Source organism: Yunchengibacter salinarum, assembly GCF_037658235.1.
Lineage (GTDB): Bacteria > Pseudomonadota > Alphaproteobacteria > Sphingomonadales > Kordiimonadaceae > Yunchengibacter > Yunchengibacter salinarum.
Genome location: NZ_JBBJLN010000007.1, coordinates 56,124 through 113,544 on the forward strand (window position 1 = coordinate 56,124; position 57,421 = coordinate 113,544).

Genomic DNA, 57,421 nt, shown 5'->3' on the forward strand with positions numbered 1-57,421 from the left:
CATGCGGGATCACCGCCTGCCGGTCAGCCTGAAGGAATATCTGACCCTTCTGGACGCGCTGAAACACGGCGTGGGCCGCTTTTCCGTGGATGAATTCTATTATCTGGCCCGCGCCACCTTCGTGCATGACGAAAGCCAGCTTGATAAATTCGACCGTATCTTTTCACACGTATTTTCCGGCATCGAATTCACCGGCGAAGAAGACGTGGAGATCCCCGAAGACTGGTTGCGCCAGATGGCGGAACTGTATCTGAGCGAGGAGGAACGGGAAAAGATCGAGGCCATGGGCGACTGGGAAGAGCTCATGGAAACCCTGAAAAAACGGCTGGAAGAACAGACCGAGCGCCACGAAGGCGGCAGCAAGTGGATCGGCACGGCGGGCACCTCCCCCTTCGGCGCCCATGGCTACAACCCGGAAGGCATCCGCATCGGGCAAAAGGAAAGCCGCCACCGCCGCGCGGTGAAAGTGTGGGACAAGCGCCAGTTCCGCAATCTGGACGACAGCGTGGAACTGGGCACCCGCAATATCAAGGTGGCGCTCAGAAAGTTGCGCCAGTTCGCCCGCACCGGCCAGCCGGAGGTGCTGGACCTGGATGACACCATCAAATCCACCGCCAAGCAGGGTTTTCTGGACATCAAGATGGTGCCGGAACGCCACAATGCGGTGAAGGTGCTGCTGTTTCTGGACGTGGGCGGCTCCATGGACCCGCACGTAAAGGTATGCGAGGAGCTTTTCTCCGCCGCGCGGGCCGAATTCAAGCATATGGAATTCTTCTATTTCCACAACTGCCCCTATGAGCGCGTGTGGAAGGACAATGCCCGCCGCTACAGCGAAACCATCCCCACCATGGATGTGCTGCACACCTATGGCGGCGACTATAAGCTGATCTTTGTGGGCGATGCATCCATGAGCCCCTATGAGATCGCCTATCCCGGCGGCTCGGTGGAACACTGGAACGAAGAGTCCGGCGAAGTCTGGCTCCGCCGCATGTTGGACATCTACAGCCGCGCCGCCTGGCTCAACCCCGTGCCGGAAGCGCACTGGCCATACGGCCAGTCCATCCAGATGATCCGCCAACTGATGGGGGAGCGCATGTTCCCCCTCACACTCGACGGCATCGACCGCGCGGTAAAAGCCCTGCGTGGTAGCTAAGGGCGCCGCGCCAGCCCTGTCTTGGGTATAAATGCCACAACGCCGGGTCAGTCCTCGATGAAGGCTTCCCGGTGAAACTCCGCCGCTTCCACCACCTCCTTCAGACCGCATTCGACCAGCTCCGGCACATCGCCCCCGGCCAGCACGTCCAGCACCGCATGAACGCCATTGGACAGGGAGGTCAGATTATATCCCCCTTCCAGCACCAGCGCCAATCGGCCATTGCAGTGCCTGTCGGCAATGTCCTGAACAATGCTGGTCAGCACCTTGAACCCGCCATAGGTCAGGTTCAGGGCCATGTCATTCCGGTGCGGGTCGAAGCCCGCGGATACCAGAACCAGGTCCGGCTCGAAGCGATCCGCCGCGGGCACCAGCACGTCCCGGAATGCCTTTTCAAAGGCCAGGTCCCCGGCGGTTTCGGGAATCGGCACATTGACGGTATAACCCTCGCCAAGGCCGCCGCCCACATCGTGCAGATGGCCGGAACCGGGATAGAAAGGGGCGGCACAATGAATGTCGAAGAAAAGAACGTCCGGGTCGGCCCAGAATATATTCTGGGTGCCGTTGCCGTGATGGGCGTCCCAGTCCACGATCAGAACCCGCTCGCAGCCGGATTTTGCCAGCGCATGAGTGGCCGCCACGGCAACATTGTTGAACAGGCAGAACCCCTGTGCCCGCAGGGACTCGGCATGGTGCCCCGGCGGACGCACAAGCGCGAAGGCGCTCTGCGACGCCCCCGTCATCACGGCGTCCACGGCGGCGATGGCCTGGCCGGCGGCGGCAGTGGCCGCCTTGATGCTGTCCGGCGAAACGGCGGTGGTGTCCCTGTCCAGCCAGGCCCGCTTGCCCTCCAGTGAAAAAATATGATCCAGATAGGATGTGGCGTGTACCCGGCCCAACTGATCACGGGTGGCGTGCGGGCCAGCCGTGACCTGAACGCCGGGTATGGGCTTTTCCTCCAGCAGTTTCATTATGGCCGTCAGGCGGCCAGGATGCTCTGGATAGGTCCACTTGAAGTCCAGCCCCTGAAGAATGTTCCTGACGCGCTTTTCCACGCGGCTGGGAATAAACGGAAAGTCAACTTCCGGGTTATGGCCGAGCATTGCCTCGTCATAAAAAACCGTAACGCTGCGATCACCTGTCACTTTTCCCCCTTCCCGCGCATGAACAGCCCCGATCATCGGGCTTGCGCCTCATTCCGGGTCCGACAGCACCGCCATCACCGACTCGGCAAGGGCCGTGGCACGAACGCCGGTGGGTCGAAAGCCAAGCCTGGTCCAGACCTCCTCGGCTTCCTTGTTGGAAAGCGCATATTCCAGAACCAGTTCATGAACGCCCTGTTCCTCGGCAAAGGCAACAAGTTCGCGCAGCATGGCCCGGAACACACCGGACTGGCGGTATTCCGGCTCCACCCAGATGTTATCAATGATGCCGGACTTGAACACCTTGTCGCCCATCTCTTCCCAGATGCTTTCCCGGCGCCAGACATGAATATATCCCATTCCCACGAGCCGGGCGTTCAAATCCTCGGCCACCACCACCATCTTGTCTTCATCCGCCAAAGCCGTGGTCAAAAATTTCGTAAGGTTTTTCCGCTCCGATTGCTTGAGGGTCTGAGGCGTTCCCCCGGCAACATGAACCGCCAACTTCACCAGAAATTCCACAAGGAAAGGAATGTCCCCGTCATTGGCCTGACGGATAGTAATGCTATCGGCACTGTTGTTTTCAATCGCCACGTGATGACCTCTGGTTTGATTATCTGTATTATGTTTAACACATAATTAAGATTTAATGTGGCTTTTCAGGATAAAGAAAAAGGCCGCACCGGTCATACCAGTGCGGCCAGGGACGCCGAGTGTCTGACGATTGACGCCTGGGAAGCGTTACTCGGCGGAGGGCAGAATTTGCAGGCTGGCGGATACCGGGCCGCGGCGGCTGGCGATGCGTTCACTGCGCACCTCCGTGGCGCGTTCCAGTGCGCGGGCCTCATGGGCGCTACCGGCCATGGCATAGGTCAGGTTGAGCTGGAAGCTCAACTCACCCTTGCCATAACTGGCGGGCAGGACAGGAAAATCCGCCTTTTCCAGAACCCGGCGTGCCGCCGCGCGGATCTGAATATCGGCATTGCTGGGCAGGGCTTCATGGGTCACCACGTCGCCACTGCGATCGATGGTCACACGGAAGCTGGCTTCACCTTCGGCACCCCGGCGCTGGGCCATGACCGGATAGGTCATCACGCTGTCCACGGCCTGAGCGGCGTCTTTCAGCCAGCCCCCAAGCCGAGCCTTGGTGGCCTCGGCGCCATGATCGGCACCGGCAAAGGCGGTAGTGGCGGTCATTCCCGCCAGGGACAGGGTGGCGATGGCGGTTTTCACAAAACGGTTCATGGTCGATCTCCTCGCTTGTCGCGTGCCGGCCAATCCGGCAATAGCTGTCATGCAGTGCCGCCTTATTTCTTGTCTTCATGCGGGCGACACAGTGACCATCCCATGACAGAATCAGGGCCGCCAGACTTCTGCGCCAGGCAGCCGGGAGGATGCGACAAACGGTGTGAAAGACCGCCCAAAGTTTAGGAATTGCGGATGTGATCACGCGGTGAAAGGTCGTCAGGCGAGCAGGTGGGCGGGCTGTAACCCTTTCGCCGCGAGCCGTTCTTTCGCCGCTTTTGCAATATGCGGCCAGTCGTCGCGCAGCGCGGCGAGGATCACCACATCCTCAAGGACGCCGGCTTTGCGGATGGCCTGCCGCAGCACGCCTTCCTGCACGAAACCAAACGCCTGGTGCATGGCCACCACCGGCGCATTGCTGGCCAGCACCTCGCAGGACAGGCGGTTCAGCCCAAGCGTTTCAAAGGCATAATGCAGCGCGAAGTGCTCGATCACCGTGCCCACGCCCGCGCCGCGCGCCACCGGGTCGGCCAGATAAAACGCCCATTTGGCGCTTTTGTGCGCGGGGTCGATGTCATAGAAATTGAACAGGCCCGCCGGGGTCTCTCCCACCAGGATCAGGCGATAAAAGCGGCGCTCATCCGTGCGCGCGGCATCGAACCAGCGGGCGTGCTCCCCAGAACTGATGGGATGGTCATTATACATGAAGGCCGCCACGTCCGGGCTGTTGCGCCAGGTGCGCAGCCGCTCCCGGTCCCGGTCTTCCAGTGGCCTGAGGCCGATCCGCGCGGGCGTGGCCATGGGATCACTCCGCCTTTATGGTGTTGACCACATTGCCGCTTTTGGCCGCCGCGCCCTGCTCGTCCAGATCCTCCCGCGTTTGGGCCAGCGACAGGGGCCCCTCGATGGCCGCATTCACATCGTCGATCCCGGCGTGCTCGGCATCCGGGTCGCGGGCGATCAGATAGCGCAGGGACAGGCGCGGATGGTCGCTTCGATCCGGCTGCGTGCCGTGCAGCACGCAACTGTGCCACAGCCCCACGGTCCCCGCCGGGCCGGTCAGGCGCTCATAGCGGGTTTTCATGGTGCGGCCATGCCCGTCGCCATAGGTGACCACATCGCCGTCACCCGCCGTCAGCTCATGGGGAAAGGTGGTGGCCCCGAACCGATGGCTGCCCGGCAGCAGAAACAGCGGCGCGTCGGCCACGCCCACATCATGCAGATAAACATACAGCGTAACGAAATCCGCTTCCCGGTTACGCCAATCGATAATGTCCTGATGCAGGTCAATGCCCCAGAAATAGGTTACGTCGCGGTATTGAGGCCGCACATAAGGCCCCAGATTATTGACGAAATTCCCCCGGATGCGCCGCTTCAGCCAATCGGGAATCCTGGCTTCCGGCACACCCATCACCACTTTCCTGTCCAGAATGCGATAGCCCGGCCCCAAAAGCGCGCCAAGCCCGTCCACGAGGGCCGGATTGTTCTCCACGAAATCCAGGCCGTCCCCGTGCCGTTCCAGCAGATTGCGGCCGGGCCGCGGGTTCACGCCGCGATATTCGGGGTTGGCATCGAACTCGGCCTCATCCAGAAACAGCCCTTCCCCGTCGGGCCGCCCGGCCCGCAACTGATCCAGCAACGCCGCACAGGCGGCCTTGTCCAGCACATCCCCGAACAGGGTTCTACCATGGGCGGAAAAAGATGGGATCACGCATTCTCTCCTGCTGATGCGGTCAATAGCGGCCACTCTATCCACCAAGCATGGATCAGGCCAAGGTGCGATCCCGCCGCACCCCACACGCCGAAAACACCGACGGTTCAGCCCGTGCCACCCCGGTGCGTCGGGTCTATTTCGGCTGCATGGGGGCTGCATCATAATCCGCTTCCCATGCTTCCCAATCATTCAGATGCTCGGCCTTCAATGGCGTGCCGCGCGGCACGGCGCGCCTGAAGGTACAGCCCGTCACCCGATCCAGATAGCGTGGATGCAGGCCCGCCGCCGGACGCACGGAGCGTACATTGTCCGGCCCCACCCTGTCGCCCGCCTGCACATCCGCCGTCACATACAGCGACCGGCGGAAACGGCGGGTATCGGCCTCGGCGGCGGTGGGGCCGATGGCCGCGTCCCGGCAGGCGCGGTGCAGGGCGCGGCTGTCCGCCACCAGACAGCGCAATTCTTCCGGCGTCAGAGAAAAGGCATCGTCCGACCCGCTGCCGTCGCGGCCTAGGCACACATGCTTTTCGATCAGCGCCGCCCCAAGCGCCACCGCCGCGGCAGGCACGGCCCCGCCCCGGCTGTGATCGGAAAGCCCCACAAGGCAGCCATAACGCGCCCTGAGCGCGGCAATGGCGCCGAGCCGGGCATCCGCCACATCCGCCGGATAGCTGCTGACACAGTGAAGCAGCATGAAGGGCGGATCGCCGGCACCCTTAAGGGCGTTCACGGCCTCGTCTATCTCGTCCGGTGTGGCCATGCCGGTGGACAGGATCATGGGCTTGCCAAGCCCCGCCACCTTGCGGATCAGGGGGATATCCACCAGTTCCGGCGACGCGATCTTGTAGGCGGGGCAATCCAGGCTTTCCAGCAGCTCCACGGCGCTGACATCAAAAGGCGCGCTGAACGGCATGATCCCCCGCGCCCGCGCATGGGCGAACAGGTCCGGGTGCCAGGCAAACGGCGTATGGGCCTTTTCATACAGGTCATACAGCCGCGCGCCTTCCCACAGGGCATTGCCGACGCGAAAATCCGGCCCATCCGCATCCAGCGTGATGGTATCCGGTTCATAGGTCTGGAACTTGATGGCATCCGCCCCGGCTTCGGCGGCCATGTCAATGATCGCCCTGGCACGGTCCAGCGATCCACCATGATTGCCGGACATTTCCGCCACGATGAAAGGCCGGGTATCCGATGACAGTGTATGACCAGCAAGTTTCATCACATTCCATCCGTTGCGCCCCGCCTTTCGGGCCGACTGTCCAGTGCACAATCTGGCAGGATTTCCATCGCTAGAAAAGAGGGCGACGAAACCGGCCAAACCGGTCATGGCGTCACGGGGGGCTTTCCACCCCCGTTCTTCTTCATTAGATTGGCCACACAACATCATCACCGAACAGGGCCGCCACATGAAAAAACTTCTGCACCCCGCCGTCATCGCCTGTCTCGCCCTTGGGGGCATGACCGGCCTTCATGCACAGGATACATCCGCCGCCTTCACGGCACCGGATCGCACCACGCAGGACTGGATGAGCGCGGGCAAGGCCGCCATTTCAGCGCGTCTTGAACAGGCCCCCAATACGGGCCGGGCGAAGAATGTCATTCTGTTCATCGGTGACGGCATGGGGGTATCGACGCTGACGGCAGGCCGCATTTTCGCCGCTCAGCAACAGGGCAAAAGCGGGGAGGAAACAGCCCTTTCCTTCGAGCGCTTCCCCTATAGCGCCCTCGTCAAAACCTATAATGTGGATGCCCAGGTGGCGGATTCAGCGGGCACTGCCTCTGCCATGAACACCGGCGCCAAAACCCGCATCGGCGTGATCAATTCGGCGCCCCATGTGGCGCAGGGCACTTGCCCGGAAGCGGACGATGCCTGGTTGACCCCGCTGGCCGCCACCGCCGAGCGCCGGGGCATGAAAACCGGCATTGTCAGCACCGCGCGCCTGACCCACGCCACCCCCGCCGGGGTTTATGCCCACAGCACCAATCGGGACTGGGAAAATGACAGCGACATGCCCGATGCCATACGCGAAGCGGGCTGCCGTGACATCGCCCAGCAAATTCTGAATGATCTGGGCGGAAACGGCCTGGATGTGGCGCTGGGCGGCGGCTATCGGAATTTCGTGCCCTCAAAGGTGGAAGGCGGGCGCCGCACGGATGGCCGCGACCTGACCAAGGAATGGCAGCAGCGGGACGGGGCCGCTTTCGTGCGCGACGCCGGGGGGCTGGAACAGGCCGTGGCTGAAGGGCGCGCCCCGCTTCTCGGCCTGTTCAGCGACAGCCACATGGCCTATGAAACCGACCGGGGCGATGACCAGCCCAGCCTGGCCAGCATGACCCGCGCCGCCATCACCACGCTGCAAAAGGAAGACGGCGGCTTTTACCTGATGGTGGAAGCCGCGCGGATCGACCACGCGCACCATGGCGGCAATGCCCACCGGGCGCTGGACGATACCCGCGCCCTGTCGGAAGCGGTCGCAACCGCGCTGGACATGGTGGATGTGGACAACACCCTGATCCTGGTAACGGCGGACCACAGCCACACCTTCACCATGGCGGGCTATCCGCGCCGAGGGAACCCCATCACCGGCCTGGTGGTGCCCCCGCATGGCGAGAGCCCCACCAAGGCAAAGGACGACAAGCCCTATACCACGCTGGGCTACTGGACCGGGCCGGGCAGCATCACGGGGGAGCGCCCCCAGGAGACGATGGAGTCCGTGCGCGCCCCCGATTACCAGCAACAGGCGCTTGTCCCCACACGCTCGGAAACCCATGGCGGCGAGGACGTGGCGCTTTATGCCATCGGCCCGCAGGCCCATCTGGCCCGCGGCCTGATGGAACAGAATGTCATTTACCACCTGATGCGCCATGCGCTTGGGGACACTGAAGGAGCGACCCCGGCGGCTCAATAACCGCCAGAGTCACTCAAAGGGCGGGCGCGAGCGTTCAGGCAGCGGGGCGGACTCGCGCGCCCGGTGCCCCATCGTCAGGAGCCGCCGTCTTCGCCCGGCTTGCGGAATTTCAGAACGAAGCGATCCGTATGGCCGCGCACGGACGGGTTCCACATGGGCACGTCCAGCGGGTCATCCGGGTTGGTGAACAGGTCGGTGGCCGCCACCAGGCTGAAGCCCGCTTCCCGCATCTGATCAATCACCACCTGCGGTTCGATCCGGTGCAATTCCCGCGCCCCTTCAATGCCATGGCCGTCGGGCGCGCGGTGATCCACTACGCCCACAACGCCGCCGGAGCGGGTGGCATCAAACAGTTCCGACAACAGGCGTGCGGCGTCCACACCCGGCCAGGTGTCGTTTGTCCAGAAAAAATCGTGGTAGGTGAGCGACATCAGGATCAGATCGAAGCGACCCTTGCGGAAGTCCAGATCGTCGCCTTCCACGATAAGCTGCGACGCCTGCGGCAGACGGCCCGACATGAAACGCCCGGCCAGCGTATCCTGCTTGAAACCGATATAGGCGCGGTTGTTGTGGGCGACCACATGGCCATGCGGCCCCACCAGACGGGCCAGAATTTCCGAGTGATAGCCACCGCCGGAGAACAGATCGAGCACTTCCATGCCCGGCGCCGCGCCCAGAAAGGCCAGCATCCGGGCGGGCTTGCGTCGCTTGTCCGTCAGGCGATCTTCATCGGGCCGCTTGTCGGAATCAACAGCCCGGCGCAGCGGCTCCGGCACTGTGATGTCCCCGGCGGCGACAATCCGGGTGCCTTCGGGCAGTCCCAGGGTGCGCGCGGCGCCCGCATCCTCGCCCTGCCCCACGGCAGGGGAAAAGGCGCCGTTGCCAGCCAGCAACGCCGCCATGGCCAAGATCAGACCAGCCGCCAGAGCACCTTTTTTCACAACTTGCAATCGGTTCGCCATCATAAGCCATATCCTTCAGGCGCACGGGCACAATTCCATCATGGGCCGTCATCGCCAAACGCTGATCCTGCTGACAATCAGGTGGCTGGGCTTCTACCATGTCTGTGCCAGAAGGATAGGCCGATTGCCGCCCACGAACTGTCACATTCACGTTATGTCAAAGCCCCCGGATCATCCCCGGATATGGTGCGGGCCGGTCTATTTCTTATATTTCTCAATGGCGCGGTTAAGACCGGCGGTAAGCTGCTTGCCCACGTCCCCGCCATCACCACTGACCCGGTTCTTGATCACGGCCCGCATGGCATCCACATGGCTCTTGACCAGTTCCACCTCGTCGTCGTCAGGCTCCCGACGGCCATTGGTGAAGCCATAGAGCGATTCCGCAAAGGCGGTGATGAGCGGATAGCCGAATGTGCCGCCCTGCCCCTTCATATCATGGGCGATATGGGCGATTTCCTCGAAAAATTCCTTGCGGTTCTCCGGCGTATCCACACAGCGGCTGTGCTTTTCATGCAGCTTGGTGATCAGATTGTTCACCCAGTCAGGATAGTCTTCCGCCAGTTTATCCAGCGTTTCCTGCGCTTTTTCGAGCGCTTCCGGGTCGATGCTGCCGCGCCCCGGCGAAAGGCCGGCGGTTTTCTCTTTCAGCCGGTTCTGGAACCGGTAAAAGCGCACTATGACGCCGTCCTGCTTAGCCACGAATAATCTCCACCCCGTCGCTCTTGTCCGTCAGAACCCGCCGTTCCGGCCCGCCATGGTCACGCTGCCTGCGTCGCCGATCCGGGCCGAAATAATCCGCCGTATGCACGAACTGGCGTGGCCGCTCGATAATGGATATCAGCTTTTCGCCGATATGCTTGATGGTGAAAGGCTTGGCCAGCATGTCCGTCACGCCCATTTCACGGGCTTCGGTGATGCGCTCCTGCTCGGTATAGGCGGTGATCAGCATGAACGGCACGAACCGATCCGGGCTGTCCTTGTGCCGTCGCACCCAGCGCAGGAACATCATGCCATCCACCGGGTGCATATCCCAGTTGGAAATGATGATATCCACCTGCTGGCAGCCCACCTTCATGGGCTCTTCCTTGACCCGTTTCAGGAAATTGATGGCATCGCCGCCGTCTTCCACGGCATAGACGTGCCCCACGCCCAGAACTTTCAGGGAGTTCACCAGCAGGGAGCGGATGAAAGGGCTATCTTCCGCCAGCAGGACACTTACCCTGTCAAAGTCATAATTGTCGGACATTGACCACCCTCTCCCCTTCGGGCCGATCGAGAAACGCTGTCTTTCCGGTTACATTTAGGCGCAGGGACTCAATAAGGTCAATGCCTTAGTGATCACCCGGCTGTCCGATCGCGGCAAGCCGGTCCCGCACCGCATCCAGAGTGAGCCCCATGCGCCCCGACAGATCATCCAGAACGGATTGGCGCGCCGGGCCTGAAGGGGCGGCGCCCAGATGCTCCGCCCGCGCCGCCGCAGCCGCCAGCCGCCACGCCCCGATGGACCGGGCCGCCCCCTTGAGCCTGTGGGCCCTGTCCGACCAGTCGCCATCCGCCCGCGCCAGCGCGGCAAGGTGCTGCTCCGCCTGTTCCAGAAATACCGACAGCACCGCCGCCGTCACATCCGGGTCCCCGGCGGTGAAGCCATCCAGATGATCCCCGTCCAGCAGAACCGTTTCATCCCACCCGGCCCCGTCCGCCGCGTGTGTGGAAGCGTCTTCCGTCATGCCTGCCCCCTGCCCGTTTCATGATCCCGCTTTGCGGTCTGCCGCTGTGCGATCCGGCGCCCTTCCGCCGTCAGCCGACAGACCAGCCAGTCCGGCTTGACGGGATTATGCACCCAGGGCACGCACCAGCCTTCGGCCAGACAGGCCCGAATCGTCCGCGCCGGGATGCGCTGACCGTCCCTGTCGAACAGGGGCAGCTTGCCGCCGGGCTGGTCCAGACCCAGCGCCAGATAGCGCTGCTGTGCCGCTGTGGGCCGTTTTCGAGCCATCGGGGCCTCCCATTGTCGGCTTTCAGCCAGTGTAACGGCTGACGGCGTTGACCGGAATGACAGAATGGTGAACGCTGGCATCATGCGTAGCGGCACCATGGCCCCGCAACAGACAGTCAGGCGAATTCAGGAACCCCCATGTCCAAGGCCGAAATGGATTTCACACCCCGCCCATTGGATGCGGAAAACCCCCGGGACAGCACGCGGGAAGACCCGCAGGCAGAAGGCGGCACGGCGACGGACCATGACCGGCGGGAAGAGGCGTCGTCCGGTAGCGGGCGCCGTTATCGCTCCGTCGGGCTGGCCGCTCTGCTGTCCCTGTTCTGGTTGGGCGGCGCCGGTTTCGTGCTGTGGCAACGGGGGCTCACCTCCATCGCGGAGATGAGCCCGGCCACACTCGCCAGCCTGACCGCCGGCGTCGCCACGCCGCTGGCGGTGATCTGGCTGGTCACGCTGGCCTTTCAGCGGACGGACCCGCTGCTGGAACGGCGGCTCGCCATGTCGCGCACCCTGCACAAGGCCATGGCGCCGGTGGAGCAGGCGGAACTGCGGCTGGACATGCTGACCCGCTCTCTGGAAAAGGAAATCTCCAATGTGGAAGCGGTGAGCGCGCTGGCCATGGAGCGGATCGAAAATCTGGAAAACCGCTTTCAGACCCAGATATCCAACCTGTTCAGCGCCACCGCCGATACCGAAGCCCGCACCGCCAGCATCACCGACAGCATCAGCCGGGAGCGGGATCAACTGGGCGCCACCACCGAGGATATGGAACGCCGGTTCGAGACCATCGAGGAAACCATCAGCCGCGTCGCCCAAAGCATCCACGACGCCGGGGAGGACGCCCAGCAGCGCGGCAATGCCTTGCAGGATCGCATTGGCGGCGCCGTGCTCCAGTTGGAAACGGCGGGCGCCACGCTGGACGGGCGCATCGAGCAGGCCACATCCCTGCTGGACAGCCGGGGCGACCGACTGGATCAGGTGGGATCGGACATTGCTCTGAGGCTGGAATCCCTGACCGAAGCCCTCAGCACCGGCATGGACCGCATGAAATCCGGTGTGAGCGATCTGGAAGGCCGCTCCGCAGAGCTGTCCGATCATATGCGCGCCCAGGGTCAGGTGCTGCATGAGCTGGCCACGCTCTCTGCCAGCGAATCAACAAAAATCAACGAGTCTCTGGCCAAGCACGTGGATCAGGTAAAGGCCGCCGCCGAACAGGCCCTGAGCGCCACGGACGAGGTGAGCGCCCTTTTGGCCAGAAAAACCGGGGACTTGACCGAAGACGTTCTGAAGGCGGTTGAAAAGGCGCGCGGCCTGATCCTTGAGGCGGGCGAGACCTTTGATACCCACAGCAGAGAGGTCGTCCAGGTCTCCAGAGATGTGCACGAAGCCACCCGGACCCATGCGGACGACACCGGCAGGATACTTCAGGAACGCACCACGGAGATGGACCGCTTCCTAGAGGAACGCCTTGCCCATGCCCGCACCACGCTGGAAGAGACCGCGAACACCATGTCAAGCCAGAGCCATGACGCGCTGGCCCAGGTGGAACATGCCGCCGAAAGCGCGGAAAAGCGCCTGAAGGCAATGATTCAGGCGGTGAGTGGCGACATAGAGGGCCTGTCCGACACCGCCAATGCCCAGGGGGAAAAGATCGGGCGCATCAGTGTGGACATGGAAGACCGCGCCGACAGCCTGACGGCCAAGACCGAGGCGGTGCGCACCGACATGGCCGCCGCCCGCAAGGATTTCGACCAGCATCAGCGGGCCCTGGCCGAGCATCTGGCCGACACCCGGCAGAAGCTGGCAAGGCTGGAAGACGATCTGGCCAACCAGCGCAGCCAGCTTGGCCAGACCGCTAGCGATGCCGCCCAGCGCGTGAACGAAAGCCTGACCCGCTTCGAGGACATGATACGCCAGGTGGACGAGGCTTCCGGCACCGCGGCGGGCCATGTGGGGGAGGAGGCCGACCGCATGGCCAACCGGATCGAGGATCTGAACCGGGAGGGCCGCTACACGCGGGACAGCCTTACCGCGGCGGTGGACGGCCTGAGCGGTCAGGCGGCGGCGCTCAAGACCGATCTGACACAGGCCAGCCGGTCGCTGGGCGCGGCGGCGGATGCCTTTGCCGGAGAACGCCAGCGCATCACCAGCGAAACCGAAGCGGTCATCACGCGGCTTGGCGGCGCATCGGATCGCATGGGCGGGCGCATCGACCAGTTCCACGCCAGCAGCATGGAAGCGGCCGACCGCATGGATGCGGCCAGCACCCACCTGATGGACGAAAGCGCCAAGGTCCGTGCGGCCATGGAAGCCACCGTCACCGACACCCGCACGGACCTGCACAGCGCCCTGCAAGAGATCACCGATCAGGCCAGCCAGCAGATCACGGTACTGCAAGAGCAGATCGAGGCCACCCTCGCCCGGCTGCTGGGGGAATATACCGAAACCACCGAGCGGGCCGAGCGAGAAGGCGCCTGGCTGGCCTCTCGCCTGGGCAATGAAGCGGCCAAGATCGCCGAACGCGCCGACACCTTCCTTCAGCAGACCGCCGAGATCGAGGAACGCATCACCCGCAGCAGCCAGAACGATTTCAGCCGCACATCGCAGCTTCTGATGGAAAGCCTGGAAAATGCCTCCATCGACATCACACGGGCGCTCAGCAACAATGTGGGCGCCGAGTTGTGGGACGCCTATCGCGGCGGCGACCGGGGCGTGTTCGCCCGCAAGACCCTGCAACTGGCCGACCGGCGCACCCGCCGGGCCATCGCCGCCAAAGTGGCCGAGGACCGGGACTTCAAGGAAGTGGTCAGCCGCTTCATGCGCGACTTTGAAAGCCTGATGGAACGCGGCATGATCGGGGACCGGGGCGGCGCCCTGGCCACCACCCTGTTGTCCAGCGACATGGGGCGGCTTTATGTGATGCTGGCACAGGCGCTCAAGAAATTCAGTTAAGGGGCTTTATGGCGGTTATCACCATCAGACAGCGCCCGCAGCGGGGCGGGCGCACGGCGAACATCATCGGCGCGCTGGCTCTGACCCTCATCCTGTCGGCCTGCGGCGAACCGGCCCGTGAAGCCGATGACACACCCGCGCTGCAAGCGGTGGACTGGCGGTTGTCTTCCACCTATCCCAGCACGCTTTTGCAGATCGGCACCATGGGCAAGAAGCTGACCGAAAAGCTGTCGGCGCTGTCCGGCGGCCGGATGAAGCTGAACTTTCACGAGCCCGGCGTGCTGGCACCGCCGTTCGAGACCTTCGACGCGGTGTCATACGGCGCCATTGAAGCGGGCTGGTCCACCAGCGGTTACTGGGCGGGCAAGGAACCGGCGCTGCAACTGTTTTCCGCCGTGCCCTTCGGGCCGCGCGCGGCGGAATATCTGGCCTGGTTCGACCATGGCGGCGGCAGGGAACTGTTCGAGGAAATCTATCACCGCCACAATATTCACGGCCTGATCTGCGGGCTGACCCCGCCGGAAGCCGCCGGATGGTTCCGCGAGCCGATCAACAGCGCCGCCGACTTCAAGGGCCGCAAGATCCGCTTTTTCGGCCTGGGCGGAAAGGTTCTGGAAAAGCTGGGCGCGGCGCCGCAACTCATCCCCGGCGGGGAAATCTTTCAGGCGCTGGAATTGGGGGCCATTGACGGCACGGAATACGCCATGCCCGCGGTGGACTATCGCATGGGCTTTTATCAGGTGGCCAAACATTACTATTTCCCCGGCTGGCACCAGCAATCCACCTTTTTCGAACTGATCATCAACCTGGATAGCTGGCGCGGCCTGTCGGATCATCAGCAATTGATAATCGAAACCGCGTGTAGCGCCAATGTGCGTGCCGGTCTGTCGGAGGGCGAGGCCCTTCAAACGGAAGCCATGCAGAAGCTGGAAGCCAAGGGCGTGATCTTCCACACCTTTTCCAATGAGACCCTGGCCGCGCTGCGCCAGGCCTGGCAGGAGGTGCTGACAGACCTGAAGGCACAGGACGAAACCTTCGCCCGTGTCTGGGCATCCCTTCAGGCGTTCCGGGAAAAATACGATGCCTGGGAAAAGCGGGGCTATCTGGATGAGTGATGCCGCCCGCACCGCCATGGCCCGCGCCCTGCGGCTGGCACGGGCCCTTGAGGCGACGGTGGTGGCCGCTGGCCGCGCCGCGGCCTGGCTGGCGATCGCCCTGATGCTGGTGATCGTGGTGGATGTGGGGTTCCGCAAGCTGATGGACACGGGCTCCACCCGCCTTCAGGAACTGGAATGGCATCTGCACGGCCTGTTGTTCCTGTTCGGGCTGGGCTGGGCCTATCTGAAGGATGGCCATGTGCGCGTCACCCTGCTCAGCGACCGGTTCCGCCCAGGCACGCGCGCCGGGATCGAGGCACTGGGCGGCCTGTTTCTCCTGCTGCCCTATGTGGCCGCGCTGGTGGCTTTCGGTGCCGATTATGCCGGCATTTCCCTGGCCTATGACGAAAGCTCACCGTCCCCCACGGGGCTCGCCAATCGCTGGCTGATCAAATACGCCATGCTGGCCGGTTTCGCCCTGCTGGGGCTGGCCGGGATCGCCCGCACGCTGGAAGCGCTGGTCTTTCTGACCGCCCCAGCCGCCATAGCGCGCCAGACCCGCTTTCACCCGCCCGCGCCGGATGGGGGCGATGGATCTTCTTCGGGCCGACCCGCCGAGGCGGAGAGTGCGCCGTGAGCCTGTTGCTTGATGCCCTGCCCTTTTTGATGTTCGCCGCCCTCGTGCCGCTGCTGTTTACCGGCTATCCGGTGGCCTTCGTGCTGGGCGGCACGGGGCTGCTGTTCTGGGCCATCGCCGTGATGCTGGGCGCGGAAAACCCGCAAAGTTTCTTTCTGGTGGTCAGCCGCATTTTCGGTGGCGTCGTGGAAAAGCCGGTTCTGATCGCCGTGCCCATGTTCGTGCTGATGGGCACCCTTCTGGCCCGCAGCGGCATTGCGGACGACCTGCTGCGCGTGCTGGACCGGCTGACCCGGCGCGTGCCCGGCGGGCTGGCGCTGTCGGTCACCTTGCTGGGCGTGGTGCTGGCGGCCACCACGGGAATTATCGGCGCCAGTGTGGTGATGATGACGCTGATGGCGCTGCCCATGATGCGCGCGGCGGGCTATGATACGGGCCTGGCCACCGGCACCATCGCCGCATCGGGTACATTGGGTATCCTGCTGCCACCCAGCATCATGCTGGTGGTGATGGCGGACCTGCTGTCCATGTCGGCGGGCACGCTGTTCATGGCGGCGATCGGGCCGGGACTGCTTCTGGCCGGTTTCTACATGCTGTATCTGCTGATCACCGCCCTTTTCCGCCCGCACCTGACACCGCCCCACGGCGAGGACGCCGCAGAGCCGGTGCGGCCAAAAACCATACTGACCGCCCTTCTGCCGCCGGTGGGGCTGATCGCGCTGGTGCTCGGCTCCATCTTTGGCGGCATCGCCACCCCCACGGAGGCAAGCGGCGTGGGCGCGTTCGGCGCCCTGCTGCTGGCACTGGCGCGCAGGCGGCTCAGCCTGTCCGGGCTGCGCGGCGCCGTTGAAAGCAGCGCCCTGACCACCATCATGATTTTCGGCCTGTTCGTGGGTGCCACCGCCTTTTCCTATGTGTTCACCCTGCTGGGCGGACACGATCACATTCTGGCCCTGATGAATACGGATGGCAGCGGCGCCTGGCTGGTGCTGGGCGTGCTGATGCTCGCCACCTTCCTGCTCGGCTTTTTCTTTGACTGGATCGAGATCACGCTGATCCTGCTGCCGGTGTTCGCCCCCGTGATCACCGCGCTGGATTTTGGCGGCCATGTGCCCCCCGGCACCATGACCACCGCCTGGTTCGCCATGCTGATGGCGGTCAATCTGCAAACCAGCTTCCTGACCCCGCCTTTCGGCTTCGCGCTGTTCTATATGAAGGGGGCGGCGCCCGGTGATGTGCGCCTGGCCACCATTTATCGGGGCATCGTACCGTTCGTGGCCTTGCAGGCGCTGGCGCTTCTGGTGCTGGCCCTGTTCCCGAACCTGGCGCTGTGGCTGCCCCGCCTGCTGGCGGAATAGGGCGCAAGGTCAGGCGCGCGCCCCAACAATCAGTGCCGCTGGCGCGAAAAGATCAGCTTACCGCGCCTTCGCGGTCATTGATCCGGCGCAGCTTGCCGATCAGATAATCCAGATTTTCCGTATCCACATTATCTTCGAGCGCGGTGAGCACCCGCTCGATCATCAACTGCTTGAACTGTTCCTTGCTGTCCCCGCTGGTGGCGATGGTCTCCCGCGCGAGGCCCAGTGCGGCCCGCGCCACCTCGTAGAACTGGATGGGAATGTTCGCCTTTTCCATCAGGCGCTCAAGGCCCCGGTCCCCATGTTCGCTGATCAGGCGATAGGCATTCATCACCGGAATTTCCGCCCGCCGGGCCAGCGCCGTTTCGAAAAAGGTGGTGTCCCCCATGCACAGGGCGCGAATGATCAGGGTGGGGGTCAGGCGGTCATTGTCGTACAACTGGTTCACCAGATCCTTCACGGTCTGGGTATCATGGCCACCCTTGAGCAGGGAGACCGTGGCCTTTTCGCGGCTTTCCAGCATCAGCTCGGCTGCCACATCCGGCGAAATGGCATTGTGCGCCATGATATGGTCGCGCAGCGAATCCGTGACCAGAGTGACAAGCTGTTCCGATACGGCAATGGGCAGATCACCGCGATAGGCCATGGGCGTGGTCACCTGCTCGCTGTCGGCGAATTCCCTGAGCACTTTACCGAAGGTGGCCTCGCTGATGCGGGCCTTTTCATTGCCCACAAGGGTGGCGACGGCGGCTTCGTCCCGACTGTCCACCAGGGCATCCGCCACGGATTCGGTCACGTCCTCCCGGCCCGCCACGGCCTTGCGCACGCCGCTGCTTCTGGTCTTGACCAGGCTGACCAGGTCCGCTTCCGACAGCACGCTGGAGCTTTCCACCACCGGCAACGCCACCGCGTCCACATCCTTGGCAAGGCTCAGCGCCACATCGTGCGGCACATCCGGGTTATCTTTCAGGCTCTCAGAAAGGGCTTGGCGCACCCGCACCGCCGCGTCCTTGAGCATGACGCGGAAAATATCCTCAGCCAGAGCGCGTTCCTGCTCGCTCAGATCGTCGAGCCCGAAGGTGCTGGCCACCCGCTCCGCCGCGCTGGCGCGGTTTTCATCGCTGGGGTCCTGCAACAGGCGGGTAACGTCACTGCTGGTGAGTTTATCATTGTTTGCCAAGGCACTGGTCCTCAATCACGGGGCCGCAGACGGGATCGCTCTCCGGCCAGAACAATAGGAGGAGTCGCCTCCCGTTTCCAGAAAATATCACAAGGTCCGGCTATCGGGCCAGCCTTGCCAAAGGCTTTGCAGTCAGCCTTTCGGGCAGCATAGAAGCAGGCACGGCGGAGACAGTTCAATATTTGCCGAAAATTTTAACAATTTCCGGCCCGTGGGAGCGCCCGATATAGCGCCCGTGGGAGCGCCGTCCCGCTGGCCGCGTCAGACGGGCATTGAGAATGACCACAAGGACGGCTAGCATCCAGCCAGCCAGCTTCCGTTCAGGCGGCGGCATTCAGGTAATTCAGGGGATCTTGTTATCATGGTTAAACGCTTTCTGGCCGTTGTGGGGCTGATGGTCGCGGTGGGATTCGGCAATGTGAACGCCACGGCGCAGGATGCAGGCACTGACACATCCGCCGGCCAGGAACAGCAGGAACAGCGGCAAGAACACCAGAACCAGGATCAGGGCACACCGCCCGCGGGCGAAGACACGACCACTGAGGGGGAAAAGCCGCTGATTGAGGTGAAGACCGGCCCGGAAGACGGGGCGCAGGGCTTTTCCGCCATGGTCAATGAGCAGATCGCGCCCGTGACCGACTTCATTTCCGCCATCGTCTTTTTCGAAATCCCCCTGAACTGGCTGGTGGAAGATGCCCCCGGAATGCCGGTCATCGTGATCTGGCTGATCGGCTTTGCCACTTATTTCACCTTCTATATGGGCTTCCCGCAATTGCGGGGCATCAAGCAGTCCTGGCATATCGTGCGGGGCAAATATGACGACCCGGACGACCCCGGCGAGGTAACCCACTTTCAGGCCCTGACGGCGGCCCTGTCCGGCACGGTGGGGCTGGGCAACATCGCCGGGGTGGCCTTGGCCATTTCCATCGGCGGGCCGGGCGCTACCTTCTGGATGATTCTATCGGGCCTCTTCGGCATGGCCAGCAAGTTCACCGAATGCACGCTCGGCCTGCACTATCGCCACATCGATGCGGACGGCGTGGTCTCTGGCGGGCCGATGCATTATCTCAAGGATGGCCTGGCCAAACTCGGCCACCATACACTGGGCAAGGTGCTGGCCGTCACCTTCGCCGCCATGGCCATGGGCGGGGCCATTGGCGCGGGCAACATGTTTCAGGTCAACCAGGCATCCAGCATTTTCACCGGGGCGGCGGTACGGCTGACCGGCGGGGAAAGCAGCATCTTCTTTGGCAATGAATGGATATTCGGCCTGATCTTCGCCTTTTTCGTCGGCCTCGTGATCATTGGCGGCATCCGCAAGATCACCCATGTGACCGAATTTCTGGTGCCGATCATGGCGATCATCTATGTGTCCTCGGCGCTGTTCATCCTGATCTCGCTGGCCGGGGAAATCCCCAACGCCATCGCCCTGATCCTGGAAGGCGCTTTCACCGGCGAGGGCATTCAGGGCGGCATAGTGGGCGTGCTGATCATGGGGCTGCGGCGCGCCGCCTTCTCGAACGAGGCAGGGCTCGGCTCGGCGGCCATCGCCCACGCAGCGGCCAAAACGCGGGAGCCCATCGCGGAGGGGCTGGTGGCGCTTCTGGAGCCCTTCGTGGATACGGTTCTGGTCTGCACCATGACGGCGCTGGTTATCATCGTCACAGGCTTCCATGTGCAGACCGGCACCACGGATGGCATCGTGCTGACCACTTCCGCCTTTGATCATGTGATCGACGGATTCAGCTATGTGCTGACCATCGCGGCGGTGTTGTTCGCATTTTCCACCTGCATCACCTGGTTCTATTACGGCCAGCGGGCATTTCTGTTCCTAGTGGGCAACAAGCCGCGGGTGGAGCTGGGCTTCAAGGTGTTCTTCCTGGCCCTGCTGCCGATCGGCGCCACCATGAACCTGACCAGCGTGATGGATTTCGCGGATGCCATGATCCTGGGCATGGGCTTCCCCAATCTGGTTGGCGTGTTCCTGTTGCGCAAGGAAGTGAAGACCATGCTGAAAAGCTATCTGGCCCGTGTCAAAAGCGGCGAGATCAGCCACTATATCAAGAAACGGGCACATTGATGGCGCCCTTATTCAGCAAGGGTTCAGCCCAATAGAGTAGCCACAAGACCATAAGGGTCAGACCCGAATGAAGGAGACACGATCCATGCCCAAGGGGTTTCTGCCCGGCCCTTCCGCTTCACGCGGCATCGGTTTCATGATGCTGGCCGCTTTCGTGGCCGCGGTGGCGGCTTTGGCGCCCCCGGTCTCGGCCCAGAACGCCTCGGCCCAAAGCGGCGATTCCGCGGAAACCGCCGCCGCCCTGGCGCTGGACGGGAACGAAACACGCGGCAAGCGCCTGTTCCTGCGCTGCAAGGCGTGCCACAATCTGACCGACGGGCGCCGCCACAAGCTGGGGCCCAATCTGCACGCCCTGTTCGGACGCAAGGCTGGCAGCCTGTCGGACTATCGCTACAGCCGCGCGCTGGCGGAAGCCGATTTCGCCTGGAGCCGAAGCCAACTGAACCGCTGGCTGAAGAATCCCAGCGGTTTCCTGCCGGGCAACAAGATGTCCTTTGCCGGGCTGCGCACACCGCAGGACCGCGCCGATCTGCTGGCCTATCTTGAAAAAGCCACGGAACAGGCCCAAAAAGACAGCAAGGCCACGAGCGAGGCGACACTGCCCAAAAGCGAAGCGCCCAAAAATGGCCAACCCGATAGCGGGAAACCCTGACAGCGGAGAGAACGATCATGACCCGGAAGCCCATCCCCGCCCGCGCCCATGCGGCCACTCCCTTCAAGAGCCGCCCGCTGCTTATGCTGCTGGCGGGTTTCATGGCTGCGCTTGCCATTCTGGCGGCGCGCCCGGCGCTGGCGGAAGGCGATGAAACCGCCGTGGACGACCCGCAGGGCGCCATCGCCTTTGTGCGCCAACTGACCGACGAGACCCGCAGCATCTGGGCCGATGAGTCGCTTTCCGAACAGGAAGAATACCGGCAGTTCCGCAAGGTGCTGGAAAAGGCCACGGATATCGAGCTTCTCTCCCGCGCCATTCTGGGCCGCTATTATAATCGCGCCACGGAAGAACAGCGCATCGCCTATATGGATGCGATGAAAGATTACATCATCAGCGAATTCGACCAGCGCATGGAGCAGATCGGCTTCGAGAATCTGGAGATTCGCGGCACCAGCCCGGCATCCGGGCGCGGCGGGCACCTGTTCGTCAAAACCAAGGTGAAGCGCAGCGAAGGCCCGCCCATCCTGGCGGACTGGCGCCTGCGCAAGCGGGACGGCAGTTTTCAGATCGTCAATCTGGAAGTGGAAGGCATCAACCTGCTGATCACCAATCGGGAAGCCTTTTCCGCCCGGATCAGCGAAAAAGGGCTGGATGCGGTCATCAGGAACCTGAAGGAACGGTACGGCCCGCCCGTGGAACAGCCCGTTTCAACCCAGGGAAACGCGGCCCGCTAAACCCGGATGGCGCGGCACCGGGTTCGGGCTGCGCCCTTCACTCATCTTCCGGCACCGGGTCGGGCGCGGGCTCCGGCCTCACAGGCTCCATACGTGCCACAAGCCCCATGCCGCCCGCCGTATTATCCAGCAGGCGGGCAAGACGGTCAGCCCCTTCCGGCGGCACATGCAGGGCGAACCGGGTGATATAGGCGGCGCCGGTCTCGCTCTCCCGTCGGCCACTGGACATGCGCACAATATTGGCGCCCGCTTCCTGCACGATTTCGCTGATGCAGGCCACCAGGCCGGGCCTGTCCCCGCCGCTGACCACAAGCCGGTGAGTCACCTGCCCGCGCGGGCCGCGTTCGGCGGCAAAATCATAGCCGCTCACCCGGATGTGCGCGCCCGCAAGCGCGGACAGGCTGGCCAGGGCGCTTTGTACGTCGGCTTCGGTCACGCCCGTCGGAAAGCTGCCAAGGGCGGAAAATTCAAACCCCTGCCCCAGCAGGGCAAAGCTGGAATCCGCCAGATTGGCGCCCATTTCGAACAGGCAGCCGGACACATCCGCCACCACGCCGGTACGGTCGGCACCCTTGATCGATATGAGCATGGTGCGGGACGGGCTCGGTGCGCTGGTGCGGCTCATGCCATGGCTCCCTTGATGTGGCGGACGGGTATTGCCCGCTTGCATTCCTGAACGCAACCCGTTATTGGGTGCGCGACTTCAGTATTCAAGGCACCATAAAGGGGTTGGGAAATGGCGGACAAGCAGCTTCTGCATCTGGTTTTCGGCGGCCACGTTAAAAACCCGCAGTCCCTGGAATTCGACGACCTGGACAATGTGGAATTTGTCGGCATCTTCCCGAACTATGAAGACGCCGAAAAAGCGTGGCGGGATGTAAGCCAGCGCAATGTGGACGACGCCATGAAGAAATATGTGGTGGTCCATCTGCATCGCCTGCTGGAGCCGGGCGACCAGTAACGCGGCCCAAAATGTCAGGCCCCCGTGGTCCCCGCAAAGGCGGGCGGGGGCGGGCCATTTCCGGCGCTAAACAATTCAGGCGCAGAACAATTCAGGCTCCGGCGGCTGAATTGCGGAAGAAAGCGTCCACATGGGCGCGCAGCATCAGGCCATCCCGGTCATAGGCGCCCATGCCACGATTCAGATAGCGCAGGGCATCTTCCCGGCTTTGGGGCTTGTGCCGCTCCAGCAGCAGATTCGCCACGCGCTTCAGGCCCTGATCGTTCAGAACGGGGTACATGTCTGTCATGAAGATATCCTCTTTTTATTCTTGATCACTGAAACGCTCAAGCATGGCTATCCCATGTCATTTCAGTGACTTTTTCCTTACATAAAGCGGGCGGCGCTGCCATGGACAGCGCCGCGCATTAACCATATCTGGTTCAATAAGAGCCGAAATCAAGGCTCAGCCCGAAAAACGGAGCCGGGTTAGGCCGCGGGCGTTTCCTGCTGTGCGGCCTGCTTTTCCGCCTCGATCCAGGCGTTCACCTTGTCTTCCAGCACGCTGAGCGGCACCATGCCGTTTTCCAGCACCACACGGTGGAAATCCCGCCAGCTAAAGGCGGAACCCAGTGTCTCGCGGGCTTTTTCCCGCAATTCCATGATCTTCAGCTTGCCCACCATATAGGCGGTCGCCTGACCGGGCATGACGATATAACGCTCAATGGCCGCAACGGCATCCCCGCGCGGATTGGGGGTGTTTTCCACCAGATAGTCAATGGCATCCTCCCGCGTCCACTGCTTATGGTGGATGCCCGTGTCCACCACCAAACGGCAGGCGCGCCACAGTTCCATGGCCAGGCGGCCAAAGTCCGAATAGGGGTCTTCGTAAAAGCCCATATCCTTGCCCAGTTCCTCGGTATAAAGGCCCCAGCCCTCCGTGAAGGCGGTGAAGCGGGCGGTGCGCTGGAACAGCGGAAGCCCCTCAAGCTCCTGGGCAATGGCGATCTGGAAGTGATGGCCCGGAATGCCCTCGTGATAGCTCAGGGCTTCAAGCTGATAGGTGGGCATGTTCTTCATGTCGTGCAGATTGACATAATAAATGCCGGGCCGGGAGCCATCGGGCGCGGAACGCTGGTAAAACGCCTTGCCCGCGCTTTCCTCCCGGAATTTCTCCACGGCGCGCACTTCCATGGATGCCTTCGGGGTCAGGCTGAAATAGTCCGGCACGGCCACGCGCATATCCTCGATATAGTCGCGGGCCTGTTGCAGATATTCCTCCCGTCCCTCGTCCGTGTTTGGCAGATAGAAGCGCTCGTCGGTGCGGGTGAACTCGAAGAATTCCTGCAAGTCGCCGTCGAAATCCACCTCGTCCACAATGGCGCGCATGGCCTCATGGATGCGGGCCACATTATCCAGCCCGATCTGGTGAACCTCCTCCGCCGTCAGATCGGTGGTGGTGTGATTGGCCAGCGCCTGATCGTAAAAAGCATCCCCTTCAGGAAATTTCCACACCCCATGCTTGCTGGTGGCGCGGGTGGCCTGGTCTTCCAGCGCCGCGATCAGCGCCTCATAACCCGGCTTCACGCCTTCCCGCAAAGCGGTGCGCGCCCGTTCCAGCAGCGCCTCGGCCTCCGCTTCCGGCAGGTCAAGGGCGCCCACCTTGGTGCGGAAATCCGCCATCAGGATACTGTCCTCTCCCTCGTCAAAGGGGGCGCCGCTCACCACATTGCGGGCGGCCTTGATCACCTTTGGGAAAACGAATTTGGGCGGCAGAATGCCCTTTTCCTCCCGCAGGCGCAGGCCATCCACCACCTGCGCGAAAAGATCCCGCACCCCGGCGAGCCGCGCGATATAGGCTTCGGCATCGGCCTTGTCCGCCACCTTGTGCACGGTCATCAAATGGGTGGGCACATAGGTATGCCAGCCATACATCTGGTTAATCGGATAGCTGTAGAGCCGCCATTTGTCATTGCGCACATAGCGCTCTGCCGTCAGTTCGAAAAGGCGGGCGCTGAGCGAAAGCTGCTCCCCGATCCCGGCCAGATCGAATTGCCGCAGTTCGGCCAGTTGCTCTTCATACAGTGTGCGCATCTCGTCCTGCGCTTCCTGGGACAGGTCGGGCCACTTGTCGTTATTGTCGGAAAAACCGAGCCGTTCCGCCTGCAAGGGCTCCCGCTCCAGCCGTTCCATCATGGCATCGCGGAAAAAGGCCCTGAGCTTCTCGGCCTGACTCATTTCCACCTCGGCGCCCGCCTGTTCGTCCCCGGCGGATTCGCTGCTTTCATTATTGCCCGATCCGCAGGCGGCAAGCCCCATCGCCAGCCCCGCCATCAGGGCAAATTTCGAAACACCTTGTATGATCATGCGACCCGGCATGGTTCCCCCCATTATGAAACAGTCGATAAGAGCCGGATGCTACCGCGTGTGACAAGGGATAGCAAATACCGGGAATGACCAGCACCGGGGATGAGCGGGGTCGGAACCGACAAATACCGGCCACCGCCCCCCGCCACGGCAAATAGGCTGTTCCCGTGCATGGAAACCACAGGGCCCATAACGGGCGCCGCTTGACATTGAAGGCCCACCCGCTTAGGTCATCGTGCATGGACATGCAGACACAGATTACCGATCATGATACCCCTGCCCTCGTTACGCGGCAGGCCCTGTTCACCATCGGCCAGGTGGTAAGACACCGCTATTTCCCCTTTCGCGGCGTGATCGTGGATGTGGACCCGGAATTCGACAATACGGAAGAATGGTGGCAGTCCATCCCGGAAGATATTCGCCCGGTGAAGGAACAGCCCTTCTACCACCTGTTGGCGGAGAACGAAGACTCCACCTATGAGGCCTATGTCTCCCAACAGAATCTGCTGGCGGATGACAGCGACGAGCCCGTGAACCACCCCGACGTGCCGGAGCTGTTCGGCCATCTGGCCGCCGGGCACTATCAGCTTCGCGCCATTCCCCGGCACTAGGCTTTTCTGATTTCACGCTTCAGCGCTTCGCGCCGTGGCTCCAAACCGGCGCCGGGCACCCGGCGGGCCACGCTTGTGGCCTGCGCTCATCCCGCGCATGGCGGGATGGCGGAAGCCTTAACCCGGTATTGTCAGTAATGCCGCTTCGACAGGGTCACCATCAGGCGATGGATGCCAGGATCAGCAGGATCACCAGCACAAAGCCCAGCCCCCATTTGGATGCCTTGAGGAAGCCTTTATAGGTTTTCTGATGGTCTGTGGTTTCCATGGTCATGATATTTGCTCCCCGGCACGGTTACGACCCGCAGGCTTTGCAGCCCCGATTTTGGCCAAGCTATAACGCAGCCCCGCCCCGGCGCCAAGCCTGTTTGATGCGTTTTTCCGCCATGAAAGCCTTGGCGCCGTCATTCCGCCTGTTCCAGCGCGCGGGACAGCATGGCCGGTGCGATATTACCGCCGGAAAGCACGATCACGCTGGTCCGCCCCTTTGCCGGGACCACACCGGAAAGCAAAGCCGCCAATGCCACGGCCCCGCCGGGCTCCACCACCTGCTTGAGCACGCGAGCGGCATAAGCCACGGCAGCCAGCGCCTGATCGTCGCTGACCACCGCGCCCTTCGCCCTTTCCCGGCGCAGCAGGTCCAGCGTCAGGGCGCCGGGCCGTTCGGAAAGCAGCGCATCGCACACGGATCGGGAGGCCGGGTCCACACGCTCCCGCGCGCCGCTTTTCAGGGACCGAGCCGTATCGTCAAACCCCGAAGGCTCCACCGTATAGGCCGCCATACGGGGAAAGGCCCGGTGCAACGCCAGGAAACTGCCGGAAGACAGCCCCCCGCCGCCGCAGCAGATAAGCGCCTGATCGGGGACAATGCCCCTTGCCGCCAGCTCCTCGGCGATCTCAAGGCCCACCGTGCCCTGCCCGGCCATCACATCCGGGTGGTCGAAGGACGGGATCAGCGCGGCGCCCGTGTCATCCGCCAGCCGCTGGGCCAATGCCTCCCGGCTTTCGCTGTAGCGGTCATAAAACGCGATGGTGGCCCCGAAAGCGCGGGTGTTCTCGATCTTGATGGCGGGCGCGTCCGACGGCATGACAATGGTGGCGGGCACCCCCATCAGGCTCGCCGCCCGCGCCACGCCCTGGGCATGATTGCCGCTGGAAAAGGCCACCACACCGCGCGCCCGCTGTTCGGGGCCGAGAGCGGCGATGGCGTTATAGGCGCCGCGCAGCTTGAACGACCCCACCACCTGCTGGTTTTCCGGCTTGATCAGCACCCGCCCGCCCAATCGCTCGTTCAAAAGCGGATGCTCCATCAGGGGCGTGCGCACCACCACCAGCGCCAGCCGATGCGCCGCGGTCTCGATGTCATCGATCGTGATTGCCGGTACGCTCACGGCGCGTCTCCCCCCTGCGGCGTGCCCGCCAGCGGCCATAGCGCACGTCCATGCGGCGGCGCCAGCGCCGAAGGGGCGGAATGTCGTCCGACAGCACCAGAATCCCCAGCGGGATCATCCAGAAGCCGAGAATGGGCAGAAAACCCAGCACCCCGCCACAGATCAGGGCCACGCCCAGAACAAAGCGCATGGGCCGGGTCTTCGGGCGCAGGCGGCGGCGAGATCCCGTGCGCTGCGGCCCCTCAGTGCTCATACCGATGCCGCCTCAAATACCGCCCATGCAGATATATTTCAGCTCGACGAAATCATCGATGCCGTATTTGGAGCCTTCCCGCCCGATGCCGGATTGCTTGTAGCCGCCAAAGGGTGCCACTTCGGTGGTCATCAGGCCGGTATTGACCGCCACCAGGCCATATTCCAGTTCCTCGGCCACGCGCCACACGCGGCCTATGTCCCGCGCATAGAAATAGGCGGCAAGGCCGAAAATGGTGTCATTGGCCTTGGCCACCACGTCGGCATCGTCGGAAAAGCGGAAAACCGGTGCCACGGGGCCGAAGACCTCTTCCTTGGACAGGCGCATGTCCTGGGTCACGTCGCGCAGCACGGTGGGCTCGAAAAAGGTGCCGCCCAGTGCGTGGCGCTTACCCCCGGTGACCACGCTGGCCCCTTGTGAGACGGCATCGCCCAGCAGTTCCTCCACCTTGTCCACGGCGGCATCATTAATCAAGGGCCCCTGGGCCACGCCTTCCTCGAAGCCATCGCCCACCTTCAGGGCCGCCACCTTTTCGGTCAGCTTTTCCACGAACCGGTCATAAATGCCGTCCTGCACATAAAGCCGGTTGGCGCATATGCAGGTCTGGCCCGAATTGCGGTATTTGGAGGCGATCGCCCCATCCACCGCCGCATCCAGATCAGCATCGTCGAACACGATGAAAGGCGCGTTGCCGCCCAGCTCGAAGCTCACCTTCTTGATGGTATCGGCGCTTTGCCGCATCAGGATGCGCCCCACCTCGGTGGACCCGGTAAAGGTGATCTTGCGCACCTTGTCATTGCGGGTGATCTCACCGCCCACATCGGCGGCATTGGAGGTGGTGATGATATTGATGATGCCCTTGGGGAAGCCCGCCCGGTCGGCCAGTTCCGCCAGCGCCAGCGCGGTAAGCGGCGTGTCCTCCGCCGGTTTGATCACGATGGGGCAGCCCACGGCAAGGCCCGGCGCGCATTTGCGGGTGATCATGGCACAGGGGAAGTTCCACGGCGTGATGGCCCCCACAACGCCCACGGGCTGCTTGATGACCACCAGGCGCTTGTCGGTGCCATGGGCGGGGATCACGTCGCCATATACCCGCTTGGCCTCCTCGGCGTACCATTCGATGAAGCTGGCGCCGTAAGCGATCTCGCCATACGCCTCCTTGAAGGGCTTGCCCATCTCGCTGGTCAGAATGGTGGCAAGGTCCTTGCGGTTTTCCATGATCAGCGTGTGCCAGCGCTTCATGATGTCGCTGCGTTCCCTGGCCGTGCGATTGCGCCAGTCCGGCCAGGCGGCGTGGGCCGCCTCAATCGCCTGGCTGGTGCTGTCCACGCCCAGGTCGGGGACACTGGCGATCACCTCCCCGGTGGACGGGTTGGTCACTTCCAGTTCAAAGCGGCCCTCGGCGGCCACCCATTCGCCATTGATATAGGCATGGCGCTTCAACAGGCTTTCATCGTTCAGCTTCATGGAAAATCCCCCGATTGGTCCGCTTGCGTCGCCCGATCAGGCAACATGTGTCTGCCTGCATATCTAGAAGCTTGCCCCCGCCGCCACAAGGCCCGCGACGCAAAACAATAACGCCGCGCGGCTCAATCCGGCACAAGGTCGCGGCCATAGAACAGGCTATCCACCGCCTGCCCCCTTATGTGCACCGCGCCCGCATGGCGCCTTTCCAGTTTGAAACCGCAATCCGACAGCGCCGCCCCGTGGCGTGGGCGCAGATCATACAATTCCGCCGTCAGACGAACGAGCCCAAGGGATTCGGCCCGGTCCAGAAGCCGCGCCAGAAAAGCACGGAACAGGCCGTCATGCCGATCGCTTTCATGGGGAATGGCGGTATCGGCCAGAAAGGAAACCTCCGCCGCGCGGGCGTACCAGTTCATATGCACCAGCCCGCCATAGGCCACCAGCGCGTCGCCTTCATGGACAGCGTAGAGAAGCTGTGTCGGCTGTGCCCGCGCATATTGCGGCGCCACATGGGTGCGGTAATAGGTGCGCTGCGCCGCCTCGCCGATCGGCTGATCCTGGCGCAGCACATCCATCTGATCATTGCGCCACCGGCGAATGACCATCATGTCCGCTTCCGAAAGGGGCGAAAGTGTGATCATGCCCATCTCTTTACCCCGCCACGCCGCAATCCGCCAGCATGGCATTCAGGGGGCCGCCTCATCCGGGGGGCGGTGCCCTGTTCGGGATATGATACGGCAAGGCTGGAAACACCCGGATACCGGGCGGCAGACAAATGGTGACCCCTACGGGACTCGAACCCGTGTTTCCGCCGTGAAAGGGCGGCGTCCTAGACCGCTAGACGAAGGGGCCGGTCAGGCGTGCGCTGGCCGTGATGGCCGGATATGTCGGTGGTGACCCCTACGGGACTCGAACCCGTGTTTCCGCCGTGAAAGGGCGGCGTCCTAGACCGCTAGACGAAGGGGCCAGCGTTACCGACGGGCGCTTGAATAGCGACCCGGCGGGGCCGGGTCAACAGCTTTTTTGCCGGATCGACCAGGGGGCACCCCCGGCTTAAGCGCGGGCCGCATCATCCAGAATCAGTTCGACCCTTGGGCTGCCGGTCCACATATCCAGTTTCAGCTTGCCCGCCAGGTGGAAACGGCCCCCGATCCCCTGCAAAAGCGCATTGCCAAGGGTGCTGTCCGCCTCCCGGAAAGCGATAGCCTTCAGGCTGATGCCATCCCGGCCCTTCACGATCAGGCGCACATGGTTTTCGCCCACGCGATCCGCCTTGATCACCGCCATGTCCGGCAGGGCGAAACGCGGCCCCGGATTGCCCACGCCAAACGGCCCCACACGGGCAATGTCCGCCACCAGCTCCGGCGTGGCACCGCCCGCCGCGATTACCCCGTCCACCGACAGGCTGCGACTGGCCGACGCCTCGGCCACATTCCCCCCCAGAAAATCGTTCAGAAACCCCTCGAATTCGGCGATCTTGTCCCCCGCCACGGTCAGGCCCGCCGCCATGGCATGGCCGCCCCCCTTGATGAGCAGATTGCGCTGCACCGCCTCTATCACCGCGGCGCCCATATCCACGCCGGGCAACGAACGGGCGGAGCCCTTGCCCTCCCCGGTGCTGTCCAGGGCGATCACCACGCTGGGCCGGTGATAACGGTCGGTCAGGCGGCTGGCCACAATACCGATCACGCCGGGGTGCCAGCCTTCACCGGCGGCCACCACGACGGGGGGCGGCGACCCGGCAGGGCCGATGCGCCTCTCCACGCCGTTTTCCGCCGCGGCCAGTGTTTCGCTTTCCAGCGCGCGCCGCTCCGCGTTCAGGCGATCCAGTTCCTCGGCCAGCCGACGCGCGGTGGCCGGGTCTTCGGTGGTCAGCAGTTGCGCCCCCAGATCGGATCGCCCCACGCGACCGCCCGCATTCAGGCGCGGGCCCAGCAGAAAGCCCAGATGATAGGCGTCCGGCGCCTCTGACAGGCCGGCCACGTCACCAAGCGCGGCGAGCCCCGCATTTTCGCGCCGCGCCATCACCTTCAGCCCCTGCGCCACGAAGGTGCGGTTGAGCCCGGTCAGCGGCACCACATCGCACACCGTGCCAAGCGCCACCACATCCAGCACGCCGCGCAGGTCCGGCAGGCTGTGTCCGGGCACGCCGCCAAGCGCGCGCAGCCGCCTGAGCAGCGCCACCGCCAGCAGGAAACTGACCCCCACCGCCGCCAGTTGCCCCAGCCCGCTGGTGTCGTCCAGCCGGTTGGGGTTGATGACGGCCAGCGCTTCCGGCAACCGGGTTTCCGCCTTGTGATGGTCCACCACGATCACGTTCAGGCCGATGGCCGCCGCATGGGCCAGCGGCTCAAAGGCCAGAATGCCACAATCCACCGTGATGACCAGTTCGGCGCCATCCGCCTTCAAGCGGTCAAAGGCCGGCGCGTTGGGGCCGTATCCTTCCGTCATGCGGTCAGGGATATAAACCAGCGGATCGACACCCAGCGCGCGCAATGTGCGCACCAGCACCGCCGTGCTGGTGGCGCCGTCCACATCATAATCGCCGAAAATGGCGATGCGGCGCCGGTTCACCACCGCATGGGCCAGGGCTTCGGCCCCGCTGTCCATATCCATCAGAATGCTGGGGTCAGGCATGTCCTGCTTCAGCGACGGATCGAGAAAGGCAGGCGCGCTTTCCGGCGTCACACCGCGCGCGGCCAGCATCTGCCCCGCCACCTGCGGCAGGCCATGGGCCTGCGCCACCGCCTCGGCAATGCGTGGCTCAAAGGCGCGCAGCCGCCAGCCCTGCCCTTTCAGGGAGTGCGCAACCCCCAGCACCGGTTCGGGGGCGCCCCCTTTCGAAGATTGCGCCCCGCCTGATGGCCCGTCCGCTGCCTGCTGGCCGGTCAATCCGCGCTCTCCGCCACAAGATGTTCCGCCTGAATGGTCCGCACGGTGCGCGATGCCGAGCGCATGACCAGCGTTTCCGTGGTCAGCCGCCCGTCCCGCTTGTGCACGCCCTTGAGCATGGACCCGTCGGTCACGCCCGTGGCGCAGAAGATCACATGGCCGGACGCCATGTCCCGCTTGCTGTATTTCCTGTCCAGGTCGGTGATACCCCATTTGGCGGCGCGCTTGCGCTCGTCATCATTGCGGAACAGCAGGCGCCCCTGCATCCGCCCGCCCGTGCACCGCAGCGCCGCCGCCGCCAGCACGCCTTCGGGCGCACCGCCGGAGCCCATATAAATATCAATGGAGGTGACAGGGTCGGTGGTGGCGATCACGCCTGCTATATCCCCGTCCCCGATCAGATGCACCCGGCAACCCAGCGCGCGCAGCTCGTTGATCAGTTTGCCGTGGCGGGGCCGGTCCAGCACACAGACCGCGACATCCGCCACATCCTTGCCGGTGACCCGCGCATAGCTGTGGATATTGTCCGTCACGCTGCGGTCAAGATCCACCACGTCCTCAGGCAGCCCGGCACCCACGGCGATCTTGTCCATATACACATCCGGCGCGTTCAGCAGGCCGCCCTTTTCCGCCATGGCCATCACCGCCAGCGCATTGGGCATGGCCTTGGCGCAGATGGTGGTGCCTTCCAGCGGGTCCAGCGCGATATCCACCGCCGGGCCGCCAGCGCCAACCTTTTCGCCGATATACAGCATGGGGGCGGCATCCCGCTCCCCCTCGCCGATCACCACCGTTCCGTCGATATCCAGCCCGTTCAGCGCCTTTCGCATGGCTGACACGGCGGCGGCATCGGCCGCCTTTTCATCCCCCTTGCCTATGAACCCGCTGGCGGCGATCGCCGCCGCCTCGGTCACGCGGACCCCTTCCAGCACCAGAGTGCGGCTCAGATCCGCCGCGGTCTGGTCATGGCCCGTCGCGGGCGTCGCTGCTGTAGCCATCGGTTTTTCACTCCCCCTTTTTCAAAAACCGTGCGCTGCCGTGCCGAAGCGTTCAGGAAAACGCCTCGATCCGCAGCATGGTCGGTGCTTCCAGCACGCTTTCCAACGCATCGAAGCGCCCGATCACCTTGGAAATCCGCGCTTCGGTGGTTTCATGCGTGGTCAGCACGATATAAATGCCGCCGTCTTCCGGCTCGCCCCGTTGCAACAGGCTGTTGATGGACACGCCCTCATCGCCCAGCGCGCGGGTGATATCCGCCATCACGCCCGGCTGATCGGTCACCCGCAGGCGAATATAGAAAGTGCCCGTATGCGCTTCCGGCGAAACGGTCTCAAGTTGGGTCAGCTTGCCCGCGGGCACGCCCAGCGCCGGGCCGCCCGCGCCGCGCGCCACATCCACAATATCCGCCACCACGGCGGATGCGGTGGGGCCCTGCCCCGCGCCGGGGCCTTCATAGACGGTCTGCCCCACATAAGAGCCATGCACCACCACCGCATTGGTGGCGTTTTCCACCTTGGCGAGCGGCTCGCTTATGGGCACCATGGCCGGGTTGACGCGGGTTTCCAGCCCCTTTTCCGTGCGCTGGGCCACGCCAAGCAGGCGAATACGATAGCCCAGATCGCGGGCATAATCGATATCCACGGGCGCGATGGTGCGGATGCCCTCGGTGGGCAACTGGCTGAGGTCCGGCGCGGTGCCAAAGGCCAGCGCGGCCAGGATCGCCGTCTTATGGGCGGCATCGATGCCATCGATGTCAAAGGTGGGGTCTGCTTCCGCATATCCGAGGCGCTGGGCTTCCTCCAGCACCTCGCCAAAAGCCAGTTCCTCTTTTTCCATGCGGGTCAGGATATAGTTGCAGGTGCCGTTGAGAATGCCGTGCACGCTTTCGATCTCATTGGCCACCAGCCCTTCGCGCAGGGCCTTGATGCAGGGAATACCGCCGGCCACCGCCGCCTCGAAGCGCAGAAAGGCGCCTGTGCGTTCGGCGATCTCGGCCAGTTCCCGGCCATGGGTGGCGATCAGCGCCTTGTTGGCGGTCACGAAAGCCTTGCCGCGCTCAAGTGTTTCCCGCGCCAGCGCAAGGGCCGGGCCGTCGGACCCGCCGATCAGTTCCACCACCAGGTCCACATCGTCATGAGAGGCCACATCCACCGGATTGTCGCACCAGTGGAACGGCGACAGGTCCACCCCGCGATCGCGGCTGCGGTCCCGCGCGGAAACGGCGCGGATCGCCATGACCCGGCCAGAGCGGTCAGCCAGCTTTTCGCCCATTTCGTTGAAAATCCGCACCACGCCGGCGCCCACCGTACCAAGCCCGGCAATGCCGATGCCCAGCGTGTCGCCCCTGCCCTGATCCGCCTTTGCCTGATCGGCCGCCTGAGTGTTCGTCTTGCTGGATTTACCCATGGTACGCACTGGTTCCTTATGCCCGTTTGAAAACCCTGAAACATCAACCCGGCGCCCATCATGCCCGATACGGTTGACTCCCCCGCATGGATGGGGGGACAGTCTTGGGCTCGGGTCCCTGCGCGCCGATGTGTGGCTAGCTCTAATTCATTAGCCGCCGCCGTGCAATCGGCAAAACAGGCGCTGAGGGCCGGTCATCAGGGCGCATGACGCGCCGCGCGAACACGGGCCGCCGGGGCTGAACCGGACCGGGACAGCAACATCAGGGAGAGACGGGCAGATGAGCCAGAGTGACGATTTTATCGCAGCCCTCGGCGGAGAGCCGGACTTCGAGAAAATGAGCGAAACCATCATGGACGCGGCGGAAAAAAGCCGGACCATGGTGGAGGAATTCATGGACCAGCAGCCGGACGCCCTGCGCATGGCGCTGGACCCGATGAACCTTACCCCGGCGCTGCTGTCCTTTTCGCGCGATCTGATGAGTCGGCCTGACGTGCTGGTGCAGAACCAGATGGCCTTTTTCCAGGACTATATGAAACTGCTCGGCAATCAGAGCGCCTCGCTCAGCGGCGAGGAAGCGGAGCCGGTGATCACCCCCGGCAAGAGCGATCGCCGCTTCAAGAGCGAGGCATGGAGCGAGGAAGGGCCGTTCGACTTCATCAAACAGGCTTATCTGCTGGCCTCTCACTACACCATGGACACCATTGCCAAAGCCACAGACCTGGACACCCGGGACGAGCGCAAGCTGCACTTCTTCACCAAGCAGTATCTGGATGCGCTGTCCCCCAGCAATTACATGATGACCAACCCGGATGTGCTGCGCGAAACCCTGGACAGCAAGGGGCAGAACCTGGTTAAGGGTATGCAGCACCTGCTGGAGGATGTGGAGCGCGGCGACGGCGTTCCGATGATCAAGATGACCGATCTGGATGCCTTCGAAGTGGGCAAGAACCTGGCCGTAACACCCGGCAAGGTGGTCTATCGCAATGCCCTGTTCGAACTGATCCAGTACAGCCCCACCACGGAAACGGTCTATGAAGTGCCGCTGCTGATCTTCCCGCCCTGGATCAACAAGTTCTACATTCTGGACCTGAACGAGAAAAAGAGCTTTGTCCGCTGGGCGGTGGCGCAGGGCTACACGGTCTTCATGGTGTCCTGGGTGAACCCGGACGGCACATACGCGGACACCACGCTGGATGACTATCTGAAAGACGGCTATCTGGAGGCCATCCAGATCGCGCGGGAGATCACCGGCGCGGCCAGTGTCAACACCATCGGCTATTGCGTGGCGGGCACCATGCTGGCCGCCGTTCTCGCCTATCTGCATGAGGTGGGGGAGGAAAAGCAGGTGCGTTCCGCCACCTTCTTCACCGCCCAGGTGGACTTTTCCGAGGCCGGGGATCTGATGAACTTCGTCGATTCCGAGCAACTGGAATTCATCGACAAGCTGATGGAGGAAAAGGGCTATCTGGACAAGCGCTCCATGGCGCTGACCTTCAACATGCTGCGCTCCAACGACCTGATCTGGTCCTATGTGGTAAATAATTACCTTCTGGGCAAGGAGCCCATGGCCTTTGATCTGCTGTACTGGAACTGTGACAGCACCAATCTGGCGCGCGGGGTTCACAAGCAGTATCTGACCCACATGTACCACAATAACGACCTGATCAAGCCGGGAGCCATGACCCTGAACGGTGTGCCGATCGATATTCACAAGGTGGAAACGCCGTCCTATGTGCAGGCGGGCCGCGACGACCACATCGCCCCGGCCCAGTCCGTGTTCAAGATCACGGACCATTTCGGCGGGCCTGTGCGCTTCGTGCTGGCGGGCTCCGGCCATATTGCCGGGGTGATCAACCCGCCAGAGGCCAAGAAATACCAGTACTGGACCAATGACGAAAAGCTGACCGATTTTGACAGCTTCGTGGAAGGCGCCAAAGAGCACCCCGGCTCCTGGTGGCCGGACTGGCACAAATGGCTGTCGCGCCGGTCGGGCAAGAAAGTGGCCCCGCTGGACCCCGCCAAGGGCCCCTACCCGCCCCTGGCCGACGCGCCCGGCACCTATGTAAAAGCCAGGCCCACGGAAGATTAACTCTTTTCTGATTTCACGCCTTGGCGCTTCGCGCCCGGCTCCAAATGGGCGCCGCACTGGCAGAGGGCCACGGTCGTGGCCTCCGGCACTGCCGTGGGCAGCACCGGTAGAGGCAACGCCGGTGCGGGTAGGGCTGTTTTATTTCCGCTCACGCCTGAGCGCTTCGCGCTAAGGCTCCGCGAGGGCGCCGCAGGGGCGGCGGGGCGCGGTCGCGCGCTTTGTGTACCGCTCACGCAAGTGTGCTGCGCACACGCTCCGCTAGGGCGCCGCAGGGGCGGCGGGGCGCGGTCGCGCCCGTCGGATAGGTCCGTGCTGTGGCGGTAGGGCGGGTGTCAGCCGCCATTGGCGCCATGGGCACCGCTGGCATCGCCGCCATCAGAATCACCATCAGGGTCGGCGGAACCCTTTTCGCCGTTTTCGGTCTCACCCAACGCGCGCTGGCGGTCTTTCAGGCTGGTCTGAAGGCGCTTCAGCCTGTCGATCCGGGTTTGAAGGCGGTCTTCCAGCGCCGCCGCGTCGGTGCGGCTGGCATTAGCCGCGCTGTCCAGATGAAAGCGACGCACCGCGCCTTCTTCGTCAAGCTCCAGGCGGAAATCGCCCAGCACCCCTTCAAGCTGGGTCATGGCATCCCCAAGGGCGCCGCGTGCGGTTGCGCTGACCCGATCCTCGCTTTGCAGGACAGAGACCAGCCCGCCGATCCGGCTCAGCCCCGCCGTGCCGCCGAGCCCACCGGTCAACAGGCCGGATCGCCCGGCCAGCAGGTGGCCCCGCTCCGCCAGCAGGGTTTCCCGCGCGCCTTCCAGCGCATCGAGCGCGGCCTTCAGCGCCGTGCGATCCTCGCCCTCATCCGCCTTTTCCAGCGAGGCGCGCACCTGCTTGATGGCGTCCTCGATACTGGCAAGGCGCGCCGTGCGATTGCCCAGCAGCAGGGATTGCAGATCGACGGGCCTGCCCGTGGCCGCGGGGCCTGTGCTCAGCATGTCTTCGTCGTCCAGATCGCCGACGCGGGTTCCCGTCTGCGCACCCGCGCCGCTGGCACCTGTGGCACCGCCAGCCGTTTCATCCGATTGCCGTGATTGGCCGAACACGCCCCCCGGTGTCAGCAAAATGGCCAGGAACAGCGCCAGAGCCGATACCAGCCCCAGCCGCACAGTGGCGCCAAGCGGCAAGCCCCGGCGGGTGGCGCCGAAATGCTCGCCCCCGGAAGGTCGGGGCTGTTTTGAAGACGTGCGCCCCGAAGGCGTGCGCGCGTGAAACGTCATGGTCATGCTCTCTCCGCTGTCGTGCCGGGCCGTTTTTTCCTGTCCCCGTGTCACGGCTCAACCGCATCACGCCCAGCCCCGCATCACAAGGGGCCAGCGACCAGCCGTGCCGTCCGTGGGACGGGATGCCGAACCGGTCGCGGGGCCAGAGCCGGTTACGGAACCAGAGCCGGGAACAGTTTAGCAGGAAGATGCCGTCCACGCAGCCAATTCATTGACCGTTCACAGACCCGGCCCTAATGTAACCGCCTGATGCCAATTCGCTGGAAAGAGGCGCCCGTGCGATTTCGCCTGTCCCATATCTTTCTGCTGCTGGCCGCGCTGGTGTGGCCATGGCAGACCGCGCACGCCCAGAGCCTGTTGCGCGATGCGGAAACCGAATCCTTTCTGCGGGACATTTCCAATCCGATCTTCGAGGCCGCCGGCCTGACCCCGGAAAGTGTCCGCATCTATATCGTCAATGATCAAAGCCTGAATGCCTTTGTCACGGGCGGGCAGAACGTCTTTCTCAATTCCGGCCTGATCATGCGGGTGGACAATGTGAATCAGCTCAAGGGCGTGATCGCCCACGAGACCTGCCACATCGCCTGTGGCCACTCGGTCACCCGCCGCGCCGCCATGGGGAATATGGGGCTGATGTCCGCCGTTTCCATGGTGCTGGGCGCGGCCGCCATCGCGCTGGGCGGCGGCGATGCGGGCATGGGGGTGATGATGGCCGGGCAGAACGCGGCGCAGCGCAATTTCCTGTCCCACACCCGCTCGGAAGAAAGCACGGCGGATCAGGCGGCGCTGGACTATCTGAATGCGGTGGAGGCCAGCGGCGAAGGGCTGATGGCGTTTCTGGACACGCTGCGGGATCAGGAAGTGCTGGCCAATGTACGCCAGGACCCTTATGTACGCAGCCACCCGATCGGTCGCCAGCGCCTGCTGGCCCTGCAAAAGCGGGTGGAAAGCTCCGACTATTATGGCGATCCGCCAAACCGGGACCATGACCGCCGCCTGAAACGAATCCAGGCCAAGATGGTGGGTTATCTGAAAAATCCGCAGGCCACGGTGAATGAATATCCCCCGGATCGGGACCAGAGCGTCAACGCCCACTATGCCCGCGCCTATGCCTATCACAAGGCGCTGGAATGGGACTGGGCGCTGGAAGAAGCCAACGCCCTGATCGAGGCGGAGCCGGACAATCCCTTTTTCCACGAGATCAAGGGCCAGATTCTGTTCGAGGCGGGGCGCATTCAGGACAGCCTGCCCGTCTTCCGCGAGGCGGTTAGCCTGGCACCGGAAGAGCCCCTGCTGATCGCCGCGCTGGGGCAGGCGCTGGTGGCCACCGACAATACGGACCATTACAAGGAAGCGACCAGAGTGCTGCGCCGCGCCACCCGGCTGCAACCGGACAACAGCTTTGCCTGGTTCCAGATGGCCCGCGCCTATGCCGCGCTGGACAAGACCGCGCTGGCCAACCTGGCCACGGCGGAACGCTATTACAGCGGCGGGGTGGCCCATATGGCCGCCCGGCACGCCCACCGCGCCATGGAGGAACTGGACAAGGGCACGGCGGACTGGCTGCGCGCACAGGACATTTTCCTGGTCACCAAGGATGCGGCGGAAAGATCATCCCGCCAGCAGCGTCGCCGCCGTTAAGCCGGCCTTTGCCATGCCGGGACGGCCTTCACACGGCGCCCCGCCCCATGTGACAAGGTTGTGAACACCCCTTGCCGCACAAGGCTTCAGCGGTCATAACCGACACCTGATCGAAATTGAAAACCAAAAGGATGGTTCGCCATGCGCCCCCTGTTTGCTTTCCTGTCAGCGCTTGCCCTTCTCGGCCTTGCAACCGGCGCGAGCCTGTCAGGCCATGCCCAATCGACGAACGACACCGGTGCCGACGCCGCCGAGACGGAAAAAATCCGCCGCGTGATCGATGCCTATCTGGAAGAAAACCCGGAAATCGTCGTGCAGGCCATCCAGACCTGGCAGAAGCGCCAGCAAATGGCCCGCATCCTGCCCAAGGTGGAACTGTACCGCGGCACGCTGACCGCCGAGGACGCGCCCCAGATGGGCAATCCGCAGGGTGATGTGACGGTGATCGAGTTTTTCGATTATCGCTGCGGTTTCTGCCGCCGCCATTTCCCCGCCGTGCGCAAGCTGGTGAAGGAAGACGGCAATATCCGCTTCATGCCCAAGCAGTTCCCCATTCTGGATCAGGAAGGCAGCGCGCAAATGTCCCGCATGGCGGCCCGCGCCGCGCTGGCCGCGCATCGCCAGGACGCGTTCGGTGAATATCACACCGCCCTGATGACGCGGGACGGCAGCCTGACCGAACAGACACTCTATGACGTGGCCGCCGAACTGGGGCTGGATGTGGCGCAACTGAAAGATGACATGGGCCACAAGCTGGTGGAAAAGCGGATTCAGAACAATCTGGCCATTGGCCGGGATATCGGCTTTTCCGGCACCCCCGCCTATATCATTGGCGACGAGATCATTCAGGGCGCGGAGGGCTATGGCGCCCTGAAGAACGCCGTGGCCAAGGCCCGCGCCAAGAACGCGGAAGACAGTGGCCGCTGATCCGCGCCGCCGCGCACCGCGCCGGAGACATGAAAACCCCGCCCCGACAATCCGGGGCGGGGTTTTTCCGTCAATGATCCCATGGCCCAGGCCGGGATATGGGCCTGACCCCGAACCGACCTGAACGGTTCTAGATCAGACCGGCCAGCGGCGAACTGGGATCGGCATATTTTTTCCTTGGCATACGCCCGGCCAGATAGCTGTCCCGGCCCGCCTGAACCGCCCGGCGCATGGCCCGCGCCATGCGCACCGGGTCTTTAGCTTCGGCAATGGCGGTGTTCATCAGCACCCCGTCGCAGCCAAGCTCCATAGCCTGTGCCGCATCGGAAGCAGCCCCGACCCCCGCATCCACCAGCACCGGCACACGCGCCTGTTCCAGCAGCAGCCGGATCTGCACCGGATTCTGGATGCCCAGCCCGGACCCGATGGGCGCGCCCAGCGGCATGATCGCCACGCAACCGATTTCCTCCAGCCTGCGGGCCATGATCGGGTCATCATTGCAATAGACCATCACCTGAAAACCATCATCCACAAGCTGCTCGGCGGCGCGCAGGGTCTCGACCATATCGGGATACAGGGTCTTCTTGTCGCCCAGCACTTCCAGCTTCACCAGCGACCAGCCGCCCGCTTCCCGCGCCAGACGCAGCGTCCGCACGGCATCCTCGGCAGTGAAACAGCCCGCCGTATTGGGCAGATAGGTCACCTTGTCCGGGTCCACATAGTCCATCAACACCGGCTGGCTGGGGTCGGACACGTTCACCCGCCGCACCGCCACGGTCACGATTTCCGCGCCACTGGCCGCCACGGCGCGGGCGGTTTCGTCAAAATCCCTGTATTTGCCGGTTCCCACGATCAGGCGGGATTGATAGCGCCGCCCGGCCAGTTCCCAGCCGTCATCCTGTTGTTCGCGATCCGTTACCTGCTGTGCGTTCACGCCGTACCCCCGCCAATAAAATGCACTATTTCCAGCCGGTCGCCGTCGGCCAGCCGGGTTTCTTCAAATGTGGACCGGGGCACAATTTCCAGATTGCGCTCCACCGCCACTTTCCTTGGGTTCAGCCCCAGTGTTTCCAGAAAGGCGTGGACGGTGAGGCCGTCCCCGCCCTCATCCGCGTCCACATCCCTTGTTTCGCCATTGACGATCAATCGCACTGTCGGCCCCTGTTGGAGTGTTGAAATCCGGGGTGAGCATCCCGCCACCCCTTGGCCTTCTCTCACATATGGCATTATATGGTACGCATCAAGCAGAGGCCGCCGGCACATATTCGGGGAGCAGCCACCATGACCGACACCACACCGCCAAGGGAAATCATTGTTCTGGGCGGCCCCAATCTCAATCTTCTGGGCACCCGCGAGCCGGAAATCTACGGCACCACCACGCTGTCGGCCATTCATGAGGGGCTGGCCCGGCAGGCACACCGGCTGGACCTGCGGCTGGATTGCCGGCAGACCAACCATGAAGGCACACTGATCGACTGGGTGCAGGAAGCCGGGCGCTCGGCTGACGGGCTGATTCTGAACGCGGCAGCCTATACCCACACATCGCTGGCCCTGCGCGATGCGGTGGCCGCCCTGTCCATACCCGTGATCGAAGTGCATCTGAGCAATATTCATGCACGGGAGACCGTGCGCCACACATCGATGATTGCGCCGGTGGTCTCCGGCAGCATTGTCGGGCTCGGCGCGCGGGGTTACACGCTTGCGCTTCAGGCCCTCTCGGATATGCTGGCGCCCGATTCACCATGAAGCCGCCCCGTCGGACGGGGTCTGCCGCGCCGAACAGCGGTCGCCCGGAAAGACGGCGCCGCCGCTCTTGGCCGTCGCAAGGGGAGAGCCGACCATGTCCAAGATGAATGATTACCGCGACCTGATCCGTGAACTTGCGGAGATGCTGGATAAATCCACCCTGTCGGAGATCGAGGTGGAGGAAGACGAATTCCGCATCCGCGTTGCGCGCGAAACCACCGCGCCCGGCTATGCCGCGGCCCCGGCTCCCGCTGCGCCGCAGGCTCCGGCGCCCGCGCCCGCACCCGCGGCGGAAAGCGCCCCGGCCAGCGCCGCCCCGTCAGTGGATGACGCCAGCATCGTACCGGCGCCCATGGTGGGCACGGTCTACACAGCGCCCTCGCCGGACGAGCCTGCCTTCATCAAGGTGGGGGACAAGGTGAATGCGGGGGACACCATCTGCATCATCGAGGCCATGAAAGTGATGAACCAGATCAACACGCCCCATGGCGGCACGGTCAAGGAAATCCGCTTCGTCAATGGCGAACCGGTGGAATATGGCGAACCGCTCTGCGTGATTGCCTGACGCCGCACCCTTCAGAAAATCGGCATTGCCGCACCCCATCAGGTCGCCTGCTCAGGAGAGCGCATGTTCAAGAAAGTCCTTATCGCCAACCGCGGCGAAATCGCCCTGCGCATTCACCGGGCCTGCCACGAAATGGGCATCGCCACGGTGGCCGTCCACTCCACCGCCGACGCGGACGCCATGCATGTGCGTCTTGCGGACGAATCGGTCTGCATCGGCCCGCCGCCGTCAGCGAAAAGTTATCTGAACATTCCCGCCATAATGGCCGCGGCGGAAGTGTCCGGCGCCGATGCCATCCATCCGGGCTATGGCTTCCTTTCGGAAAACGCCAAATTCGCCGAGATCGTGGAAGACCACGGCATCACCTTTATCGGCCCCACGGCGGAACATATCCGCAAAATGGGCGACAAGATCACCGCCAAGGAAACCATGAAGGCCCTGGGCGTGCCCGTGGTACCGGGCTCCGACGGCGGCGTGACGGACGACGCCACCGCCGCCCGCATCGCCGCGGACATCGGCTATCCGGTGATCGTCAAGGCGGCATCCGGCGGCGGCGGGCGCGGCATGAAGGTGGTGGAAAAGGCGGATGACCTGCCCGGCGCCCTCACCGCCTGCCGCAACGAGGCGGCAGCATCCTTCGGCGATGACGCGGTCTATATCGAAAAGTTCCTGGGCCGCCCCCGCCACATTGAATTCCAGATCCTGGGCGACACTCACGGCAATTGCGTCCATCTGGGGGAGCGGGACTGCTCCCTGCAACGGCGCCACCAGAAAGTGCTGGAAGAAGCGCCCTCCCCCGTGATCGATGCCGAAACCCGCGCCCGCGTGGGCAAGCTGGTGGCGGACGCCATGGCCCAGTTCGGCTATCGCGGCGCGGGCACCATCGAATTTCTGTATGAAGATGGGGAATTCTTTTTCATTGAAATGAATACCCGCCTTCAGGTGGAACACCCGGTGACCGAAATGATCACCCGGATCGACCTGGTGCGGGAACAGATCCGCGTGGCCAGCGGCGAGGAACTGGGCTATGGTCAGGAAGACATCCACTTTTCCGGGCACGCCTTTGAATGTCGCATCAATGCGGAAGACCCGGACACCTTCGCCCCCTGCCCCGGCACCATCACCCAATATCACGCGCCGGGCGGCCTGAATGTCCGCGCGGACAGCGGCGCCTACGCCGGGTATCGCATTCCGCCCCACTATGACAGCATGATCGCCAAGCTGATCGTATCCGGCCACACCCGCGCGGGCGCCCTGCTGCGGCTTCGTCGATCGCTGGAGGAATATGTGATCGAGGGGATCAAGACCACCCTGCCGCTTCATCGCGACCTGGTGGAAAACGAAGATTTCAAGGCAGGCGAATACGATATACACTGGCTGGAGAAACTGCTGAAGGCCAAGCAGGGCGGATAAGGCGTCGCCCGGCATGGGCGGCACCATTAGCCGCGACCAGGAGGCCAAGCGCCATGAAACGACCGGGACAATCATGCTGAATGACGCCCAGGGGGTCGGGGAACCCGACCCCATCACGCCGGATATCGTGATCAAGGCTTATGCATCCGGCATTTTCCCCATGGCCGAGGACCGGGGCGACGGGGAACTGTTCTGGCTGGACCCGGACCAGCGCGGCATTGTACCGCTGGACCGCTTCCACATCCCCGGCTCCCTGGCGAAACGCATTCGCCAACAGCCCTTTGTGGTCCGGGTGGACAGCGCCTTTGACGAGGTGGTCAAGGGCTGCGCGCAGTCCCGCAGCGGGCGGGAGACCACATGGATCAGCCATCGCATCCAGGATATCTTCACCCGCCTGCACCGGCGCGGCCATGCCCACAGCGTGGAATGCTGGCAAGGGGATGACCTGGTGGGCGGTCTGTACGGCCTGGCCCTGAAGGGCGCTTTTTTCGGCGAAAGCATGTTCCACACAAAACGCGACGCCAGCAAGGTTGCGCTGGTCTATCTGGTGGCACGGCTGCGCGCGGGTGGCTTTACCCTGCTGGACACCCAGTTCGTCACGCCCCATCTGGCCCGCTTCGGGGCGCTGGAAATTCCCCGCGGCGAGTATCAGGCCCGGCTGCGTGATGCCATGATGCGGGAGGCGGATTTCACCCGGCTGGACCGTCAACCGGACGCGGACGATCCGTCCGCCATTTTACACCTGAGCACCCATACATCGTAAACCGGATGCTCCAGCCCGTGCAGGCCGGGGCTTGACGCCATCATCCAGCCCTGAAAAACCGGCCCCTCGGCGCCCGCCTCATTGCGGCGCCCGGAATCGGTGATGGTCAGATAGGCGAACGTTTCCGGTGGTTCGATCGGCGGGCGGGACCGGCAATAGCGCGCCTTGATGGTCAGGGTGCCGAAAGAGCGGCTTTCCCCCACCGGAATGACGATCTCCGTGGTGCGGGCGGTGATCTTGTCCAGCGCGCGCAGGACCACGGCACGGGCATCCCGGCCCGGCTGTTCCGCCGGCACGGCTGGCAGGGCGTCAGGCTCGCTGCGGGATATGCCCGCATCCTGTGCCATCAGGCCGGGCATCGGGGCCAGTATCAGCCAGCCCGACAGCAACAGCGCCAGCGCCACCGCCGCGCGGGCTGGACGGGACCAAAAGCGGGGACGGATACCCGCCCGGCGTGCCACCCCGCCCGGCCAGATTCCGGGTTCAGTTATTGCCACCGGACTCATTGCCGCCGCTGTCACTGACCATGAATTTGCCGATCAGCCCCATCAGATCGACCGAATCCTGCGTTTCCGAAATCTCATCGCCGGGGGCCAGCATGTCGGGCATCCCACCCGGAATGACCGCAAGATATTTGCCGCCCAGCAGGCTTTCGGAGGTTACGGCCACGGCGGTATCCGTGGGCAGGTCGATCCCGTTACGCACGGAAAAGGTAACCACGGCCTGATAGGTCTTGGGGTCAATGCGCTGGTCCACCACCGTGCCCACCTTGATGCCGGACAGGCGCACATCGCCCCCCATCGTCAGGCCATCGATCTTGTCGAAACGGGCTTGCAGGGTATAGCCATTGCCCACCGACGCTTCCGACTGGTCATAGGCAAACACCAGAAACCAGCCTGCCACCACCAGCACCAGAGCACCGATCACGGATTCGATCAGATTGCTAGACACGGCTTCATCCTTTCTCCGCCGGGAATGGCCCGGCGCCATGCTCAAGCGGGCAACGCCCCCCGGTTCACAGCGAACCGACAGACGACACCCCGCATTTCAAGGGGAATCGCCCGGCCCTATTCCGGCTTCCAGGCTTCATAATCCCCGGTGGTTGCGGCCCGGTCACTGGCGCGCCACAGGCTGCCGGGCGGGAAATAGGCCCCGTCCGTGCCGGTCAGATTGGGTTTGTGATCCTTTTCCCAGCTTTGGCGCTTGAGCGGCTTTTCGCTGGGCGGGTCATCCACCATGCGATGCAGCCACGCATGCCATTCCGGGGGCACCCGGCTTGCTTCCACCGGGCCACCCTTATAGATGACCCAGCGGCGATCACCGCCCTTTTCGCGGTAATACAGGTTCCCGGCCTCGTCCTCACCAACCTTCACGCCCTTGCGACTCGTGAACAGGCGCGTGCCGATCGTGGCGGAATTCCACCAGGTGAAAACGGGCGACGAAAAGATCTTTCCAAGCATGAACAGCCTCTCGCTGACAGCGCCCTGAGATGCGGGCTTTTCGTTGTTCGGCGAGGGTTTTACAAACCCCCATGCCGGTCACGGGCGGTCTCTAGCACGTTTCCCCCCACAGGTGAAGCGTGCAGACGCACATTGACGCCCGGATCGCACGCCGAAAATGTGAAAATCGGGGGCATCGCACCGCCATCCACACACCCCTTTCTTAACATCAACCGCCAACCTTTTGCACCACCACGAGTCGAGCCGGAGAGGCCGATCCGACCCCCTGTTTGTCAACGGCAATGATTTGGATTTTCCACTTGGCAAAGGCATGATCCAAACATAACGTTGTGGGCGCCCAAGGAGGCACACCCCATATGTTGTGTCGGCGCGTTTGTCGGCACCAGTGATTGCACTGGTCGTTGGCATGTCGCCGAATGTCCTTATCCGGGGGCTTGGGGCATAATAGTTTTATAGCAAACGCGCGCGATGCGTGGCCTGAGCAAATACTATAAGGTGGGTACAGGGGCCCGCCAGAGCTCGGTTCACCGGCCACCATGACGGGCGCGCGTCATGATTTCAGGGGGGCACGACCCATGCGCATCGAAAGACATTACACCAAGGCGGGCGAAAGCCCTTATGCACAGTTGGACTGGACCACCTCCACGAGCGAGATTCGCAATCCCGATGGCAGCGTGGTGTTCGCCATGCCCGAAGTGGAGGTGCCCGCCACCTGGAGCCAGGTGGCCACCGATGTTCTGGCACAGAAATATTTCCGCAAGGCCGGGGTGCCAAAGGCCCTCAAGCCGGTGGAAGAAAACGATGTGCCGTCCTGGCTGTGGCGCCGCAAGGCCGATACCCAGGCCCTGAAGGACCTGCCCGAATCCCAGCGCACCTGTCATGAATCCAGCGCCAAGCAGGTGTTCGACCGGCTCGCCGGCACCTGGACCTATTGGGCCTGGAAGGGCGGCTATTTCGATGCGGAAGACGATGCCCGCGCCTATTTCGACGAAATGCGCTACATGCTGGCGAGCCAGATGGCCGCGCCCAACAGCCCGCAATGGTTCAATACCGGGCTGCACTGGGCCTATGGCATCGACGGCCCGGCCCAGGGCCACCATTATGTGGACTACAAGACCGGCAAGCTGGTGAAGTCCAAAAGCGCCTATGAGCACCCGCAGCCCCATGCCTGCTTCATCCAGTCCGTGGGGGATGATCTGGTGAATGAAGGCGGCATCATGGACCTGTGGACGCGGGAAGCGCGCCTGTTCAAATACGGCTCCGGCACCGGCACCAATTTCTCATCCATTCGCGGCGAAGGGGAGCCGCTGTCCGGCGGCGGCAAGTCCTCCGGCCTGATGAGCTTTCTCAAGATCGGCGACCGGGCGGCGGGCGCGATCAAGTCCGGCGGCACCACACGGCGGGCCGCCAAGATGGTGGTGGTGGATATCGACCACCCCGATATCGAAAGTTTCGTGAACTGGAAAGTGGCGGAAGAACAAAAGGTTGCCGCGCTTGTTTCAGGCTCCAAGCTCAATGAGATCCATCTCAACCGGGTGATGAAAGCCTGCCATGAGCAAAAGGACGCGCTCGGCGACAAGGCTTTCGACCCGCGCGAAAACAAGGCGCTGAAGCGGGAAATCCTGGCCGCGCGCAAGCTGCACCTGTCGGAAAACTATATTCAGCGCGTGATTCAGTTCGCGCGGCAGGGCTTTGCGTCGATCGAGTTCACCACCTATGACACGGACTGGGATTCGGAAGCCTATCTGACCGTTTCGGGCCAGAATTCCAACAATTCCATCCGCGTGACCGACGCCTTCATGGATGCGGCCCGCACCGGCGGGGACTGGGCGCTGACCAACCGCAAGGACGGCGCCGTGGCGCGCACCATCAATGCCGCCGAGCTGTGGAGCGATGTGGGCTATGCCGCCTGGTCCTGCGCCGATCCTGGTATTCAGTTCCACACCACCATCAATGACTGGCACACCTGCCCCAATTCAGGGGAAATCCGGGCGTCCAATCCGTGCTCGGAATACATGTTCCTGGATGACACCGCCTGCAATCTGGCCAGCCTGAACCTGATGACCTTCCGCGAGAAAGCGGGCGGCTTCGATGTGAAGGGCTTTCAACATGCCTGCCGGCTGTGGACATTGACGCTGGAAGTGTCCGTGATGATGGCACAGTTCCCATCCAGAGAGATCGCGCGGCTGTCCTATGATTTCCGCACGCTGGGGCTGGGCTATGCCAATCTGGGCGGCCTGCTGATGAGCCTGGGCCATTCCTATGACAGCGTGGCGGGCCGGGCGCTTTGCGGCGCCATCACCGCGCTGATGACGGGGCAAGCCTATGCCACCTCCGCCGAAATGGCCGGTGAACTTGGCGCTTTCCCCGGCTACAAGAAGAATGCGGAGCCCATGCTTCGGGTGATCCGCAATCACCGCCGCGCGGCCTATGGCCAGACGGACGGCTATGAGGCCCTGAACACCCGCCCCGTGCCGCTGGATATCGCCCACTGCCCGGACCAGAAGCTGGCCGGGGCCGCGGGCGCCGCATGGGATCGGGCGCTGGAGCTGGGCGAACAGTTCGGCTTCCGCAATGCCCAGGCCACCGTGGTCGCCCCCACCGGCACCATTGGCCTGGTGATGGATTGCGACACCACCGGCATTGAACCCGATTTCGCGCTGGTCAAGTTCAAGAAGCTGGCGGGTGGCGGCTATTTCAAGATCATTAACAGGATCGTTCCGCAAGCCCTTGATGTTCTTGGATATTCAAAAGACGAACGAAAAGCCATCGTGGACTATGCCGTGGGCCATGGCACGCTGGAAGACGCGCCGGGCGTGGATTTCAAGGCCCTGCGCCAGAAAGGCTTCGGTGACCGGGAGATCGATATTCTGCGCCAGCAGTTGAAGAACGCCTTCGACATCAAGTTCGTCTTCAACCAATGGACTCTGGGCGCCGATTTCTGCCGGGACACGCTCGGCTTCACCGATGCCCAGCTTACCGACATGACCTTCGACATGCTGAAGGCGCTCGGCTTCAGCCGCGACCAGATCGACGCCGCCAACCTGTATTGCTGCGGCGCGATGACGCTGGAAGGCGCGCCCCATCTGAAAGAAGAACATTACAGTGTGTTCGACTGCGCCAACCCCTGTGGCAAGGTGGGCAAGCGCTATCTGTCCTGGGAAAGCCATATCCGCATGATGGCGGCGGCCCAGCCCTTTATTTCCGGGGCCATTTCCAAAACCATCAACATGCCCGGCTCGGCCACGATCGAGGACTGCATGAAAGCCTATGAGCTGAGCTGGTCGCTGGCTGTGAAGGCCAATGCGCTGTATCGGGACGGCTCCAAGCTGAGCCAGCCGCTGTCCACGGCGCTGGTGGACAGCGACGACCTGGACGAGGACGAGCCGGTCGGCGAACGCACCGCGCAAATGGCCGAGAAAGTGGTGGAACGCATCGTCACCGTGGAGCGGGAAGCCGCCCGGCGCGCGCGCCTGCCCGAACGGCGCAAGGGCTATACCCAGAAAGCCATGGTGGGCGGCCACAAGGTCTATCTGCGCACCGGCGAATATGACGATGGCTCGCTTGGGGAAATCTTCATCGACATGCACAAGGAAGGGGCCGCCTTCCGATCGCTGATGAACAATTTCGCCATCGCCATCTCCATCGGCCTGCAATATGGCGTGCCGCTGGAGGAATTCGTGGATGCCTTCACCTTCACCCGCTTCGAGCCCTTTGGTCGGGTGGAAGGCAATGACACGATCAAAATGGCCACATCCCTGCTGGATTATATCTTCCGCGAACTGGCGATTTCCTATCTGGGCCGGGAAGACCTGGCCCATGCCGCACCAGCGGATTTCCACCCCGACACCACCGGTCGCGGCGACAAGGCGGACGGCCTGCCGGAACTGGACGACGAAGTGACCGAAGCCCTGGAACGGGTGCAGGCGCTGGCATCCACCGGCTATGTGCGCGGCAGCAAGCTGACCGATATTGGCCGGACCCGGAAAGACGGCGATCCCGCCCCCTCGTCGGACGGGGAAACTGCGGTGAAAGCCGAGGTGGCAACCGCCGAACGGGTGACCATGGGCACCGCCATGGCCAATGGAGCCACCGATGCCACCGCCGATGCCCGCCTGGCGGCCCGCATGAAAGGCTATGAGGGGGATGCCTGCGGGGACTGCGGCAATTTCACGCTGGTCCGCAATGGCACCTGCATGAAATGCGACACCTGCGGCGCCACAAGCGGCTGTAGCTGAGGGTCCGGGGCCACGCCGGCCCCGCCATTATCCAGACCCCCGGCGCCCCGGTGCCGGGGGTTTTTTCATGGGTGATCACGTGTCGGCCCGATAAATTGGTCAACAATGTTAACCAAGGATTGATCTCCGCTATGGTGCAGGGTTAAATCATATCGGTTTCACAAAATGTTTAGAGATTGAGCGCATATTATACCGGCTGCCGGGCGAACATGGTCATATCCGGGCCATGGCGATCCCTGGGATTTCAGCAGGTAACCAAAAACTGAAGGACGACAATCCTCCGTGGTGCAGTTCCAGAATCATTCCCCATACCCCGGCGAACCCGACCTCTCCATCCCGGATGAATTGCTGGGCGCCGGCGTCAGGACGGGGTCCAGCATTGTCAACACAAGCGCGGTCATCAATGGCCTGCCGCTGGGCGTGATGATCTGCGGCCTGGATCTGGACGGCACCCTGCGCATCCTTTTTGTCAATCACATGGCCTCTCGCGTGCTGGAAATAGACGACAGCACCGTGCTTCCCTGCCCGCTGGACAAGGTGTCCGTGTTGCAGGATGCCAACACCTTTTCCAACCATGTGTTTGAAGTGTTCCGGCTGGGCCGCGAGTCCCGCTTCGAGTGGGGCTATCAGACCGGCGCCATGGAACATTATCTCACATCCCAGCTTTACCCGCTCTGGGATCATGAAGATCGGGTCTATCAGGTGGTCTGCACCATTGAGGACCGCACGGCGGAAAAGCTGGCGGAACGCAATCTGCTGCACCACGCCTTTCATGATTCGCTGACCGGCCTGCCCAACCGGGTGCTGTTCCGCAACAAGCTGGAAGAAGCGGTAACCGATTACCAGCGCACCGGCGGCGAGGTGGGCTGCGCGGTGCTGATCGTCAATATCGATCGCTTCCAGCAGATCAACGAAAGCTTCGGCCACAGCGCCGGCGATCGCTTCCTGGTCTCGCTGGCGTCGGCCCTGAAGCGCTGCATCCGCGCCCATGACACGCTGGCCCGCCTTTCGGGGGACGAGTTCGCCATACTGGTGGGGCGCTGCACCGATTTCGACGATGTGGCCGAAATCAGCGACCGGATACACAAGATCACCCGTCAGCCCTTCGATCTGGATGGCAATGAGGTGTTCACCTCCGTCTCGGTGGGGCTGGCCACCACACGGTCCAGTTCCGCCCACCCGGAAGACCTGATCCGGGACGCGGACTTCGCCATGCACACGGCCAAGTCGGCGGGCAAGTCGCGCACGGAAAGCTACAGGCGGGAAAGCCACCAGCGCGCCCGCAGCCAGTTTCATCTGGAAACGGAATTGCGCCGCGCGGTGGAGCGGGATGAACTGGCCCTGCACTATCAGCCACTGGTGGACATCAGAAGCAACACGCTGGTCGGCTTCGAGGCGCTCGCCCGCTGGAACCACCGGGAAAGGGGCTTTGTCTCCCCCGGCGAGTTCATCCCGCTGGCCGAGGAAACCGGCATCATCGTGGACCTGGGCCGCTGGGCCCTGAACGCCGCCTGTGCGCAGGTGCGCCACTGGATCGACCTGAAGGGCGAAGATCGCGCCCTGCCGGTGAATGTGAATGTTTCGGGCATCCAGTTCGGGCGGGATGATGTGGTTGGCATGGTCCAGAGCTGCCTTGAGAAGCACCGGCTCGATGGGCGCTTCATCCGGGTGGAACTGACCGAAACGGCGATCATGGCAAATCCGGAATCCATCAGCGAATGCCTGACCCGGCTAAGGGCCCTGGGCGTGAAAGTGGCGCTGGATGATTTCGGCACCGGCTATTCATCCCTGAATTACCTGCACCATTTCCCCATAGACATCATCAAGATCGACCGGAACTTCATTAACCAGCTTCAATATGACAATGCCCCCTATCGCATTCTGGACATGATCGGCAAGCTGGCCCGCAATCTGGGCAATGATCTGGTGGCCGAGGGGATCGAGGACATGCACCATATCGAAATGCTGCACAGCCTGGATTTCCACAATGTGCAGGGCTTCTTCTATTCCCGCCCCGTACCTGGCGAGCAGGCCACCGCCATGCTGGACGGGGACGTGCCCTGGGATAAGGGCAACAGATCGGGCGGATAGCAACCCCATCTTGACCTGCGCCACGGGAATGCACATCTGTTAAGGTTGGAAAGCATTTCAGCATGTCGGGCGCAAGCAGTGCCCCGCGTGCATGAAAGGGGGGTATGATGGCCGACGAGACCAACAAGGCAAACACCGACGCCGACAGCAAAGCCACCGCGGACGCGACCGATGTGAAAGCGACCGCGGGCAAGACAGCGCAAAAGACCACGGCGCAAAAGCCAAAGACGCAAAAGACCACGGCGCAAAAGCCAAAGACGCAAAAAACCACCGGCGCCCGCCGCGCCACAAAGGCATCGGCAAGCAGCAGCGCAAAATCCGCGACCACCCAGACGAGCGGGAAGCGGCAGGCGACCAGATCACAGGCGGCGCAGACCACCTCGACCAAATCCGCCAGGACAAAAGCGGCGGAAAAGCGGGCCACCAGTGGCTCGGAGCAGGATGTGATTCCGTCCGGCGAGGCCACGGCCCATGGCCAGTCCTCCGCCGGGGCGACGGACTCGGCATCCGAAACGAACACGGCCTCCGCCACAGCGGGGGACAGTGCGCCCGGCGCGGCCCCGCACAGCAATGACGCGGAAGCGCTGGCCGATCTGAAGAACCGGGACTGGCCCGGTATGCTGGCCCGGCTGGTCTTCATGATCCTGTTCGGCGTTCTGGGCTATTTCGCCCTGTTCGTGGCCCTGTTTCTCACGGCGGTGCAGTTCATCGTCACCCTGCTGAAGGCCACGCCCCATGACGGCCTGGGCCGCCTGATCGCGGGGCTTGGGGGCTATGTGGGGGATGTGATGGCCTATCTGGGATTCGCCAGTGATCACAAACCGTTCCCGCTGGGGCGCCCCTTCCCCGACGGCAGGGACGACGCGGACTGAAGAAACCGGCCCTGAACCACCGGGTGGGAAAAGGCGGCGTCAAAGGCCGGCCAGGCCGAAGACAAGTTCTATGCCACTGCGCAACAAAATCAGGGCCAGCAGGGCGACCAGAATGCCTTTCACCATGTCTTTCACGGCGCCCGCTCCCCGCTAATGCGGCCAGGCACGGTGCGGACGGTGGCCGGAAAGTCGGCAAACACGCCGTCCACCCCCATGGCGAACAGGGCCGATAGCTCCGCCTGCACGGAATCGAACCGCGCGGGCACATCGTCATCCCGGATGGTCCATGCGTGCACGTCCAGCCCCAGATCATGGGCACGCGCCAGGAAATCGCTGGTCCCGTCATCGTCGAACAGCAGCCGCTTGTCCGCGCCGATGGCATCCACCACGTCCGCATATGGGGCGATGGGGGTGCTGATGGTGCCATCCTCCCGGCGATAGACATTCAGAACCAGCGGCTTCACCCCCGCCTCGGCCAGCCGGCGCAAATAAGGGCCGTTGAAGCTTTGCACATAAACCGGCAGCCCCAGCGACTCCACAACATCCAGCGCGGCGAGCAGCGGCTCCGTCGGGTCCAGCCCAAGGGATATGAACAGGTCCGGGCGCTTGATTTCAGGATACACCCCCACGGGGCGATCATAGGCGGCCACGGCGGCGATCACCTCCCACAGGGTCATCACCGGATAGCGGCCATCATGGCCCTGCCCCCGCTCCGGGCGCGGTTGGCGCACACGCAGGCCGCGCAGTTCCTTCAGGGTGAAATCGAAAACGAACCAGTCCTCCCGCCCTTCAAAGGTGCGCTTGCGATCGCGGAAGCGGGGCAGGTCCGCCACATTGGTGGTGGTGGACAGGTAAATATCGTGCCGCACCACCAGATGGCCGTCCCGCGTCATCACCAGATCGGGCTCGATATAATCCGCGCCCTGTTCCATGCCGAGCAGATAGGCGGGCAGGCTGTGTTCCGGCAGCAGTCCACTGGCGCCGCGATGGGCAATGACCAGCGGATGGCTTGGACCGGCGGCCTGATCCGCCGTCCGGTCGGAAGCGGGCACCATGGTCACCGCCAGCAGCGCCAATGCCAGAAAGGTCAGCACCGGGCGCATGAATGCCAGCACGCCCGCCTCTTCCCCTTGTTGCTCCGAACGCCGCATTTCCGCCCTCCCATTGTTCATCGCGCTTCAAGGTGCCCCATTCCGCCCCCTCCCTCAAGAACGGGCTTTCCCCACCCTGTACCCTGTCACCCGTCGGGCATGGTGGCCCCCGGCGGGCAAAAGACTTGACGGTCCAGAAATTCTGCCGTGCAATGTTTCCATGGACCCGGTCATAATCATCGCCGCGGGTGTCGGCGTTCTGGCCCTGAGCTGGCTGGCAACCCGCCTGTATCCCCCGCCGCCGCCCCTGACGGACGCGGAAGTGCGCGGCCATGTGGCGCGACTGTACCCGGATGCGACGGTCGATGACATGCTGTTTTTCAATGATGGCCATCTGGCGCTGGCGTTTCTGACGCCGGAAAGCGCGGCCCCGGCGGCGGCCGCCTTGATCTGGCGCTTCGGTCGCGGCGTCGTGGTGCGCACCATGGCCGATATACGAGCCGCCCGGCTGCTGGGCGACGCGGCAAGGACCGGCAAGGCCGAAGATGACGGAGCGAGCGAGGCGGATTTGACCCTTGCGCTGGATTTCATGGACCCGACCACACCAGGGCTGAAAGTGCGCGGCACGGCAAGCACCCTTGATCGTGTCATGGCGGCCCTTCCCGCCACTGCCCTGCCCGCCTCTGCCCGGCCACACTCCGCCGAAGCCACGCCCCCGCACAAGGAGGCATCCCGCCATGCCGCTTATTGATCTGCCCAATGTGGTGCAATGGGCCGTCCCCGGTTTCATCCTGCTGGTGGCGCTGGAAATGGCCTATGGGCATTTTTCCGGGAAAGTGCGTTTTGAAGGCCGCGACACGGCCACCTCGCTCATCATGGGTCTGGGCAATTCAGTGATTGGCGGGCTGACGGCGGGTGCCTTTCTGGTGTTGAGTTATCAGGTCTGGCAATGGCGGCTGTGGGATCTGGGCCATGCCTGGTGGGTCTTTCTGCTGGCCTTCGTGCTGGATGACCTGGCCTATTACTGGATTCACCGGCTGGGCCACCGGATGCGCTGGATGTGGGCGGCGCATGTGATCCATCATTCCAGCCAGCATTATAATCTGTCCACGGCCCTGCGCCAGACATGGACCGGCAAACTGACCCCCGGCTTCCTGATCCGCTGGCCGCTTTTCCTGATCGGGATTGAGCCGGTGATCGTGCTGTTCGTGGCGGGGCTGAACCTGATCTATCAATTCTGGATACACACCGAAGCGATCCGGTGTATGCCCCGCTGGTTCGAGGCCGTCATGAACACGCCCAGCCATCACCGGGTGCACCACGCCACCAACCCTCGCTATCTGGACGCCAATTATGCCGGTGTCTTCATCGTCTGGGACAAGCTGTTCAACACCTTCGAGCCGGAACGCGCAGACGATCCGCCCCGCTATGGCCTGGTGCGGGATATCGCTACCTTCAACCCGATCAGGGTGGCCTTTCACGAATGGCTGGGCATTTTCAAAGACATGGCCAGCGCCGAAAGCCTGAAGGCCCGGCTGATGTTCCTGCTTGGCCCGCCCGGCTGGACACCGGACGGCAGCCGCCAGACCAGCGACATGATCAAGGCGGACTGGCAGCGCCGCCAACAGGGGGAAGCCAAAACAACCGCCGACACCGAAAGCACCGCCCCCACCATGGAAGCGGCGCGGTAACACCGGGCCCGGCGCGCGGTGGATGTGCGTCAGCTTTCGTCGTCAGGCCCGGCCTTGGACCGCGCCCGCCGGTCCAGCGCCCAGGCCAGAAGGGCGCCCGCAAGCGCCCCCATCAGCGCCCCTTCAAACCCGGCCACGGCGGTGGTCAACCCGGACAGAATGGCCCCGATAACCAGGCCAAGAAAAATGAAAAACCCGATACGGGATGCCGTGGCGGCTGGAACGGGATCGGTCATGAATGGTCTCCTTCGCGCGGGCACCCGCACCGGGGGCCTCGCGGGGCAAATGAACCGGGCGGCAGGATCGGCGCGACATTAAGCCCCTGTGCGCGATGGGTCAAATGGCACCATGTCGCGGCCCTCACCCTGGCCCGGCTGGTTTTCCCTCTTGTCAATTCGTGCAGATTTGCCACAGTGAGCCCCCGAATATGGCCGGTTCGTTTCCGGCTCCCGCACCATGGCGGGCATATCTGTCTTTAAGGAGGAAGCAATGAGCGAGGACCCCATCGTAATCGTAGGCATGGCCCGCACGCCCATGGGTGGGCTGCTGGGCGATCTGGCCAGCGTGCCGGCCCATCAACTGGGCTCAGAGGCGATCAAGGCCGCGCTCTCGGACGCCGGCATCGGCGGCGACGTGATCTCGGAAACGATCATGGGCTGCGTGCTTCCGGCGGGTCTGGGCCAGGCCCCCGCGCGGCAGGCCATGCGCGGCGCGGGCGTGGATGACAAGACCGGCGCCGTTACCCTGAACAAGGTATGTGGCTCAGGCATGAAGGCCATGATGCAGGCCCATGACAGCCTGATCGCGGGCAGCAATGACATCGTGATCGCGGGCGGCATGGAAAGCATGTCCGGCGCGCCGCACATGATGCCCGCCGGGCGCACCGGCATCAAATTCGGTGATGGCAAGCTGGTGGACCATATGGCCTATGACGGCCTGACCGATGCCTATGAAGGGCTGCCCATGGGGCTGTATGCGGAAAACTGCGCGGAAAAACATCAGTTCACCCGCGACCAGCAGGACGCCTACGCGATAGAAAGCGTGAAGCGCGCCCAGAAGGCCATTGAAGACGGCGCCTTTGACGACGAGATCACGCCGGTCACCATCAAGACCCGCAAGGGCGACATCGAGGTGAAGATTGACGAGCAGCCCGGCAAGGCGCGGCTGGACAAAATCCCCGAACTGCGCCCCGCCTTCAAGAAAGACGGCACCATTACCGCCGCCACCGCAAGCTCCATTTCGGACGGTGCCGCGGCCCTGATCCTGATGCGGGCCAGCGAAGCGGAAAAGCGCGGCCTGAACCCGGTTGCCCGGCTGGTGGCCCATGCCACCCACAGCCATGAGCCGGAATGGTTCACCACCGCCCCGGTACAGGCCATGGAGAAAGTCATGTCACGGGCGGGCTGGACCCGCGACGACGTG

Annotated in this window: 53 protein-coding genes, 2 tRNA genes and 1 pseudogene (2 of these 56 only partly in view); 24 read left to right on the forward strand and 32 right to left on the reverse strand. The window is 63.4% G+C overall.

All coding sequences use genetic code 11. From position 1 onward, the window contains the following. Positions 1-1,153, forward strand: partial view of a vWA domain-containing protein gene (locus tag WGH93_RS08975; protein WP_374764544.1) — the 3' portion only. It extends 23 nt beyond the left edge of the window; only the last 1,153 of its 1,176 coding nucleotides appear in the window; its start codon lies beyond the left edge, outside the window; its stop codon occupies positions 1,151-1,153. 47 nt (positions 1,154-1,200) lie between these two features. Here WGH93_RS08975 and WGH93_RS08980 read toward each other — a convergent pair whose 3' ends face one another. From WGH93_RS08980 to pseI, 6 genes are all read right to left on the reverse strand, one after another. Continuing rightward, positions 1,201-2,298: a histone deacetylase family protein gene (locus tag WGH93_RS08980; RefSeq protein WP_374764545.1), complete on the reverse strand. Its 1,098-nt coding sequence runs from the start codon at positions 2,296-2,298 to the stop codon at positions 1,201-1,203. Between the two features lie 48 nt (positions 2,299-2,346). After that, positions 2,347-2,889 carry a GNAT family N-acetyltransferase gene (locus WGH93_RS08985; RefSeq protein ID WP_374764546.1) on the reverse strand — a complete coding sequence of 181 codons (543 nt, stop codon included), beginning with the start codon at positions 2,887-2,889 and terminating at the stop codon, positions 2,347-2,349. 147 nt (positions 2,890-3,036) lie between these two features. Further along, positions 3,037-3,540, reverse strand: a complete 504-nt coding sequence (locus tag WGH93_RS08990; RefSeq protein ID WP_374764547.1) for an energy transducer TonB — start codon at positions 3,538-3,540, stop codon at positions 3,037-3,039. A 219-nt stretch (positions 3,541-3,759) separates the two neighbouring features. Continuing rightward, positions 3,760-4,341 (reverse strand): UDP-4-amino-4,6-dideoxy-N-acetyl-beta-L-altrosamine N-acetyltransferase, encoded by a 582-nt coding sequence (pseH, locus tag WGH93_RS08995; protein WP_374764548.1) that lies wholly within the window; start codon positions 4,339-4,341, stop codon positions 3,760-3,762. Between the two features lie 4 nt (positions 4,342-4,345). After that, complete coding sequence (locus tag WGH93_RS09000; protein WP_374764549.1) at positions 4,346-5,251, reverse strand: phytanoyl-CoA dioxygenase family protein; 906 nt, start codon at positions 5,249-5,251, stop codon at positions 4,346-4,348. Positions 5,252-5,387: 136 nt separating this feature from the next. Continuing rightward, a complete protein-coding gene (pseI, locus tag WGH93_RS09005; RefSeq protein ID WP_374764550.1) occupies positions 5,388-6,476 on the reverse strand; it encodes a pseudaminic acid synthase in 1,089 nt (362 codons plus the stop codon). 187 nt (positions 6,477-6,663) lie between these two features. Between pseI and WGH93_RS09010 the strand changes: the two genes are divergently transcribed. Then, the gene (locus WGH93_RS09010; RefSeq protein WP_374764551.1) at positions 6,664-8,166 is read left to right on the forward strand and encodes an alkaline phosphatase; all 1,503 of its coding nucleotides are present in this window, start codon (positions 6,664-6,666) and stop codon (positions 8,164-8,166) included. A 74-nt stretch (positions 8,167-8,240) separates the two neighbouring features. On the opposite strand, the gene WGH93_RS09015 is transcribed toward WGH93_RS09010, so the two are convergent. From WGH93_RS09015 to WGH93_RS09035, 5 genes are all read right to left on the reverse strand, one after another. Continuing rightward, the gene (locus WGH93_RS09015; protein ID WP_374764552.1) at positions 8,241-9,131 is read right to left on the reverse strand and encodes a class I SAM-dependent methyltransferase; all 891 of its coding nucleotides are present in this window, start codon (positions 9,129-9,131) and stop codon (positions 8,241-8,243) included. A gap of 195 nt (positions 9,132-9,326) precedes the next feature. Further along, the gene (locus WGH93_RS09020) at positions 9,327-9,827 is read right to left on the reverse strand and encodes an Hpt domain-containing protein (protein ID WP_374764553.1); all 501 of its coding nucleotides are present in this window, start codon (positions 9,825-9,827) and stop codon (positions 9,327-9,329) included. Further along, positions 9,820-10,374, reverse strand: a complete 555-nt coding sequence (locus tag WGH93_RS09025; RefSeq protein ID WP_374764554.1) for a response regulator — start codon at positions 10,372-10,374, stop codon at positions 9,820-9,822. Before WGH93_RS09025 ends, WGH93_RS09020 begins: the two co-directional genes overlap by 8 nt. Before the next feature lie 85 nt (positions 10,375-10,459). Continuing rightward, on the reverse strand, positions 10,460-10,855 hold the full coding sequence (locus tag WGH93_RS09030) for an Hpt domain-containing protein (protein WP_374764555.1): 396 nt from the start codon (positions 10,853-10,855) through the stop codon (positions 10,460-10,462). Continuing rightward, positions 10,852-11,124, reverse strand: coding sequence for a hypothetical protein (locus WGH93_RS09035; protein WP_374764556.1), 273 nt, complete (start codon positions 11,122-11,124; stop codon positions 10,852-10,854). The genes WGH93_RS09030 and WGH93_RS09035 overlap by 4 nt, the downstream gene beginning before the upstream one ends. Positions 11,125-11,262: 138 nt before the next feature. On the opposite strand from WGH93_RS09035, the gene WGH93_RS09040 reads away from it, so the two are divergent. Genes WGH93_RS09040 through WGH93_RS09055 form a run of 4 tightly spaced genes read left to right on the forward strand, consistent with a single transcriptional unit; the run spans position 11,263 to position 17,168 of the window. Continuing rightward, positions 11,263-14,076: a coiled-coil domain-containing protein gene (locus WGH93_RS09040; RefSeq protein WP_374764557.1), complete on the forward strand. Its 2,814-nt coding sequence runs from the start codon at positions 11,263-11,265 to the stop codon at positions 14,074-14,076. 8 nt (positions 14,077-14,084) lie between these two features. Beyond that, a complete protein-coding gene (locus WGH93_RS09045) occupies positions 14,085-15,191 on the forward strand; it encodes a TRAP transporter substrate-binding protein (protein ID WP_374764558.1) in 1,107 nt (368 codons plus the stop codon). Further along, positions 15,184-15,810, forward strand: coding sequence for a TRAP transporter small permease subunit (locus WGH93_RS09050; protein WP_374764559.1), 627 nt, complete (start codon positions 15,184-15,186; stop codon positions 15,808-15,810). The genes WGH93_RS09045 and WGH93_RS09050 overlap by 8 nt, the downstream gene beginning before the upstream one ends. Beyond that, positions 15,807-17,168 carry a TRAP transporter large permease gene (locus tag WGH93_RS09055; RefSeq protein WP_374764560.1) on the forward strand — a complete coding sequence of 454 codons (1,362 nt, stop codon included), beginning with the start codon at positions 15,807-15,809 and terminating at the stop codon, positions 17,166-17,168. The genes WGH93_RS09050 and WGH93_RS09055 overlap by 4 nt, the downstream gene beginning before the upstream one ends. A 52-nt stretch (positions 17,169-17,220) precedes the next feature. Here WGH93_RS09055 and spbR read toward each other — a convergent pair whose 3' ends face one another. Further along, a complete protein-coding gene (gene spbR / locus WGH93_RS09060) occupies positions 17,221-18,348 on the reverse strand; it encodes a SpbR family protein (protein ID WP_374764561.1) in 1,128 nt (375 codons plus the stop codon). 361 nt (positions 18,349-18,709) lie between these two features. On the opposite strand from spbR, the gene WGH93_RS09065 reads away from it, so the two are divergent. The 3 genes from WGH93_RS09065 to WGH93_RS09075 all read left to right on the forward strand — a co-directional run bounded on the left by WGH93_RS09065 (position 18,710) and on the right by WGH93_RS09075 (position 21,817). Further along, positions 18,710-20,428, forward strand: a complete 1,719-nt coding sequence (locus tag WGH93_RS09065) for an alanine/glycine:cation symporter family protein (protein WP_374764562.1) — start codon at positions 18,710-18,712, stop codon at positions 20,426-20,428. A 67-nt stretch (positions 20,429-20,495) separates the two neighbouring features. Then, on the forward strand, positions 20,496-21,080 hold the full coding sequence (locus WGH93_RS09070; protein ID WP_374764563.1) for a c-type cytochrome: 585 nt from the start codon (positions 20,496-20,498) through the stop codon (positions 21,078-21,080). A 17-nt stretch (positions 21,081-21,097) separates the two neighbouring features. Beyond that, positions 21,098-21,817, forward strand: a complete 720-nt coding sequence (locus WGH93_RS09075) for an MlaC/ttg2D family ABC transporter substrate-binding protein (protein WP_374764564.1) — start codon at positions 21,098-21,100, stop codon at positions 21,815-21,817. A gap of 37 nt (positions 21,818-21,854) precedes the next feature. Here the strand turns inward: WGH93_RS09075 and WGH93_RS09080 are convergent, their stop codons facing one another. Then, positions 21,855-22,442 (reverse strand): glycine cleavage system transcriptional repressor, encoded by a 588-nt coding sequence (locus WGH93_RS09080; RefSeq protein WP_374764565.1) that lies wholly within the window; start codon positions 22,440-22,442, stop codon positions 21,855-21,857. Between the two features lie 111 nt (positions 22,443-22,553). Between WGH93_RS09080 and WGH93_RS09085 the strand changes: the two genes are divergently transcribed. Further along, the gene (locus WGH93_RS09085; protein WP_374764566.1) at positions 22,554-22,778 is read left to right on the forward strand and encodes a DUF4170 domain-containing protein; all 225 of its coding nucleotides are present in this window, start codon (positions 22,554-22,556) and stop codon (positions 22,776-22,778) included. 91 nt (positions 22,779-22,869) lie between these two features. On the opposite strand, the gene WGH93_RS09090 is transcribed toward WGH93_RS09085, so the two are convergent. Together WGH93_RS09090 and WGH93_RS09095 are read right to left on the reverse strand one after the other, a co-directional pair. After that, positions 22,870-23,067: a hypothetical protein gene (locus WGH93_RS09090; RefSeq protein WP_374764567.1), complete on the reverse strand. Its 198-nt coding sequence runs from the start codon at positions 23,065-23,067 to the stop codon at positions 22,870-22,872. 179 nt (positions 23,068-23,246) lie between these two features. Beyond that, positions 23,247-25,136 (reverse strand): DUF885 domain-containing protein, encoded by a 1,890-nt coding sequence (locus WGH93_RS09095; RefSeq protein WP_374764568.1) that lies wholly within the window; start codon positions 25,134-25,136, stop codon positions 23,247-23,249. A 227-nt stretch (positions 25,137-25,363) separates the two neighbouring features. Between WGH93_RS09095 and hspQ the strand changes: the two genes are divergently transcribed. Next, positions 25,364-25,735 (forward strand): heat shock protein HspQ, encoded by a 372-nt coding sequence (gene hspQ, locus WGH93_RS09100; RefSeq protein WP_374764569.1) that lies wholly within the window; start codon positions 25,364-25,366, stop codon positions 25,733-25,735. A 160-nt stretch (positions 25,736-25,895) separates the two neighbouring features. Here hspQ and WGH93_RS09105 read toward each other — a convergent pair whose 3' ends face one another. The 10 genes from WGH93_RS09105 to WGH93_RS09150 all read right to left on the reverse strand — a co-directional run bounded on the left by WGH93_RS09105 (position 25,896) and on the right by WGH93_RS09150 (position 34,144). Beyond that, positions 25,896-26,009 (reverse strand): aa3-type cytochrome c oxidase subunit IV, encoded by a 114-nt coding sequence (locus WGH93_RS09105; RefSeq protein WP_374764570.1) that lies wholly within the window; start codon positions 26,007-26,009, stop codon positions 25,896-25,898. Between the two features lie 130 nt (positions 26,010-26,139). After that, positions 26,140-27,126: a threonine ammonia-lyase gene (locus WGH93_RS09110; RefSeq protein WP_374764571.1), complete on the reverse strand. Its 987-nt coding sequence runs from the start codon at positions 27,124-27,126 to the stop codon at positions 26,140-26,142. After that, positions 27,098-27,379, reverse strand: coding sequence for a hypothetical protein (locus tag WGH93_RS09115; protein WP_374764572.1), 282 nt, complete (start codon positions 27,377-27,379; stop codon positions 27,098-27,100). Before WGH93_RS09115 ends, WGH93_RS09110 begins: the two co-directional genes overlap by 29 nt. A 12-nt stretch (positions 27,380-27,391) precedes the next feature. Then, a complete protein-coding gene (locus WGH93_RS09120) occupies positions 27,392-28,846 on the reverse strand; it encodes an NAD-dependent succinate-semialdehyde dehydrogenase (RefSeq protein WP_374764573.1) in 1,455 nt (484 codons plus the stop codon). Positions 28,847-28,968: 122 nt separating this feature from the next. Continuing rightward, complete coding sequence (locus tag WGH93_RS09125; RefSeq protein WP_374764574.1) at positions 28,969-29,487, reverse strand: GNAT family N-acetyltransferase; 519 nt, start codon at positions 29,485-29,487, stop codon at positions 28,969-28,971. A 135-nt stretch (positions 29,488-29,622) separates the two neighbouring features. Beyond that, positions 29,623-29,698, reverse strand: a tRNA-Glu gene (locus WGH93_RS09130). A gap of 39 nt (positions 29,699-29,737) precedes the next feature. Continuing rightward, positions 29,738-29,813, reverse strand: a tRNA-Glu gene (locus WGH93_RS09135). Positions 29,814-29,899: 86 nt separating this feature from the next. Further along, positions 29,900-31,738: a single-stranded-DNA-specific exonuclease RecJ gene (gene recJ, locus WGH93_RS09140; protein ID WP_374764575.1), complete on the reverse strand. Its 1,839-nt coding sequence runs from the start codon at positions 31,736-31,738 to the stop codon at positions 29,900-29,902. Further along, positions 31,735-32,736, reverse strand: coding sequence for a class II fructose-bisphosphatase (gene glpX / locus WGH93_RS09145; RefSeq protein ID WP_374764576.1), 1,002 nt, complete (start codon positions 32,734-32,736; stop codon positions 31,735-31,737). The genes recJ and glpX overlap by 4 nt, the downstream gene beginning before the upstream one ends. 52 nt (positions 32,737-32,788) lie before the next feature. Then, on the reverse strand, positions 32,789-34,144 hold the full coding sequence (locus WGH93_RS09150) for a homoserine dehydrogenase (protein ID WP_374764577.1): 1,356 nt from the start codon (positions 34,142-34,144) through the stop codon (positions 32,789-32,791). Between the two features lie 280 nt (positions 34,145-34,424). On the opposite strand from WGH93_RS09150, the gene WGH93_RS09155 reads away from it, so the two are divergent. Beyond that, positions 34,425-36,236, forward strand: a complete 1,812-nt coding sequence (locus WGH93_RS09155; protein WP_374764578.1) for a PHA/PHB synthase family protein — start codon at positions 34,425-34,427, stop codon at positions 36,234-36,236. Positions 36,237-36,568: 332 nt separating this feature from the next. On the opposite strand, the gene WGH93_RS09160 is transcribed toward WGH93_RS09155, so the two are convergent. Beyond that, complete coding sequence (locus WGH93_RS09160) at positions 36,569-37,498, reverse strand: hypothetical protein (protein ID WP_374764579.1); 930 nt, start codon at positions 37,496-37,498, stop codon at positions 36,569-36,571. A 279-nt stretch (positions 37,499-37,777) separates the two neighbouring features. Here WGH93_RS09160 and WGH93_RS09165 point away from each other — a divergent pair, with 279 nt between their 5' ends. Together WGH93_RS09165 and WGH93_RS09170 are read left to right on the forward strand one after the other, a co-directional pair. Further along, positions 37,778-39,142 (forward strand): M48 family metalloprotease, encoded by a 1,365-nt coding sequence (locus tag WGH93_RS09165; protein WP_374764580.1) that lies wholly within the window; start codon positions 37,778-37,780, stop codon positions 39,140-39,142. Between the two features lie 141 nt (positions 39,143-39,283). Next, complete coding sequence (locus WGH93_RS09170; protein ID WP_374764581.1) at positions 39,284-40,069, forward strand: DsbA family protein; 786 nt, start codon at positions 39,284-39,286, stop codon at positions 40,067-40,069. A 130-nt stretch (positions 40,070-40,199) separates the two neighbouring features. Here WGH93_RS09170 and thiS read toward each other — a convergent pair. Then, a pseudogene (thiS, locus tag WGH93_RS09175) lies at positions 40,200-41,221 on the reverse strand (sulfur carrier protein ThiS). 129 nt (positions 41,222-41,350) lie between these two features. Here thiS and aroQ point away from each other — a divergent pair. From aroQ to aat, 4 genes are all read left to right on the forward strand, one after another. After that, positions 41,351-41,815 carry a type II 3-dehydroquinate dehydratase gene (gene aroQ, locus WGH93_RS09180; RefSeq protein ID WP_374764582.1) on the forward strand — a complete coding sequence of 155 codons (465 nt, stop codon included), beginning with the start codon at positions 41,351-41,353 and terminating at the stop codon, positions 41,813-41,815. Between the two features lie 94 nt (positions 41,816-41,909). Continuing rightward, complete coding sequence (gene accB, locus WGH93_RS09185) at positions 41,910-42,380, forward strand: acetyl-CoA carboxylase biotin carboxyl carrier protein (RefSeq protein WP_374764583.1); 471 nt, start codon at positions 41,910-41,912, stop codon at positions 42,378-42,380. Between the two features lie 63 nt (positions 42,381-42,443). After that, complete coding sequence (gene accC, locus WGH93_RS09190) at positions 42,444-43,793, forward strand: acetyl-CoA carboxylase biotin carboxylase subunit (RefSeq protein WP_374764584.1); 1,350 nt, start codon at positions 42,444-42,446, stop codon at positions 43,791-43,793. 73 nt (positions 43,794-43,866) lie between these two features. Beyond that, the gene (aat, locus tag WGH93_RS09195; protein WP_374764679.1) at positions 43,867-44,556 is read left to right on the forward strand and encodes a leucyl/phenylalanyl-tRNA--protein transferase; all 690 of its coding nucleotides are present in this window, start codon (positions 43,867-43,869) and stop codon (positions 44,554-44,556) included. Here the strand turns inward: aat and WGH93_RS09200 are convergent. The 3 genes from WGH93_RS09200 to WGH93_RS09210 all read right to left on the reverse strand — a co-directional run bounded on the left by WGH93_RS09200 (position 44,499) and on the right by WGH93_RS09210 (position 46,016). Beyond that, on the reverse strand, positions 44,499-45,053 hold the full coding sequence (locus WGH93_RS09200) for a DUF2155 domain-containing protein (protein ID WP_374764585.1): 555 nt from the start codon (positions 45,051-45,053) through the stop codon (positions 44,499-44,501). The genes aat and WGH93_RS09200 overlap by 58 nt on opposite strands. Beyond that, positions 45,040-45,507, reverse strand: coding sequence for an outer membrane lipid asymmetry maintenance protein MlaD (gene mlaD, locus WGH93_RS09205; RefSeq protein WP_374764586.1), 468 nt, complete (start codon positions 45,505-45,507; stop codon positions 45,040-45,042). Before mlaD ends, WGH93_RS09200 begins: the two co-directional genes overlap by 14 nt. Before the next feature lie 116 nt (positions 45,508-45,623). Continuing rightward, on the reverse strand, positions 45,624-46,016 hold the full coding sequence (locus tag WGH93_RS09210; RefSeq protein WP_374764587.1) for an NADH:ubiquinone oxidoreductase subunit NDUFA12: 393 nt from the start codon (positions 46,014-46,016) through the stop codon (positions 45,624-45,626). 575 nt (positions 46,017-46,591) lie between these two features. Between WGH93_RS09210 and WGH93_RS09215 the strand changes: the two genes are divergently transcribed. The 3 genes from WGH93_RS09215 to WGH93_RS09225 all read left to right on the forward strand — a co-directional run bounded on the left by WGH93_RS09215 (position 46,592) and on the right by WGH93_RS09225 (position 53,217). Beyond that, positions 46,592-50,254, forward strand: coding sequence for a vitamin B12-dependent ribonucleotide reductase (locus WGH93_RS09215; protein ID WP_374764588.1), 3,663 nt, complete (start codon positions 46,592-46,594; stop codon positions 50,252-50,254). 282 nt (positions 50,255-50,536) lie between these two features. Beyond that, positions 50,537-52,345, forward strand: a complete 1,809-nt coding sequence (locus WGH93_RS09220; RefSeq protein WP_374764589.1) for an EAL domain-containing protein — start codon at positions 50,537-50,539, stop codon at positions 52,343-52,345. A 104-nt stretch (positions 52,346-52,449) separates the two neighbouring features. Continuing rightward, positions 52,450-53,217 carry a DUF4389 domain-containing protein gene (locus WGH93_RS09225; RefSeq protein ID WP_374764590.1) on the forward strand — a complete coding sequence of 256 codons (768 nt, stop codon included), beginning with the start codon at positions 52,450-52,452 and terminating at the stop codon, positions 53,215-53,217. Between the two features lie 131 nt (positions 53,218-53,348). Here WGH93_RS09225 and WGH93_RS09230 read toward each other — a convergent pair whose 3' ends face one another. After that, positions 53,349-54,368, reverse strand: a complete 1,020-nt coding sequence (locus WGH93_RS09230) for a glycerophosphodiester phosphodiesterase family protein (protein ID WP_374764591.1) — start codon at positions 54,366-54,368, stop codon at positions 53,349-53,351. Between the two features lie 160 nt (positions 54,369-54,528). On the opposite strand from WGH93_RS09230, the gene WGH93_RS09235 reads away from it, so the two are divergent. Next, positions 54,529-55,059 (forward strand): hypothetical protein, encoded by a 531-nt coding sequence (locus WGH93_RS09235; protein WP_374764592.1) that lies wholly within the window; start codon positions 54,529-54,531, stop codon positions 55,057-55,059. Continuing rightward, positions 55,046-55,999 (forward strand): sterol desaturase family protein, encoded by a 954-nt coding sequence (locus WGH93_RS09240; protein WP_374764593.1) that lies wholly within the window; start codon positions 55,046-55,048, stop codon positions 55,997-55,999. The genes WGH93_RS09235 and WGH93_RS09240 overlap by 14 nt, the downstream gene beginning before the upstream one ends. 29 nt (positions 56,000-56,028) lie before the next feature. Here the strand turns inward: WGH93_RS09240 and WGH93_RS09245 are convergent, their stop codons facing one another. Then, the gene (locus tag WGH93_RS09245) at positions 56,029-56,235 is read right to left on the reverse strand and encodes a hypothetical protein (protein ID WP_374764594.1); all 207 of its coding nucleotides are present in this window, start codon (positions 56,233-56,235) and stop codon (positions 56,029-56,031) included. A gap of 253 nt (positions 56,236-56,488) precedes the next feature. On the opposite strand from WGH93_RS09245, the gene WGH93_RS09250 reads away from it, so the two are divergent. Continuing rightward, positions 56,489-57,421, forward strand: the 5' portion of a protein-coding gene (locus tag WGH93_RS09250; protein ID WP_374764595.1) for a thiolase family protein. It continues 249 nt past the right edge of the window; the window shows 933 of its 1,182 coding nt (coding positions 1-933); the start codon lies at positions 56,489-56,491; its stop codon lies off the right edge, out of view.

Coding starts and splice junctions, on each gene's coding strand:
- WGH93_RS08990 (WP_374764547.1), bottom strand. CDS start 3,540: ATGAACCGTTTTGTGAAAACCGCCATCGCCACCCTGTCCCTGGCGGGA.
- pseH (WP_374764548.1), bottom strand. CDS start 4,341: ATGGCCACGCCCGCGCGGATCGGCCTCAGGCCACTGGAAGACCGGGAC.
- pseI (WP_374764550.1), bottom strand. CDS start 6,476: ATGAAACTTGCTGGTCATACACTGTCATCGGATACCCGGCCTTTCATC.
- WGH93_RS09010 (WP_374764551.1), top strand. CDS start 6,664: ATGAAAAAACTTCTGCACCCCGCCGTCATCGCCTGTCTCGCCCTTGGG.
- WGH93_RS09015 (WP_374764552.1), bottom strand. CDS start 9,131: ATGATGGCGAACCGATTGCAAGTTGTGAAAAAAGGTGCTCTGGCGGCT.
- WGH93_RS09025 (WP_374764554.1), bottom strand. CDS start 10,374: ATGTCCGACAATTATGACTTTGACAGGGTAAGTGTCCTGCTGGCGGAA.
- WGH93_RS09030 (WP_374764555.1), bottom strand. CDS start 10,855: ATGACGGAAGACGCTTCCACACACGCGGCGGACGGGGCCGGGTGGGAT.
- WGH93_RS09035 (WP_374764556.1), bottom strand. CDS start 11,124: ATGGCTCGAAAACGGCCCACAGCGGCACAGCAGCGCTATCTGGCGCTG.
- WGH93_RS09040 (WP_374764557.1), top strand. CDS start 11,263: ATGTCCAAGGCCGAAATGGATTTCACACCCCGCCCATTGGATGCGGAA.
- WGH93_RS09045 (WP_374764558.1), top strand. CDS start 14,085: ATGGCGGTTATCACCATCAGACAGCGCCCGCAGCGGGGCGGGCGCACG.
- WGH93_RS09050 (WP_374764559.1), top strand. CDS start 15,184: ATGAGTGATGCCGCCCGCACCGCCATGGCCCGCGCCCTGCGGCTGGCA.
- WGH93_RS09065 (WP_374764562.1), top strand. CDS start 18,710: ATGGTTAAACGCTTTCTGGCCGTTGTGGGGCTGATGGTCGCGGTGGGA.
- WGH93_RS09070 (WP_374764563.1), top strand. CDS start 20,496: ATGAAGGAGACACGATCCATGCCCAAGGGGTTTCTGCCCGGCCCTTCC.
- WGH93_RS09075 (WP_374764564.1), top strand. CDS start 21,098: ATGACCCGGAAGCCCATCCCCGCCCGCGCCCATGCGGCCACTCCCTTC.
- WGH93_RS09080 (WP_374764565.1), bottom strand. CDS start 22,442: ATGAGCCGCACCAGCGCACCGAGCCCGTCCCGCACCATGCTCATATCG.
- WGH93_RS09085 (WP_374764566.1), top strand. CDS start 22,554: ATGGCGGACAAGCAGCTTCTGCATCTGGTTTTCGGCGGCCACGTTAAA.
- WGH93_RS09090 (WP_374764567.1), bottom strand. CDS start 23,067: ATGACAGACATGTACCCCGTTCTGAACGATCAGGGCCTGAAGCGCGTG.
- WGH93_RS09095 (WP_374764568.1), bottom strand. CDS start 25,136: ATGCCGGGTCGCATGATCATACAAGGTGTTTCGAAATTTGCCCTGATG.
- hspQ (WP_374764569.1), top strand. CDS start 25,364: ATGGACATGCAGACACAGATTACCGATCATGATACCCCTGCCCTCGTT.
- WGH93_RS09105 (WP_374764570.1), bottom strand. CDS start 26,009: ATGACCATGGAAACCACAGACCATCAGAAAACCTATAAAGGCTTCCTC.
- WGH93_RS09115 (WP_374764572.1), bottom strand. CDS start 27,379: ATGAGCACTGAGGGGCCGCAGCGCACGGGATCTCGCCGCCGCCTGCGC.
- WGH93_RS09120 (WP_374764573.1), bottom strand. CDS start 28,846: ATGAAGCTGAACGATGAAAGCCTGTTGAAGCGCCATGCCTATATCAAT.
- WGH93_RS09125 (WP_374764574.1), bottom strand. CDS start 29,487: ATGATCACACTTTCGCCCCTTTCGGAAGCGGACATGATGGTCATTCGC.
- glpX (WP_374764576.1), bottom strand. CDS start 32,736: ATGGCTACAGCAGCGACGCCCGCGACGGGCCATGACCAGACCGCGGCG.
- WGH93_RS09150 (WP_374764577.1), bottom strand. CDS start 34,144: ATGGGTAAATCCAGCAAGACGAACACTCAGGCGGCCGATCAGGCAAAG.
- WGH93_RS09155 (WP_374764578.1), top strand. CDS start 34,425: ATGAGCCAGAGTGACGATTTTATCGCAGCCCTCGGCGGAGAGCCGGAC.
- WGH93_RS09160 (WP_374764579.1), bottom strand. CDS start 37,498: ATGACGTTTCACGCGCGCACGCCTTCGGGGCGCACGTCTTCAAAACAG.
- WGH93_RS09170 (WP_374764581.1), top strand. CDS start 39,284: ATGCGCCCCCTGTTTGCTTTCCTGTCAGCGCTTGCCCTTCTCGGCCTT.
- aroQ (WP_374764582.1), top strand. CDS start 41,351: ATGACCGACACCACACCGCCAAGGGAAATCATTGTTCTGGGCGGCCCC.
- accB (WP_374764583.1), top strand. CDS start 41,910: ATGTCCAAGATGAATGATTACCGCGACCTGATCCGTGAACTTGCGGAG.
- accC (WP_374764584.1), top strand. CDS start 42,444: ATGTTCAAGAAAGTCCTTATCGCCAACCGCGGCGAAATCGCCCTGCGC.
- aat (WP_374764679.1), top strand. CDS start 43,867: ATGCTGAATGACGCCCAGGGGGTCGGGGAACCCGACCCCATCACGCCG.
- WGH93_RS09210 (WP_374764587.1), bottom strand. CDS start 46,016: ATGCTTGGAAAGATCTTTTCGTCGCCCGTTTTCACCTGGTGGAATTCC.
- WGH93_RS09215 (WP_374764588.1), top strand. CDS start 46,592: ATGCGCATCGAAAGACATTACACCAAGGCGGGCGAAAGCCCTTATGCA.
- WGH93_RS09225 (WP_374764590.1), top strand. CDS start 52,450: ATGATGGCCGACGAGACCAACAAGGCAAACACCGACGCCGACAGCAAA.
- WGH93_RS09230 (WP_374764591.1), bottom strand. CDS start 54,368: ATGCGGCGTTCGGAGCAACAAGGGGAAGAGGCGGGCGTGCTGGCATTC.
- WGH93_RS09235 (WP_374764592.1), top strand. CDS start 54,529: ATGGACCCGGTCATAATCATCGCCGCGGGTGTCGGCGTTCTGGCCCTG.
- WGH93_RS09240 (WP_374764593.1), top strand. CDS start 55,046: ATGCCGCTTATTGATCTGCCCAATGTGGTGCAATGGGCCGTCCCCGGT.
- WGH93_RS09245 (WP_374764594.1), bottom strand. CDS start 56,235: ATGACCGATCCCGTTCCAGCCGCCACGGCATCCCGTATCGGGTTTTTC.